Origin of the sequence: Rathayibacter sp. AY2B3, from assembly GCF_002931755.1 — a bacterium.
Taxonomy (GTDB): Bacteria; Actinomycetota; Actinomycetes; order Actinomycetales; family Microbacteriaceae; genus Rathayibacter.
Map to the genome: position 1 here is coordinate 1 of NZ_PSUG01000008.1, position 55,568 is coordinate 55,568.

The following is a 55,568-nucleotide window of genomic DNA, read 5'->3' on the forward strand; positions in this document are numbered from 1 at the left end:
GAAGCCGACCGCGGCGAGCCGGGCGGGGACCGGCTCGCCACAAGCACCGCCGAACCGGCGATCCGCGTGCCAGCGGATCGCTGTAGGCGGACGCGACCCGCTCCACCCAGCCCGCCACCCCAGGAAACCGACCGCGGCGAGCCGGGCGGCGACCGGCTCGCTATTTGAGCAGCCGCGAGAGGACGCGATCGGCGAGGACCTTGCCGCCGGTCTGGCAGGTGGGGCAGTACTGGAGCGTGGAGTCGTGGTAGATCACCTGGCGGATCGTGTCGCCGCAGACGGGGCAGGCCTCTCCTGTGCGGCCGTGGACGCGCATGCCGAGCTTCTTCTCGCGCTTGAGGTCGGCCGCGTGCAGGCCCTCGGCGCGGGCGAGCGCCTCCTCGAGGGTGTAGCGCAGCGCCGCGGAGAGGCGGTCCAGCTCGTCGGCGGTGAGCGCGGCGGGCTTGAACGGCGACATGCGCGCCACATGGAGGATCTCGTCGGAGTAGGCGTTGCCGATGCCCGCGATGCGGGACTGGTCGCGGAGGACGCCCTTCAGCTGCGCCCGGCCCGCCGTAGCGAGGATCGCGCCGAGGATCTCCTCGGTGAACTCCGGGTCCAGCGGATCGGGGCCCAGTCTGGCGACGCCCGGGACGTCGAGCGGATCGGCGACGATCGACAGCGCGAGGCTCTTCTTGGTGCCGGCCTCCGTGACGTCGAACCCCGACCCGTCGTCGAGGACCAGTCGCGCGGCGAGCGGGCCCCGGCCGGGCTTCACCGGCGCTGTCGGCCGCTCGGGCCGCCACCGGACCCAGCCGGCGCGGGCGAGGTGCAGGAGCACGTGGGCCTCGCCGACGGCGATGTCGAGGAACTTGCCGTGCCGCGACACTCCGTGGACGGTCTCGCCGGACAGAGCCGACGGCGGGATGGCCACGGTCTTGAGGGCGGAGATCGCGAACACGTCGAGCCGCTCCAGGACTCGTCCGCCCAGGCGGGCGTCGAGATCGAGCGCGAGGGCCTGGACCTCGGGGAGTTCGGGCATGCGACCACCCTGGCCCGCGGTTCCCGCACCGTCCACCCCTGGCGGACGGAACGGCGACGGCTCAGTCGCCGAAGCGCGTCGCCGCGACCTTCCGCAGGAACAGCTCGTGGAAGCGGTAGTCGCCGGTGATCTCGGGGTGGAACGCCGTCCCGAGGAGGTTGCCCTGCTCGACCGCGACGACCCGCCCGTCGGCGACGCTGGCGAGAGCGGTCGCCCGCTCTCCCAGCTCCTCCACGACCGGTGCGCGGATGAAGACCGCGTGCACCGGCGGATCGCCGATCGCCGGCACGTCGAGATCGGTCTCGAAGGAGTCGAGCTGGTTGCCGAACGCGTTCCTCCGGACCGACACGTCCAGGCCGCCGAAGCTGCTCTGGCCGTCGATGCGGTCGAGGACCCGGTCGGCCAGCATGATCAGCCCGGCGCAGGTGCCGTAGACGGGCATCCCCGCACCGATCGCCTCGACGACCGGCCCCGCGAGCCCGAAGAGGCGCGACAGCTTGTCCATCACCGTGGACTCGCCACCCGGGATGACCAGACCCGCGACGGTGGCGAGCTCCTCCGGGCGGCGCACCAGCACCACCTCGGCGCCCAGCTCGCGCAGGACGTGCGCGTGCTCTCGGAAGTCGCCCTGCAGCGCGAGGACGCCGACGCGGAGCCCCTCGAGCGACTCCCGCGTCAGTCCAGCGCCGGCGAGCGGCGCGTCGGCGCTACCAGCCACGCTCGGCGAGGCGGTGCGGCGCGGGCACGTCGGCCACGTTGATGCCGACCATCGCCTCGCCCAGACCGCGCGAGGCCTCCGCGACGACCTTCGCGTCGTCGAAGAAGGTGGTCGCCTTCACGATCGCGGCCGCGCGCTTGGCGGGCTCGCCCGACTTGAAGACGCCGGAGCCGACGAACACGCCGTCGGCGCCCAGCTGCATCATCAGCGCCGCGTCGGCCGGGGTCGCGACCCCGCCGGCGGTGAAGAGGACGACGGGGAGCTTGCCGGTCCGGGCGATCTCGACGACCAGGTCGTAGGGGGCCTGCAGCTCCTTGGCCGCGACGTAGAGCTCGTCCTTGGTCATCGCCTTCAGGCGGTTGACCTCGCCGGAGATCGTGCGGATGTGCTTGGTCGCCTCGGAGACGTCGCCGGTGCCGGCCTCGCCCTTCGAGCGGATCATCGCGGCGCCCTCGGTGATGCGGCGCAGCGCCTCGCCCAGGTTGGTCGCTCCGCAGACGAAGGGGACGGTGAAGTCCCACTTGTCGATGTGGTTCACGTAGTCGGCGGGCGACAGGACCTCGGATTCGTCGATGTAGTCGACGCCGAGCTCCTGGAGGATCTGCGCCTCGACGAAGTGGCCGATGCGCGCCTTCGCCATGACGGGGATCGACACGGCGGAGACGATGCCGTCGATCAGGTCGGGGTCGCTCATGCGCGCGACGCCGCCCTGCGAGCGGATGTCGGCGGGGACGCGCTCGAGCGCCATCACGGCGACCGCACCGGCGTCCTCCGCGATGCGGGCCTGCTCGGCGTTGACGACGTCCATGATGACGCCGCCCTTGAGCATCTCGGCGAGACCGCGCTTGACGCGGCTCGAGCCGAACTGCTCGGGAGCGGACGAGGACGGAGTGGTGGTGTCGGTCATGTTCGCGAGTCCTGTTCTGTGCGGCGACTTCCGCCGACGGCAGCTCCGAGTCTACGAGACGGCGCCCGCCGCCCGCGGCGCTGGACAGGGGGGCGGGCGGCGGTCTAGAGGCTCGGCCAGGCCGCCGCGAGGCTCGCCCGCACGTCGCCGAGCAGCTGCGGAAGGGCCTTCGTGCGGGCGATGATCGGGAAGAAGTTCGCGTCGGTCGCCCAGCGCGGGACCACGTGCTGGTGCAGGTGCGCGGCGATCCCCGCTCCCGCGACCGCGCCCTGGTTCATCCCGAGGTTGAAGCCGTCGTTGCGGGAGACCGAGCGGAGTACGCGCATCGCCGTCTGCGTGAGCGCTCCGATCTCGGCCACTTCCTCGGGAGTGGCCTCGTCGTAGAGCGGGATGTGCCGGTACGGGCAGACCAGGAGGTGGCCGGAGTTGTACGGGAACAGGTTGAGCAGGACGTAGGCGTGCTCCCCGCGCGCGACGATGAGGGCCTCCTCGTCGCTCAGCGTCGGCGCCACGCAGAAGGGGCAGTCGTCGGCTCCGGGCTGCCCCTTCTGGATGTAGACCATCCGGTGCGGGGTCCACAGGCGCTGGAACTCGTCGGGCACCCCGGCGAGGTGCGCCGAGCCCTCCGCTCCCTCGGGCACGACGCCGTCCGAGCCGTCGCCCACGCTCAGACCTGCGCCTTCGAGGCGACGGCCTCGCGGATGCGTGCGACGGCGTCGGCGACCGGGATCCCGTTCTCCTGCGTGCCGTCGCGGAAGCGGAAGCTGACGGCTCCGGCGTCGCGGTCCTTCTCCCCCACGATCATCTGGAACGGCACTTTCTGCAGCGTGGCGTTGCGGATCTTCTTCTGCATCCGGTCGCTGGAGTAGTCGATCTCGGCGCGGATGCCCGAGCGCTTGAGCTCGCCGACGACCTCCTCGAGGTAGGGCAGGTACTCGTCGGCGATCGGGATGCCCACGACCTGGACCGGCGACAGCCAGACCGGGAACGCCCCGGCGTAGTGCTCCGTGAGGATGGCGAAGAAGCGCTCGATGGAGCCGAAGAGCGCGCGGTGGATCATGACGGGCCGCTTCTTCGAGCCGTCCGAGGCCGTGTACTCGAGCTCGAACCGCTCGGGCTGGTTGAAGTCGAGCTGGATGGTCGACATCTGCCAGGTGCGGCCGATGGCGTCGCGTGCCTGCACCGAGATCTTCGGCCCGTAGAACGCCGCTCCACCCGGATCCGGCACCAGCTCGAGACCGGAGGCGACGGCGACCGCGCGCAGTGACTCGATCGCCTCCTCCCACTGCTCGGGCGCACCGACGAACTTGGGGTTGCCCTCCTCGTTCGTGGACAGCTCGAGGTAGAAGTCGTCGAGGCCGTAGTCGCGCAGCACCTGGAGCACGAACTCGAGGTTGCGGGTCAGCTCGGCCGACACGTCCTCCTGCGCGACGTAGATGTGGGCGTCGTCCTGGGTGAGGCCGCGCACGCGGGTGAGGCCCTGCAGGGTGCCGCTCTTCTCGTAGCGGTATACCGTGCCGAACTCGGCCAGGCGCAGCGGGAGCTCGCGGTAGCTCCGGCCGCGCGAGCGGAAGATCAGGTTGTGGAACGGGCAGTTCATGGGCTTGAGGTAGTAGTCCTGGCCCTGACGGGTGACGTTGCCGTCCTCGTCCTGCAGCTCGTCGAGGTGCATCGGGGGGAACATCCCCTCGGAGTACCACTGCAGGTGCCCGCTCGTGAGGAACAGGTCGCCCTTGGTGATGTGCGGCGTGTAGACGAGCTCGTAGTCGTGCGCGAGCAGCTGCTCGCGCATGTACTGCTCGATCTCGTAGCGGATGATCCCGCCCTTGGGGTGGAAGACCGCGAGGCCGGAGCCGATCTCGTCCGGGAAGGAGAACAGGTCGAGCTCGTGGCCGAGCTTGCGGTGGTCGCGGCGCGCCGCCTCCTCGAGGCGGGCCTGGTGCTCGCGCAGCTCGTCCTTCGTGGGCCACGCGGTCCCGTAGACGCGCTGCAGCTGCGGATTCTTCTCCGAGCCGCGCCAGTAGGCGGCCGCGTTCCGGGTCAGGGCGTAGCCGTTGCCGATCATGCGGGTGTTGGGCAGGTGCGGGCCGCGGCAGAGGTCCTTCCAGACCGTCTCTCCGGAGCGCGGGTCGACGTTGTCGTAGATGGTGAGCTCGGCGCCGCCGACCTCGACGCTCTCGTCCTCGGCGCCGCCGCCCTTGATCCCGATCAGCTCGAGCTTGTAGGGCTCGCCGGCGAGCTCGGCACGCGCCTCCTCCTCGGACACGACGCGGCGCACGAACCGCTGGCCCTGGCGCACGATGCGGTCCATCGCCTTCTCGAGCGCCTTCATCGCCTCGGGCGTGAAGGGCTCCTCGACGTCGAAGTCGTAGTAGAAGCCGTCGGTGACGGGCGGGCCGATGCCCAGCTTCGCCTCCGGGTTGATCTGCTGCACCGCCTGCGCGAGCACGTGAGCCGCGGAGTGGCGGAGGATGTTCAGCCCGTCCGGCGAGGAGATGAGCACCGGCTCGATGCGGTCGCCCGGCACGACGTCGGCGGCGAGGTCCTTGAGCTCGCCGTTGACGCGGATCGCGACCACGGCCCGGTCGGTGAAGTGCGTGAATCCCGTGCCCGCCTCGGTGACGACCGGGTGGGACTCGTTCTCTGCGGGATTCGACGGTTCGTGAGACACGTGCGGGCACTCCTCGGGCTCGGTTGACCCCTCGACTGTAGTCGGCGGCGGCCCCTACCCGAGCGCGTCGCGCACGCGGGCGTCGAGCGCGCGCAGAGCGGAGGCGAGCTCGTCCCGGTCGGCGCCGGGGAGCACGAGCGAGCTGCGCTCCAGCTGGTGCAGGAGGACCTCCTCCAGGCCGGGCGGCAGGGAGTCCACGGCGAGCGCCCCCTCGAGTGCGGCGAGGACGGCGACGACGGTCACCGCGTCCCGTGCCGCGAGTCTGCGTGCGCTGATCTCCATGGTCTCCGTCCGAGTCGTCCGACCCCGTCACCCTGCCGACAGCACGTGCCCCGGACAGGGGCGCGGGGGCGACCGGTGCGCAATCCGTCCAGGTGGCATCCTGGTCCGATGGGTGCCGGTCCTGCTCTGCAGCGCTTCACGCGATCCGGGGCCGACCTGGAGGAGGCGCGGCGCTTCTACAGCGACGGCTACGGCGGGTCGGGATTCCGGACGGAGACGGTCGAGCGGCCCTTCTCCTTCCGCTACGACGTCTCCGGGAGCGAGGGCGTGAGCCTGCGGACGTCCGTGTTCCGCGGCTCCGTGTCCGGGGGGCTGCGGCCGGAGGGCGAGTACATCGTCTCGTGGTTCCTCTCGGGCACGAGCGTTATGGACCCGGAGGGCGATCGGATCGTCCACCGGCCGGGGTGGCCGGTCGTGTTCCCGAGCGCGCGTCCGTTCGAGTTCGTCTCCCGCGACTTCCAGCAGCGGCTCGTGCACGTGGCCGCCGGCCTCCTCGAGCAGGTCGCGTCCGAGTCAGGCGACGGCGTGCCGCTGCCGCTCGTCTTCGACCACCGCTCGATCGCCTCCGCCTCGGCGCTGCCGGGCTGGTGGCGGGCGGTCGACGACTTCGCGGGCGTCCTGCGGTCGGGCCGAGAGGCGACCGCGCTGCAGCTCGTGGCGGCCGAGCGCGGTGTCGCTCTGCACCTGCTCGCGACCTTCGCGCACCGGCCGGTCGTGGTGCCGGCGCAGGTGCTGCGCCCGGGGCTCGAGCACCTCCTGCGGGCGGCGGAGTTCCTGCACGCGTTCGCCGCGTCGCCGATCACCGTGGCCGACATCGCTGCGGCGGCGGGACTGACCCCGCGCGCTCTGCAGGCCGCGTTCCGGCGGCACTTCGACGACACTCCGCTCGGCTACCTGCGCGGTGTGCGCCTCGACCGGGCGCGCGTCGAGCTGCGCGAGGGCGCTCCGGGCGCGGAGACCGTGCGCGCCGTCTCCGCACGCTGGGGCTTCCTCAACCAGGGCCGCTTCTCGGGGGCGTACCATCGCCGTTTCGGCGAGTACCCGGTGGAGACCCTGCGCCGCTGATCCTCAGGCGCCGGGAGCGAGATCGCGGGCGTAGCAGACCGAGTGCTCGGACCCGATGTAGTCGCCGAACGGCGGGATGGCGTGGTAGCCCTCCCGGAGGTAGAACCGCATCGCATCGGGCTGGAGCGTCCCGGTCTCCAGCACCAGGCGCGTCGTGCCCAGGGCGGCGGCCCGCTCCTCGAGGGCGCGCAGGACGGCCGTGGCCGCTCCGGTGCCGCGGGCGGCGCGGTCGGCGAACATCCGCTTCACCTCGATGGCGCCCGGTCCGAGGACGTCGTCGTCGAGAGGTCTCAGCCCGCCGCAGGCCACGGCCGTGCCGCTCGCGTCGCGGGCGAGGAGGAAGACGGGCACGTCGTCGGCCGAGGGCGGGGTGCCGGGCTCGTGGTCGTCGCTGCCGTAGCGCTCGTCGAGCTCGCGGCGCTGGGCGTCGCGCAGACGCTCGGCGTCCGGGTGGGTCCACGCCACCTCGTCGATGGTCCAGCTCATGACGGCTCCTCCCGGTCGCGCGGCGGGCGCGGCCGAGGCCATTCTGCCGCGCCCTCTCCCTCTCGTCCGCCCGGTGGCAACCCCTTCCGCGCCCGGCCGCGACAGGCGTCGACTGGAGGACCACCGACGAAAGGACGCACCGTGCTCTCCGACTCCCCCATCGGCCCCGTTCTGCTCTCCCGCGACCTCGCCGCCTCCCGCGCCTTCTACGCCGGCTCCCTGGGACTGGAGGTCCTCGAGGAGAGCGAGTCGGCGATCGCCTACTCCTGCGGCGGCACGCGGCTCACTGTCACCGCCAGCACCACGGGCTCGAAGGACGAGCAGACCAAGGCGGCCTGGCGCGTGGCCGACCTGCGGGCCGAGCTGGACGCGCTGGCGGCCCGGGGCGTCGCTCCGGAGGACTACGACAGCGACGAGCTGCGCACCGAGAACGGCGTGGCCGACCGCGGCAGCGTCTGGGCGGCCTGGATCCTCGATCCCGACGGGAACGCGCTCGGCATCGAGCAGCCGAAGAGCTGATCGGCGCCGCTCTAGACTCGCCCCATGCCCGACGACTCCGCTCCGCTGCCCGCGCCCGGGTGGTATCCGCACCCGGCCGACCTCGGTTCGGAGCTCTACTGGGACGGTGCGGCGTGGACCGACCGGTCCCGCCCGTCCTCCTCGGCACCCGCTCCCGCCTACGGCACGCCCGAGGGCGCTCCGGAGCAGGAGCTGTACGCCTACCCGTCCGCCCCGTCCTCCGCGGCGGGCCGCAACCCGATGGCGATCGCGAGCCTCGTGCTCGGCGTCCTGAGCCTGCTGATCAATCCGCTGCTGATCCCCTCGATCCTCGCCATCGTCTTCTCGGCGAAGGGCCGGGCGGCCGCTCCGGTCGTCGGAGGCGGTCGCGGGCTCGCGACGGCCGGACTCGTCACCGGGATCCTCGGCCTGGTGTCGGGCGTCTTCACCATCGTGGGCAACCTCTCGGCCGGGGTCTCCGGCCTGGCCGGCTGACCGGGGTGCCGCGGCCCTCGACGCCCCGATGACCGTGCGCCGGAGCGCTCCCTGGCTCCTCGTCGTGGCGGTCGCCCTGGTCGCCCTGGTCCTGCGCGGTCCGATCGTCGCCGTCGCACCGATCATCGACGCGGTGCGCGAGGACCTCGCGCTGTCCGCGGGCCAGGCGGGGATCCTCACCAGCATCCCCGTCCTCTGCTTCGCCCTGGCGACTCCGCTCGCCCTCCTGGTGATCCGCCGCGCGGGCCCCGACGCCGCGGTCACCGTCACGGTGATCGGCGTCGCGCTCGGCACGATCGTCCGCTCGATCGGCGAGGTGGGGCCGGCCGTCGCGGGCACGATCCTGATCGGCGTCTCCATCACGATCGGCAACGTCGTGCTCCCCGTCGTGATCCGGCGGGACGTCGCTCCCGCGCGCGTCGACCTCACGACGGGCGTCTACACCGCGGCCCTCAACATCGGCTCGACGATCACCTCGCTCGGCACCGCTCCGCTCGCTCTGGCGCTCGGCTGGCGCGGCGCCCTGCTCGTCTGGCTCGCCCTCAACGCCCTCGCGCTGACCGGCTGGCTCCTGGCGGTGGGTCCCCGAGCCGCCCTGCGTCCGGCTCCCCGCCCCTCCCGCGCCGACCGCGCACCGGCCGCACCGGCTCCGCGGATCTTCCGCAGCGCGACCGTGCTGGCGCTCGCGCTCTGCTTCTCGAGCCAGGCGTTCTCGTACTACGGAGTGACGGCCTGGCTCCCCTCGCTGCTCGTCGACCGCAACGGCTTCTCGATCGCGACCGCGGGCGCGAGCGCCTCGGTGTTCCAGCTCGCCGCGGTCGCCGGGGCCCTCGGCGTCCCGCTCCTGGTCCGCAGGCTCGGCCCCCTGGGGAGCATCGTTCTCGTCGGCCTCCTCTGGTGCACGGTGCCGGCGGGGCTGCTGCTCGCCCCGCAGCTCTGGGCGCTCTGGTGCGTGCTGGGCGGCGCGGCTCAGGGCGGAGGCTTCACGGTGGTGTTCGTGCTCGTCGTGCGGCTCTCCCGCTCCGACGCCCACGCGTCGCGGCTCTCGGCCACGGTGCAGGGCATCGGCTACGCGGTGGCCGCCACCGCCCCGACCGTCATCGGATTCGCGCACGACGCGAGCGGCGGCTGGGAGGCGCCCCTGCTGACCGTCCTCGCCGCGACCTGCTCCTTCCTCCTCTTCGGCACCCTCGCCGCCGCGCGCCAGCGCCGAGCCTGACCCCGACACGGTCGGCCCCGCCGTCAAGGGGGCCGTCCGACGACTGTCGGCCCCGTAGCGTGTCCGCATGGCCGAGCAGAGCACGACCCGCGAGAAGACAGCGCCCGATCCCGACGATTCCCGGAAGCCCGACGACGTCACCGACATCACCAGGCGCTCCTGGTTCTACGTCCTCAAGAAGACGGCCCGCGAGTTCGGCGCCGACCAGTGCACCGACCTCGCCGCCGCGCTCACCTACTACGCCGTGCTCGCGCTCTTCCCCGCCCTGCTCGCGATCGTGTCGGTGCTGGGGCTCTTCGGCCAGGCCCAGGCCACTACCGATCTGGTCCTCGACCTGATCGGCAACCTCGCGTCGAGCGAGGTCGTCGACCTGCTGCGCGACCCGATCCAGGCGCTGACCAGCTCCTCCGCCGCGGGTCTGGCCTTCGTGACCGGTGTCGTCGGAGCGATCTGGTCCGCCTCCGGCTACGTCGGCGCCTTCGGCCGCGCGATGAACCGCGTCTACCAGATCGACGAGGGGCGCCCCTTCTGGAAGCTCCGCCCGACGATGCTCGGCGTGACCGTGGTGACGGTCGTCCTGATCGTGATCGCGGCGCTCATCCTGGTGCTCAGCGGACCGGTCGCGACCGCCGTCGGCGACGTCGTGGGCCTGGGTCCCGCCGCCCTCACCGTGTGGAACATCGCGAAGTGGCCGGTGCTCGTGGTCATCGCGATCGGGATCGTCGCGATCCTCTACTACTGGGCGCCCAACATCCGCCAGCCGAAGTTCCGCTGGATCAGCCTCGGGTCGATCGTCGCCCTGGCGATCTGGCTCATCGCCTCGACCGGCTTCGCGTTCTACGTGGCCAACTTCTCCAACTACAACAAGACCTACGGCTCGCTCGGCGCCGTGATCGTCTTCCTCCTCTGGATCTGGATCACCAACATCGCCCTGCTCTTCGGCGCGGAGTTCGACGCCGAGCTCGAGCGCGGACGCGAGCTGCAGGCGGGCATCGAGGCGGAGGAGACCATCCAGCTCCCCCCGCGCGACACCGCCGCGAGCGACAAGAAGGCGGCCGTGCACGAGAAGGACGTCCGCGACGGGCGCTGGCTGCGCCTGGCGAGCGAGAACCGCAGCGACGAGGGCGCGGCCGAGGACGACGAGGCCGCGAAGAAGAAGTGACTCAGGACTCGGACGACCAGAGCGCGCGGTAGTAGGCCGCGCGCTCGTCGTCCGGATCCGCTCCGTACTCCGCGAGGAGAAGCGGGGTGTGACCGGGGCCGTAGTTCCAGCCGAGGCTGACCGCGGCGACCGCCAGATCCGCCCAGCGGTCGCCCACGCCCAGGTCACCGACGTCGACCGTGCCGCTCCAGCGTCCGTCGTCGTCGACGAGCGTGTTCGGAGCGCACGCGTCGCCGTGCACCACGACCGGATCCACGAGCTCCGGTGCCGCGCCGAGCGCCGACGGCCGGCGCGCGAACCAGGAGTCGCCGCGCAGCTCCTCGGGCATCGCGTCGACGGGGAGCGCGTGGACCGCCCGCAGGCCGGCCGCGATCGCGCGGACGGCCTCCTCCGGCCGGGCCGTCCACTCCGGATCGACGGCGCTCCGCCCGGGCAGCGGCGCGGTGAGGAGCCACTGCCCCTCCTCGTCCTCGCCCGCCTCCAGGATCCGGGGTGCGTCGATCCGCCCCTCCAGCCAGCGCAGACGCGCGAGCTCTCGCCGGAGGTCGACGCCCGTGGACCGGGGATTCCACTTCAGGTACCCGGCGTCCACGCGGAAGGTCAGCCCGTCGAGCTCGTTGCGCCAGACGAGCGCCGGATCGGCGCCGCCGTTCAGGCGCCTCGCCAGCGACGGGATCCGGACGCCGTCGAGCGAGGACTGCCGTGCGAGATCCGGTCCGCTCATGCCCCCAGGGTAGGCGCCGTGATCCTGAGAGGATCCGCATGCCGCGGACCGCGCCACCCGCCTCCTCCGAGCAGCGCGCCCGTACCCTGACGGGCGTGCCGGAGCAGCCGCCCGGCGCGATCCGGTGACGAGGGAGCCTCCGTGACGCAGAGCGACGACGACCGCGGGCCCGCGCAGCCCGACTTCTCGAAGGAGCAGGAGGGCTACCGCCCCGGGCTCAAGCCCCGGCAGCTGCAGATGATCGCCATCGGCGGCGCGATCGGCACCGGCCTCTTCCTCGGCGCCGGCGGCCGCCTCGCCACCGCCGGTCCCTCGCTGGTCGTCGTCTACGCGGTCTGCGGCGTCTTCGCGTACCTGATCCTCCGCGCGCTCGGCGAGCTGGTCCTGCACCGGCCGAGCTCGGGCTCCTTCATCTCCTACGCCCGCGAGTTCCTGGGCGAGAAGGCCGCCTTCGTCGCCGGCTGGATGTACTTCCTGAACTGGGCGATGACCGCGATCGCCGACGTCACCGCGGTGGCCCTGTACGTGAAGTACTGGTCGCTCTTCTCCTCCGTGCCCCAGTGGCTCCTCGCACTCATCGCCCTGGTCGTCGTGCTCTCGCTGAACCTCGTCTCGGTCAAGGTCTTCGGAGAGCTGGAGTTCTGGTTCGCGCTGATCAAGGTCACGGCGCTCGTGGTCTTCCTGGTGATCGGCGTCGTCGTGCTCGCCGCGGGCTGGCCGCTGCAGTCCGGCGGCGTCGCCGTGGACCCCGGGATCAGCCTCTGGAACGACAACGGCGGCATCCTGCCCGGCGGCCTGATCGCCAGCGTCCTGGTCGTCCAGGGCGTGGTGTTCGCCTACTCCGGAGTCGAGCTGGTCGGCACGGCGGCGGGCGAGACCGCGGAGCCGGCGAAGGTCATCCCGCGCGCGATCAACTCGGTCATCCTGCGCATCGCCGTCTTCTACGTCGGCTCGGTGCTGCTGCTGACGCTGCTGCTGCCCTACACGGCCTACTCGAAGGGCGAGAGCCCGTTCGTCACGTTCTTCAGCTCGCTGGGCGACGGCTCCTCGGGCGAGATCGCCGGATCGATCATGAACTTCGTCGTCCTGACGGCCGCGCTCTCCAGCATCAACGCCGGGCTCTACTCCACCGGCCGCATCCTCCGCTCCATGGCGCTCAACGGCTCCTCCCCCGCCTTCACCGGCCGGATGAACAGGCAGGGCGTGCCCTACGGCGGCATCCTGCTCACGGCGAGCATCACCCTGATCGGGATCGTGCTCAACCTCTTCGTGCCGTCCGAGGCCTTCGAGATCGTCCTCAACGTCTCGGCGCTGGGGATCGTCACGGGCTGGGGCATGATCGTCCTCTGCCAGATGCAGCTGCAGCGCTGGGCGGCCCAGGGGCGCCTGGAGCGCCCGTCCTTCCGGATGCCCGGCGCCCCGGTGACCTCGTGGCTCACCCTGGCGTTCCTGGTGATCGTCGTGGTCCTGATCGCCGTCGACTTCCCGACCGGCACCTGGACCGTGGGCATCGTCGCGGTGATCGGGGTGCCCGCCCTGATCGTGGGCTGGCACGTCGCGAAGCCGCGCATCCTGGCGATCGCCTCCGCCCGCGACGGCTTCACCGGCGCCCACCCCGTCATCGCCGCCCGCCCGGCCTCCGAGGCCAAGCGCGACGAGAACGAGCGGCGCCGCGAGTAGGGCGGGTCAGCGCCGGCGGAGGTAGCGCAGGAGCAGCGTGTCGCCGGCGCTGAGCACGTGCGCCAGGTGCTGCGGGCGCGGTCCGGGGACGTCGCCACGGGCGAGCCGCCCGGAGTCCCCCGCCTCGAGCGTCGGAGCGACGGTCAGGCAGAGCTCGTCGACGGCGTCCGCGGCGAGGAGGGTCCCCAGCAGCGACGGACCGCCCTCGCAGTGGATCCGGCCGAGCCTTCGCTCAGCGAGCTGCGCCCGCATCCGCGTCGCGTCGAGCTCTGCGTCGCCGCAGACGAGCACGTCGGCGACCTCGGCGAGCTCCGCGCGGCGGCGGGCCGGTGAGGAGCGGGTGGTCACGACGATCGGGCGCACCGGCGCCTCGGTGAAGATCCGCGAGGCGGGATCGAGGTCGAGCGACCCCGAGACGATCGCGAAGACGGGCTGCGGGGCGAGCCCGCTGCCGAGCCGGGCCTGCACGGACTCGTCGCTCAGCACCATCGGGCCGTAGCCCTCGGTCCGCACCGTGCCGGCCGCGACGAGCACGACGTCGGCGAGCCGGCGGAGCAGGTCGAACACGCGCAGGTCCGCCGCGCCCCCGAGGTCTCCCGAGACGCCGTCGCGGGTGACCGCTCCGTCGACGCTCGCGACGAAGTTGACCCGGAGCCACTGCTCGCCCGCACCGTCCGCGTAGAGGGCCAGCAGAGCCTCGTCGGACAGGTCCTGTCCGGCCGGCGACAGGCCGTCGATGCGGGCGCTCACGCCGCCGGCTCCACGTTGTGGCGGAGGAAGGCGGGCGCTCGCCAGCCGAGCACCGCCTCCGTCATCCGCACGGCGTCGACCGCCTGGCGCACGTCGTGCATCCGCACGATCCGCGCGCCGTTCAGGATGCAGATCACCGCGGCGGCGAGGGAGCCCTCGAGGCGCTCCCCCTGCGGCCGGTCCAGCGCCTCCCCGATGAAGTCCTTGTTGGACACCGCGGCGAGCACCGGGAAGCCGAGCGCGGCCACCTCGCCCAGCCGGCGGGTGAGCTCGAGCGTGTGCAGGGTGTTCTTGTTCAGGTCGTGGCCCGGATCGACGACGATCCTCTCGGCAGGCACCCCACCTGAGAGCGCGCGATCGACGCGGCCGCGCAGGTGGTCGACCACGGTCGCCACGACGTCGTCGTACTCGGGCCTCTCCGGCTCGCTGCGGGGAGCGCCCACGCTGTGGGTGATGACGAGCTGGGCGGAGGAGGAGGCGACGACCTCGAGCATCCGGGGGTCGTGCAGCCCGCTCGTGTCGTTGATGACGGAGGCGCCTGCGGCGATGCTCGCGCGCGCCACCACGGCGCTCGTCGTGTCCACCGAGACGACCACGTCGCTCCGCTCCGCGATGCCCGCCACGACGGGGACGACACGGTCGAGCTCCTCCTGGAGCGTGACGGCGGGGCCGCGGCCGAACGGCACACCGCCGATGTCGACCCAGTCGGCGCCGAGCTCCGCGGCGCGCACGGCGGCCGCGATGGCGCTGTCCAGGGCGAAGGTGGAGCCCTTGTCGTAGAAGGAGTCGGGCGTGCGGTTCACGACCGCCATCACGGCCACCTGCCGCTCGAAGTCGAACTCTCGTCCGCCGATGTGCCGCGTGGTCATGGGCGCGTCCCTCCCGCTCGGAGCGCCGGGAGAAGGCCGGCGCCGCTCACCCTAGACGAGCGGAGTCGGCGGAGGCTGGAGCGGTCCGCCCTCGAGCAGCGCCTGGAAGAGGACGTGGTCCTGCCACTCCCCGGCGATCCGCAGGTAGCGCCTCGCGACGCCGATCCGCTCGAAGCCGTTGCGCTGCAGCACGGTCTGCGAGCCGACGTTGTGGAGGAGCGTCCCGGCCTGCACGCGGTGCAGCCCCAGATCCTCCCGCGCGGTCCGCAGGACGGCTCCGACTGCGCGGGTCATCACGCCGCGGCCCTGCCGGCCGCTGTCGAGCCAGTAGCCGAGATCGGCGCTGTCGAAGGCGCCGCGGACGATGTTCGCGAGAGTCAGCCGACCGACGATCACGCCGCCCGCGTCGAGGACGAGCGGGAGCACGCTGCCGGCCCGGTGCGCGGCGAGCGCGTCCGCGACGGCGTCGGTCTGGCCCCCCGCCTCGAAGAAGCGCGACGAGCGCGTCGGCTCCCAGGGCGCGAGGTGCCGGCGGTTGCGCCGGTACGCCGCGGCGAGGGCCGGTCCGTCGTCCCGCGAGACGAGGCGGAGGAGGGTGCCCTGGTCGTCGACGGGGATCGGGGCGGGCATCCTGCGAGGGTAGCGCCGGTGCCGGGAACGACAGAACCCCCGGCCGGGGGCCGGGGGTTCTCGTGGTGGGCGATACTGGGATCGAACCAGTGACCTCTTCCGTGTCAGGGAAGCGCGCTACCGCTGCGCCAATCGCCCGTTGCTCCGTGCGGAGCGCCTCGTTCGGTGAACGATCGAGGTGGATACGGGATTCGAACCCGTGTATACGGCTTTGCAGGCCGCTGCCTCGCCTCTCGGCCAATCCACCGTGTACGGGATTCGGTGTCGGCGGCCCGAGGGCCGACCAGGTGGGAGGCACCCGAAGGTGCCGTCCCGATGACGCCGGTCCGAGGACCGGTGTTCGAGCGGATGACGAGATTCGAACTCGCGACCCTCACCTTGGCAAGGTGATGCGCTACCGCTGCGCCACATCCGCATGTAGGTCGTACTGGTGTTGCCTTCTTACGTGTCGTGCTGTTGTTCTGCCTGTCCGGCGCTTTCGCTGCCCGGCTCGACCTAGAAGAATGTATACGACAGCGGCGCCGGAATCCAAATCGAGCCTGCGCCGATCCCGTCACTCGGAGTCCGATCCGCGTCTTTCCGCGCGAAACCGGCTCGACGCCGTCCGTTCACCCGGGCGTGGCGGGCGTCGGCGGTGCATCCGGACCCCGCGGATCCGCTACGATCGTCTCTCGGGTCGTCCAGCACGTCCCCCTGGGCGATTGGCGCAGTTGGTAGCGCGCTTCCTTCACACGGAAGAGGTCATCGGTTCGAGTCCGGTATCGCCCACCCTCACCCCCGGTCCGTGCTCACGCACGCGGCCGGGGGTTCTCTCGTCCCGCCGCGGCCGTCCTCCGTCGTCGCCGCGCCCAGTCGAAGGAGCCGACCCGCGATGATGGGCCGCTCGCACGCCGACTCCGGTGCGCTCGCCTGGGCCGTCGCCGCCTCCGTGCCCGCCGTCGCCGGGCCCCTCGGCCTCGCGGGTCTCCCGCTGGACCTCCGGCTGGTCGGCCTCGGAGTCGCCGCAGGCTGGGCCCTGGTGCCCGACGCGGACCACGCGAGCGCGACGGTCTCCCGATCGGCGCCAGGTGCCTCCCTGCTCACGGCGACCGCGGGCCGGATCAGCGGAGGGCACCGGCACGGGATGCACTCGCTGCTCGCGGTCGCGGTCGTCTGGTACCTGGTGCCGGTGCTCACGGCGCTGCGCTTCCCGGTGCCGGTCGTCGGCCCCGTCACCGTGGCCGCCGTCCTCACTCTGCCCGCCCTCGCCTTCGCCGCGAAGGCCGTCCGGGCCGCCCCCTCCTGGCGCATCGCGTGGGCCGGGGCGACCGTCGCCACGGTCCTCCTCGTCGCGCTCGCCGACGGCACCTGGGCGTGGCTCCGGGTCGCCGCGACGGTGGGCTACCTCGTGCACGTGGCCGGCGACGCCCTCACGACCGGCGGGATCAACTGGCTGTGGCCGCTGCGCGTGCGCCTGCCGCGGCGCCTGCGCCGGACGCCGCTGCGCCACGTCTGGACCACCGGCGGCTACGCCGCGCTGCCCGTCCTCGGCTCCGCCGGCTCCTGGCGCGAGACGGTCCTCTACTGGCTGATGTCCGCGGCGACGGTCGTGCTCACCGCCTCGATGATCACGGCCGAGCTGCTGTAGCCCCGGGCGCTCCCCTCAGAAGACCTTCCCCGGGTTCATGATCCCCAGCGGGTCGAACACGGCCTTGATCCCGCGCTGGAGCGCCAGCGAGTCCTCGCCCAGCTCCTCCGCCAGCCAGCGCCGCTTGAGCAGTCCCACGCCGTGCTCGCCCGTGAGCGTGCCGCCGAGGGCCAGGGCCGTGCGGAAGAGCTCCGCGGCGGCCTCCCAGACGTCCTCCCCCACGGGTCCGTCCCCCGCGGGCAGCACGAAGTTCGGGTGCAGGTTCCCGTCCCCCGCGTGGGCGACGGTGGGGATGCTGAGCCCCGTCCGCTCCTCGATGCCGCGGATCGCCGCGAACATCGCCGGCAGCGCGGAGCGGGGCACGCAGACGTCCTCGATCAGCACGCGGCCCTCCGCCTCGAGCGCCGGGTGGAAGGCCCGGCGGACGGCCAGCAGAGCCTCGCCCTCGGCCGGGTCCTCGGTCGCCTCGGCGGCGCCCCCGGAGGCGGTCAGGATCGCGAGGACGCGCTGCGACTCCGCCACCGCTCCTCCGCCGTCCGTCTGGACGAGGAGGTACGCGGCGCCGCGGTCCAGTGCAGCTCCGGTGTAGCGCGAGATCGCGGCGAGCGCCGCCTCGTCCATCAGCTCCATCACGGCGGGACGGAGCCGCGCGGCGGTGATCGCGGCGGAGGCGGCGGCCGCGGCGACGACGCTCGGGAAGTACGCGCCGACGGTGACCACGCGCCCGCTCGGGATCGGGCGGAGCTTCACGGTGGCCTCGACGATGACGCCCAGGGTTCCCTCGGAGCCGGTCAGGAGCGCGGTGAGGTCGTACCCGGTGACTCCCTTCACGCTGCGACGGCCGGTGCGGAGCAGGCGTCCGTCGGGGAGGACGACGGCGAGCCCGAGCACCGCCTCCCGGGTCACGCCGTACTTGGCGCAGAGCAGTCCCCCGGCGTTCGTCGCGATGTTGCCGCCGATGCTCGAGATCGCTCGGCTCGCGGGGTCGGGCGAGAAGACGAGGCCGTGAGGCGCGACGGCGTCCGACAGCGCCTGATTGACGACCCCGGGCTCGACGACCGCCAGCTCGTCCTCGAGCGACACCTCGAGGATGCGGTCCATCGCGGCGGTCGAGAGGACGAGCGCTCCCTCGCTCGCCACTCCCCCGGCAGCGAGGCCCGTTCCCGCTCCCCGCGGCACGACCGGGAGCCGGTGCTCGGTCGCGATGCGCAGCGCCGCCTGCACGTCCTCGACCGAGCGGGCCGCGACGAGCGCGAGCGCGCGACCCGGTGCGGCGAAGCCCGACTTGTCGGTGTGCACGGCGTCGAACTCGGAGCCCTCGGTCAGGACCGCGTCTCCGAGCGCGTCGCGCAGCTGTCGGAGGATCTCGTGGTCGTGCATGGTTCACTCCGTGCGGTCGCGGGCGGGTCCTCCCGATCCTTCCACGGGCGGGAGGCAGGATGGCGGGATGACCGGAGAGACGCGATGGCCGCGGTGACGAGCGCGGGGATCCTGCTGCACCGCGAGGGCCCCTCCGGCACCGAGGTGTTCCTCGGGCGGATGGGCGGCCCCTTCTGGACCCGGCGCCCACGGGCGTGGTCGATCCCGAAGGGCGTGCACACGGGCGACGAGACGCCGCTCGACGCCGCGCGAAGGGAGTTCGAGGAGGAGATCGGTGCTCCTCCGCCCGTCGGGGAGCTGACCCTCCTCGGCGCGTTCCGGCAGAGCGCGGCCAAGACGGTCACGGTCTTCGCCGGGCGCGGAGACGCGGACACGGTCTTCGTCGCGAGCAACACCTTCCAGCTGGAGTGGCCGCGGGGCTCCGGCGTGCTGCGCAGCTTCCCCGAGCTGGAGGACGCCCGGTGGCACCCGATCGACGAGGCCCGCGCGCTGGTGGTGGCCGGGCAGGTCGCCGCCCTCGACGCGCTGGCCGAGCTGCTGGCGGATGCGGACGGCGGGGACCGGGCCGGTACCGCCCCCTAGTCGGCGGTCGCGTAGACGCGCAGGCCCAGCGGCACGATCCGCACCACGGCCTCGTCGAAGCCGTCGCGGGAGCCGTCGAAGCACTCGGTCTCGCCGTCGTGCGCCCACTCGGGGTCGTCTCCCGCGGGCCGGCGCGCGCCGACGGTGATCTCCGGCGTCGAGAACGACTCGACCACGGGTGCCCGCCAGCCGGGCACACGGCCGACCACCGGTGTCGCGGTCCGCCCGAGCAGGAGCGAGAGCGCGCCCCGGGTGCGCGGAGTGCGCCCCGAATGCAGGATGCGCACGTCGAGCTGTCCGTCGTCGAGACGCCGCCGGGCCAGCGGGGCGGCCGTGCGCGGGTGCTCCTGGTTCACCCCGACGAAGTACGACCAGACGAGCTGCGTGCTCCCGTCGCGCCGGAGCTCGAAGGGGTCGGTGCGCCGGACGACCGAGAGGGCCGCGATCACGGCGGCGAGCGGCTTGCCGATCCGCTTCTCGCGCTTCTCCCGGGCCGCGACGAACTCCGGGTAGACGCCGATCGAGACCGTGTTGAGCACCGTCACCGGGTCTCCTCCGTCCGCGACGACCTCGGCCACGTCGACGTCGCGGCGCTCGCCGATCGTCGCCGCGTCGAGCGCGTCCTGGACGGTCAGCAGCCCCAGCGCCTTCGCGAAGTGGTTCATGGTCCCGCCCGGCAGCACGAGCAGCGTCATCCCCTCGGCTCGGGCGAGAGCGGCACCGACCGACATGGTGCCGTCCCCGCCGTAGATCCCGAGCACCCGGGGCGGAGAGTCCCCCGAGCGCGCCTCGCGCACCACGTCGGCGAGGTCCTCGCCCTCGGTCAGCCGGTGCACGCGCGCCTTCGGGAACCGGGCGCGGACCAGCGGCTCGGGATCGGGGCGGTGCGAGTCCCGGCCCGCGCCGGGGTTGAGGACCACGAGGAGTGCGGCGCCGTCCCCCAGCGGGCTGCGGTCGACGGGGGGCCGGGTCGCGCGCTCCGAGACGGGCACGTGGCGCGGCTCGGCCGGCAGGACGGCTCGGCCTACGACCGCGACCGCCGCGCCGAGCGCCGCGCCGCCGAGGACGTCCGAGAGCCAGTGGACGCCGACGTGCAAGCGGGAGAAGGCCACGGCGGCGGCGAGCGGGGCGACCGCCGCCCCCACTCGGGGCGACTCGAGCGCGACCCCGGCGGCGAAGGCGGCGGCGCTCGCCGCGTGCCCCGAGGGGAAGGACGCGGACGTCGGCACCGTCGCCAGGCGCCGGCCGACCGGGACGTCGACGAGGAGCGGCCGGTCGCCGCCGAACACGCGCTTGCCGACCAGGTTCGCGAGCGCGCTGGCCGCGGCGAGCGAGGCTGTCCCCCGCAGAGCCTCGCGGGGACGGCCCGCCAGGAGCAGCAGAACGCCGACGCCGGCCCAGAGGACTCCGTCGTCAGCGGCCCGGGAGAGCCCCACGAGCGCCCCGTCGACGACGGGCGACGGGCGACGGGCGTTCAGCCGCCGGGCCGCGCGCGCGTCCGCCCGGCGCACGACGCGCGGGACGGTGACGAGTCGGCGGAGCAGGACGGACGGGGGTCGGGTTCCGCGGAGTGCCATGCGCTCAGCGTAGGAGGAGGCGCCTCCGCGGTCCCTGGACCGGTCGACGTCGCGCTAGACCTCTCCGAAGCCCGACTCGACCAGATCGCCGAGGCGGCCGACCGCCTCCCGGGCCTGCGGCCCCGTCGCCGAGAGGACGACCTCGTCCCCGCGGTCGAGCCCCAGGGACATCACGCCGAGCAGGCTCGTGGCGTCCTTGCCGTTCGCGTCGATCCGGGCGTCGAAGGTGGCGGCGAGCGTCACGAAGTCGGCCGCGGGACGCGCGTGCAGGCCGTTCGGGTTGATCAGGCGGACACGGCGCTGCACGCGCTCGTCATCGGGCGCGGTCTCCTCGTCGGGAGCAGCGGGCGCCTCGCCCCGGGCCGACTCCGCGGCGGCGAGCACCTCGTCCAGCGACGCCCCCGTGCCCGCGGCGACAGCGGCAGCGACGGCCCCCTCCACCAGCGGGGCGTCGGCGATCCGGACCCGGGCGCGCGCGTCGTCGTCCAGGAACTCCACCGCGGTCTCCGCCGTCATGATCGCCGAGCCGAGGTCACAGAGGACGACGACGCCCTCGCCGGAGTCGGCCTCCGTCAGGGCCGCCGTGATGCGGTCGAAGCTGGTGCCGATGCCGCCGTCGTCCGTCCCGCCCGCGGCGACCAGCGCGACCGAGGCCGCCATCTGCTCCGCGAGCTCGACCAGCCCCTCCGCCAGTCGCGCGCTGTGCGAGACCAGGACCAGCCCGACGCTCACGCCGCCGCCTCGGCCGCCGCGCGGAGCAGGAGCACGGTCGACACGCTTCCGGGGTCGCGGTGCCCGATGGCGCGCTCTCCGAGGTAGCTGGCGCGTCCCTTGCGGGCGACCAGCGGGTCCGTCGACTCCGCTCCGCTCTGCGCCGCCTCCGCCGCCGCAGCGAGGACGTCGGCCGGCGCCGCTCCCTCCTCGGCGGCGGCCGTCGCCGCGTCGACCGCCGGCGTCCACGCGTCCACCATCGTCTTGTCGCCCACCTCGGCCTTGCCGCGGAGCACGATGCCGTCCCTCGCCGCGGCCAGGAGCGCTGCGACGTCCGCGCCCTCGAGCGCGTCCCTGCCCGCGACCGCGGCGGAGGCCTTCAGGAACGCCGTGCCGAACAGCGGGCCCGAGGCGCCGCCGACGGTCGAGATGAGCGTCGTCGCGACCAGCTTGAGCACGTCCGCCGGGACCCCCTGCTCCGGCGCGGCGTCCAGCTTCGCGACCACGGCCTGGAAGCCGCGGTCCATGTTCTCGCCGTGGTCCCCGTCGCCGATCGCCCGGTCGAGCGTGATCAGCTCGACCCGGTGCTCCGCGATCGCCTCGGCGGCGCGGCGGATCCACGCCGTCGCCCACGCCGCGTCGAGCCCGGCTCCCTGTGCGTCCTGCATCGTCGTCTCCTCCTCGTGCGCCGCTCCTGCGGCCGTCGTCCCGGTCATGGTGTGCGCGCGGGCGCTCAGCGTCCCCACCGCAGCGCCGCGGTCTGCACCGGGGAGTCCCACAGCTCGGTCAGGGCGTCGTCGAGCTTGAGGACGGTGAGCGAGAAGCCCTGCATCTCGAGCGACGTCGTGTAGTTGCCGACGAGGCTGCGCGTGACGGTGATCCCCTTCTCGGCCAGCGCTTCGGCTGCGCGGCGGTAGGCGAGGTACAGCTCGATCTGCGGCGTGCCCCCCATGCCGTTCACGAGGAGGAGCACGTCGTCCCCGGAGGAGAACGGCAGGTCCTCCAGGATCGGGCCCAGGATCCGGTCGACGATGCGGTCGGCCGGCTCCAGCGCGATCTTCTCCCGGCCGGGCTCGCCGTGGATGCCGATGCCGATCTCGATCTCGTCCTCGCCCAGCTCGAAGCTCGGCTCGCCCGCGTGCGGGACGATGCACGGCGTGAGCGCGACGCCCATCGAGCGCACGTTCGCGATCACCGTCTCTGCGATCGTCGCGACCTCGTCGAGGGAGTCGCCCCGCTCGGCAGCGGCGCCCGCGATCCGCTCGACCAGCACGGTGCCGGCCACGCCGCGACGGCCCGCGGTGTAGAGCGAGTCCTTCACCGCGACGTCGTCGTCGACGATCACGCTGCGCACCTCGATCCCCTCGGCGCCGGCGAGGTCGGCCGCGGTCTCGAAGTTCAGGACGTCGCCCGTGTAGTTCTTCACGATGTGCAGCACCCCTGCGCCGCCGTCGACGGCCTGCGTGGCCGCGACGATCGGGTCGGGCGTGGGCGAGGTGAAGACGGGACCGGGGACGGCGGCGTCCAGCATCCCGAACCCGACGAAGCCCGCGTGCAGCGGCTCGTGCCCGCTGCCGCCTCCGCTGACGATGCCCACCTTGCCCGAGCGGGGCGCATCGGCCCGCACCACGAACAGGGGATCGGACACCACCCGCACCAGGTCGGCGTGCGCCAGGCCGAAACCGGCCACCGACTCCATGACGACGTTCTTCGGGTCGTTGATGAGCTTCTTCATCGAGGTCTCCTCCAGGATCGGGCCACCACTCGGGCGTCCCGTGACCTGCGGGCGATCCGGCGCGTGGTGGATCGCCGCCCGCACCGTCGCGGACAGCAGCCCCACGTTACGCCCTGCGCTCGCGCCTACGGCAGCGGGACGACGGCGCGCTGCGTCTCGCGGACCCACTCCTCGAGCTTGGCCGTGGCGGCCCCGGAGTCGACGGCCTCCGCCGCGCGGTCCATCGACGTCCGCAGGCGCTCCAGGATGGGCGTGCGCACCAGGTCCGGGTCGCGCGCCAGGTCGAACGCCGCGAGGCCCGCGGCCGCGTTCAGGAGGACGATGTCGCGGACGGGGCCGCCGTCCCCCGCGAGCACCGAGCGCACCACGCTCGCGTTGTAGGCGGCGTCGCGGCCGCGCAGCTCGTCGATGCGCGCCCGGGGCAGACCCAGGTCGCGCGGGTCGAGGTCGTGCTCGACCACGGAGCCGCGCGACACCTCCCAGATGTGGCTGTGACCCGTGGTCGTGAGCTCGTCGAGGCCGTCGTCCCCGCGGAACACCAGAGCCGTCGCCCCGCGCGTCTGGAACACACCGACGACCAGCGGCACCCGGTCGAGGTGCGCCACACCGACCGCCGACGCCTCGGGACGCGCCGGGTTGCAGAGCGGGCCGAGGAAGTTGAACACCGTCGGCACGCCCAGCTCGGCGCGCACCGGGCCGGCGTGCCGGAAGCCGGGGTGGAAGAGGGACGCGAAGACGAAGGCGATCCCCGTCCGCCGGAACACCTCGGCCACCCGCTCGGGAGAGAGGGAGAGGTCGACCCCGAGTGCCGCGAGCACGTCGGACGAGCCGGAGGAGGAGGACGCGGCCTTGTTGCCGTGCTTCACGACGGGCGTGCCGGCGGCGGCCGCGATGATCGAGGCGGTGGAGGAGATGTTGACGGTCCCGAAGCGGTCCCCGCCCGTCCCGACGATGTCCAGGGCCATCGGATCCACGTCCAGCGGCACCGCGTGGTCGAGGATCGCGTCGCGGAAGCCGACGATCTCGTCGACCGTCTCGCCCTTCGCCCGGAGGGCCACCAGCAGTCCCGCGAGCTGCGCCGGAGTCGCCGCGCCCTCCATCACCTGCTCCATGGCCCACGTCGCCTCGGAGACGCTCAGATCGGAGGACTCGAGGAGTGCGCTGAGAACGTGCGGCCAGGACAGGGTTTCCGACATGGCTCCCAGATTATGCGACGAGGATCGCCTCCCGGCTAGTGCGACTTCCTTCCCCTGCCATCGGCCATAATGGTCTGTGTGACGAGCACCTCTCTCTCCCCCACGGCCACCGCGCCCGTAGTGAACCGACCCAACCCGGTCGCGGTCGGAACGATCGTCTGGCTGGGCAGCGAGGTCATGTTCTTCGCGGGCCTCTTCGCGATCTACTTCACCCTGCGCAGCACCTCCCCCGAGCTCTGGGGCGCCGAGACCCAGATCCTCAACGTCCCCTACGCGGGCGTGAACACGGTGATCCTCGTGGCCTCGTCGTTCAGCTGCCAGTTCGGCGTGTTCGCCGCCGAGCGCCTGCAGCCGCGCGCGACGGGCCTCAGCCCGTTCAAGTGGGGGATGGTCGAGTGGTTCTTCCTCACCTACGCCCTGGGCGCGGTCTTCGTCTCCGGCCAGGTGCTCGAGTACGCGACCCTCGTCTCCGAGGGCGTCACGCTCTCCAGCAACGCCTACGGCTCCGCCTTCTACCTGACGACCGGCTTCCACGCCCTGCACGTCACCGGCGGCCTCATCGCGTTCCTCCTCGTCATCGGCCGCGGCTTCGCGGTCAAGAACTTCGGCCACAAGGAGGCGACGAGCGCCATCGTCGTCTCGTACTACTGGCACTTCGTCGACGTCGTCTGGGTCGGCCTGTTCGCCGTCATCTACTTCCTCAAGTGACGCGCCCGCCGATGCCCCACTCCACTCCCGACCCCCGCAGGAAGGACGCCTCGATGGCCTCCCCGAAGACGAAGAGCCGAGCCAAGAAGGGTCGCCGCCACCCGCTCGCCACCCTGGCCCTGATCGCCATCGGCCTCGGGCTCACCGGCGGGACCTACGCCGCGGTCGGCGTCGCGACGTCCGCCTCCGCGGAGACGTCGTCCACCAGCCAGCAGACGATCGACGAGGGCTCGAAGCTCTTCGCCGCGAACTGCGCCACCTGCCACGGACTCGACGCCGCGGGCACCGACAACGCTCCCTCCCTCATCGGAGTGGGCGCGGCGTCGGTCGACTTCCAGGTCGGCACCGGCCGCATGCCGATGCAGATGCACGGCCCCCAGGCGCTCGAGAAGCCGGTCCAGTTCACCGACGAGCAGGTCGGCGAGCTCGCCGCCTACGTCGCGTCGCTGGCCCCCGGCCCCGCGATCCCCGAGGGCGAGGTCCTCGACGGACAGGGCGACGCCGCGAACGGCGCCGAGCTGTTCCGCATCAACTGCGCCATGTGCCACAACGTCGCCGGAGCCGGCGGCGCGCTCACCGAGGGGAAGTTCGCTCCCCCGCTGGGCGGCGTGACCGAGGCTCACATCTACGAGGCGATGGTCACCGGCCCGCAGAACATGCCGGTCTTCAACGACCTGAACATCTCGCCCGAGGACAAGCGCGACATCATCTCGTACCTCAAGTACATCGAGGCCAACCCGTCCCCGGGCGGATTCGCGCTCGGCTCCCTCGGGCCGGTCGCGGAGGGCCTGTTCCTCTGGATCTTCGGCCTCGGCGCGATCGTGGCCCTGACGGTGTGGATCACCGCCCGATCCAACTAGACGACTGCAGCGCCCTGACGGGCGCGACTGACCCACGGCACCGACTGGTGCCGACACGGCGTGAAAAGGAGAACCATGGCAGAGCACGATGAGGGTGGCACGGACCTCGCCACCTCGTCGGCCACCGGGCACGGAACGGCTCCGGCCGGCACCGCGGTCGTGACGCGGGACCGCGTCCAGGACCCGGGCCTCCCGCCGCACCGCTCCCGGATGACCGACCTCGACCCCAAGGTCGAGAAGCGTGCCGAGCGCACGGTGTACACGCTCTTCTACCTCTCCTTCGCGGGCTCGATCTTCGCGGTCGCCGCCTACATGGCGTTCCCGATCACCGAGGACGTCGCGTCGGTCCGGCTGAACACGCTGTTCATCGGCCTGGGCATGTCCCTCGCGCTCCTGGGCATCGGCATCGCCGCCGTCCACTGGGGCAAGCAGCTGATGTCGGACCACGAGGGCATCGACATCCGCCACCCCGTCCGCAGCGCGGAGCCCACCCGCGCCCGTGCGCTCGAGATCTTCGACCAGTCCGACAAGGAGTCCGGCTTCGGCCGCCGCTCCCTCGTCCGGAACAGCCTGATCGCCTCCCTCGTCGTGTTCCCCCTGCCCGCCGTGATCCTGTTCCGGGGCCTCGGCCCGCAGGACCAGAACCCCGTCGCCCTCCTCAAGACCACGCTGTGGGAAGAGGGCACGAGGCTCACCCTGGACCCGTCGGGAGCGCCGATCCTCGCATCGGACGTCACCCTCGGATCCGCCTTCCACGTCATCCCCGAGGGCCTCAACGACGCCGAGGGCAAGCTGGAGGAGAAGGCCAAGGCCGCCGTCCTCCTGATGCGCCTGAAGCCCGAGGACCTCATCGTCAGTGAGGGTCGCGAGACCTGGAACTACGACGGAATCGTCGCCTACTCCAAGATCTGCACGCACGTCGGCTGCCCTGTGGCGCTGTACGAGCAGCAGACCCACCACCTGCTGTGCCCGTGCCACCAGTCGCAATTCGACATCACGCGCGAGGCCGCCGTCATCTTCGGCCCGGCGAAGCGTCCGCTTCCGCAGCTCCCCATCACCGTCGACGCCGAGGGTTACCTGATCGCCAGAAGCGACTTCACGGAGCCCGTCGGACCGTCCTTCTGGGAGCGATGACTCACATGTCCACCACCACCCCCTCACGCCCCTCCAGCTCCCCCGCGGAGCCCGAGGACGGCGTCATCCTCGGATCCGGCAAGTTCCAGAAGGGGTACGTCGGAGCGGCGTCGAACTACATCGACGAGCGCACGAGCATCTCCGCGGTCGTCAAGGAGTTCGGTCGCAAGATCTTCCCCGACCACTGGTCCTTCCTGCTCGGCGAGGTCGCGCTCTACAGCTTCGTCATCATCCTGCTGTCGGGCACCTTCCTCACCTTCTTCTTCCAGGCCTCGATGGTCGAGACCCATTACGAGGGCAGCTACCTCCCCCTCAAGGGCATCGAGATGTCGGCGGCGATGTCGTCCTCGCTCGACATCTCCTTCGACATCCGCGGCGGCCTGCTGATGCGGCAGATCCACCACTGGGCGGCGCTGCTGTTCGTGGCCTCGATCGGCCTGCACATGCTGCGCATCTTCTTCACCGGTGCGTTCCGCAAGCCCCGCGAGCTCAACTGGGTCATCGGCTTCGTCCTCTTCATCCTCGCGATGGCCGAGGGCTTCACCGGCTACTCCCTCCCCGACGATCTGCTCTCGGGCAACGGCCTCCGCATCATCGACGGCATGGTCAAGGGCATCCCGATCGTCGGCACCTGGATCTCGTTCCTGCTCTTCGGCGGCGAGTTCCCGGGAACCGACATCGTCGGCCGCCTCTACACGCTGCACATCCTGCTGCTGCCGGCGCTGGTGCTCGCGTTCATCGCCCTGCACCTCGTGTTCGTGGTCGTCCACAAGCACACCCAGTTCCCCGGTGCGGGCAAGACCGAGCAGAACGTCGTCGGCTACCCGGTGCTGCCGGTCTACGCCGCGAAGGCCGGTGGATTCTTCTTCATCGTCTTCGGCGTCGTCGTCCTCATCGCCTCGCTGTTCACGATCAACCCGATCTGGAACTACGGCCCGTACGACCCCTCGCCCGTCTCCGCGGGAACCCAGCCCGACTGGTACATCGGCTTCGCCGACGGCGCCCTGCGCCTCGTCCCGCCGGGACTCGAGTGGGCCATCCCGGGCATCGGAACCCTGTCGTTCAACATCCTGATCCCGCTCGTCGGTCTCGGACTGTTCATCGCCGTGGTCATGCTCTACCCGTTCCTCGAGGCGTGGATCACCGGTGACAAGCGCGAGCACCACCTGCTCGACCGCCCGCGCAACGCCGCGACCCGCACCGCGATCGGCGCCGCCGGAGTCAGCTTCTACGCCGTCCTCTGGGCTGCCGCGTCGTCCGACCTCATCGCGACGCACTTCCACCTCACGATGGAGGGTGTGATCCACGGCCTGCAGTTCCTGCTCATCGCGGGTCCGTTCATCGCGTACTTCATCACCAAGCGCATCTGCCTGGCGCTGCAGAAGAAGGACCGCGAGATCGCGCTGCACGGCTTCGAGTCGGGCCGCATCGTCCGCCTCCCCGGCGGCGAGTTCATCGAGGTGCACCAGCAGCTCGACGAGTACGAGCGCTGGAAGCTCGTCGGTCAGGACGAGTACGAGCCGCTGATGATCCGTCCGGACTCGCGTGGCCGCATCACCGCCCCGCAGCGCGTCCGCGCCGGCCTCTCCCGCTGGTTCTTCGAGGACCGGATCACCCCCGTCACCCAGAAGGAGCTCGAGAGCTCGCACAGCGAGCACTGACCCTCCCCCGAAGGGCCCGGACGTTCATTCGTCCGGGCCCTTCGTCGTTCCCGCGGGAGGTCGCGCCGGCGCCTCGACGCCGCCCACCCGCTCGACCCTCCAGAAGTTGTCGCACTCGGCGTCGAGTGCGACAACTTCTGGACAGTCGAACCGGTCCCGTCCCGCCGTGCTCGGCCGCCGACGACGATCCCGTGCTCGAAGCCCGCGGCCCTGTCGACGCACGGGAGCTCTGCGCCCGGAGTCGTCCGTGGCACAGCGACTCGTACATCCCCTGACGACCGGACACGGCATCCACGCGGAAGGGGCAGGTGACGAGTGCACGCACACCGGACGTCACGCAGGAACCAGTCGTGCCGCTCGAGCGGACCTCCTGCCATAACAGGGGCGTCACCAGCGGTCGACGGAGCGCCTCCAGCCTCTCAGGACGCGCTCGTGCTGCGGAGGGGCCTGGAGTCGCGCGGAAGGGCCCTCCCCACATCGGAGGGCTCGTCGCCCCTGAAGAGAGCTCGTGGTGACACGTGCACCGCTGTGACACCGAGGACGGCCACGTACCCCCGCCGAGGGCCTCGTTGATGCGTCAGAGGGTCTCGTCCTGTGCATGAGGCCTCGTGCCGCGTGGTGGGCTGGTCTCGCGCAGGAGACGCCACACGGCCGCCGAGACCAGACCCTCCGACCGAGGCGGCCCTCACGGACGCGCGCGAGCAGGTTCCGGCCGCCACCGACAGGTCCCACCCGGGCACCGAGGACGATCCGTGCGGGCTCGTGCGACTCCGGCGTCGTCCTCCGAGCGCCGGACCGCCCGACACCCGACGACGGCCTCAGCGCCTGCCCGGTCGGATCCGATCCCTGGCCCTCCCCGGACGCTGGATCGGGAGGAGGCATGGTGACGCATGCGTCGGCCCGACGGATGCTCCTCCGCCGGTCGAGACACCGAGGCGGCCCCCCTCCACCTCCGAGCCGGCACCTCGCCCTCCCCCGGGCACACGAGAGGGCCGGGTGCCCGGAGCGTCCGCCCTCGTGCACCCGGCCCTCAGCCGTGCGGTACGCCCTAGCGGGCGAAGTATCCGCGGTAGTACTCGTACACCCAGCCGGCGATGGCGACCAGGAAGAGCCCGACGGCGATGTAGGTGATCCAGAACCCGACGGCCAGGCCGAGGAACCCCAGGGCGGCGGAACCGCCCAGGATGAGCGGCCACCAGCTCCAGGGGCTGAAGAAGCCGAGCTCGGGATCTCCGTCGTCGATGTCCGCGTCGAGGCGGTCCTCGGGGAGCTCGGCACCCTGCGCCTTGTGGACGCGGCCGACGTAGAACGCGATGAACGCGCCCAGGACGGACGACAGGCCGATGCCGACGGTGCCGACCCATTCCACCTGGCCCGTGTCGAGCAGCGACCACACGATGTACGTGATGTCGGCGAGGAGGAAGAAGCCCGCGAGGAGCCAGAAGAGATTGACGTTGGCGCGCATGGCCCTACTTCACCGTGCCTTCGGACTTGTCGTACGTGGGGGCGTCCGGAGCGTCCTTCGCCGGACCGATTCCGACGGGGATGCCGGCCTCGGGGTGGTTGAGGTCGAACGCCGGGGCCTCGCTGCGGATGCGCGGGATCGAGGTGAAGTTGTGGCGGGGCGGCGGGCACGAGGTGGCCCACTCGAGCGACCGGGAGAAGCCCCACGGGTCGTTCACCGTCACCTTGGGCGCCTTGCGGGCCGTGATGTACACGTTCAGGAAGAACGGGATCAGCGACACCGCGAGGATCATCGCTCCGACCGTCGACACCTGGTTCATCCAGGTGAAGCCGTCCTCGGGCAGGTAGCTGGCGTAGCGGCGCGGCATGCCGACGACGCCCAGCCAGTGCTGGATGAGGAAGGTGGTGTGGAAGCCGATGAACAGCAGCCAGAAGTGCCACTTGCCCAGCGTCTCGTTCAGCATCTTGCCGGTCCACTTGGGCCACCAGAAGTAGAAGCCCGAGAACATCGCGAAGACGACGGTCCCGAAGACGACGTAGTGGAAGTGCGCGACCACGAAGTACGAGTCGGAGACGTGGAAGTCGAGCGGGGGCGACGCGAGGATGACGCCGGTGAGTCCACCGAACGTGAAGGTGATCAGGAAGCCGATCGCCCAGATCATCGGGGTCTCGAAGGTCACCGATCCGCGCCACATGGTGCCGACCCAGTTGAAGATCTTCACGCCGGTCGGGACCGCGATGAGCATCGTCATCAGCGAGAAGAACGGCAGCAGGACCGATCCCGTGACGTACATGTGGTGGGCCCACACCGTCACGGACAGGGCGGCGATCGCGATGGTCGCGTAGATCAGCGTCTTGTAGCCGAAGATCGGCTTGCGACTGAAGACCGGGAAGACCTCGGACACGATGCCGAAGAACGGCAGCGCGATGATGTACACCTCGGGGTGGCCGAAGAACCAGAACAGGTGCTGCCAGAGCAGGACGCCGCCGTTGGCCGCGTCGTAGATGTGGGCGTCGAACACGCGGTCGGCGCCGAGGGCGAACATCGCGGCGGCGAGCACCGGGAACGCGAGCAGCACGAGGATCGACGTCACCAGGATGTTCCAGGTGAAGATCGGCATGCGGAACATCGTCATGCCGGGGGCGCGCATCGTGATGATCGTCGTGATGAAGTTCACCGCGCCGAGGATCGTGCCGAAGCCCGAGAGCGCGAGGCCGAAGACCCAGAGATTGCCGCCGAGCCCTGGTGAGAAGGTCGTGCTCGACAGTGGCGCGTACGCGAACCAGCCGAACGACGCCGCGCCCTGCGGGGTGACGAATCCGGCGACCGCGATGAGCGAGCCGAAGCTGTAGAGCCAGTACGCGAAGGCGTTGAGGCGGGGGAACGCGACGTCGGGAGCGCCGATCTGCAGCGGCATCAGGACGTTCGCGAACCCCGCGAAGAGCGGCGTCGCGAACATCAGCAGCATGATCGTGCCGTGCATCGTGAACAGCTGGTTGTACTGCTCGCGGGTCTCGACCACGTTCAGGCCGGGCTCGAACAGCTGGGCGCGGATGACCAGGGCCATCACGCCGGCGATGCAGAAGTAGATGAAGGACGTGATCAGGTACATGTACCCGATGACCTTGTGGTCGGTCGACGTCATCCAGCGGACGAGGACGTTCGCCTTGCGCTGGACCGGCGGAATGCCGGCGGTGCGCGTCGGGCGGGGTGCCGTGGCGGTGCTCATGCTCCCTTACTCCTCGTTCTCGCGGGCCGGCGCGCCGGTTCCGGGAAGGTTCGAATTGCGGTTGTACTCCGCGCCGAGCTGACCGGTCTGGCCCGCGTCGCGCAGCGACTGGATGTAGTCGTCGTACTCGCCCTGCGAGACGACCTTGACGTTGAAGAGCATCGCGGAGTGGTACTCGCCGCAGAGCTCGGCGCACTTGCCGGCGTAGGTCCCCTCCTTGAGCGGCGTGACGTACATGTAGTTCGTCTTGCCGGGGATCATGTCCTTCTTGTAGAGGAAGTCGACGACCCAGAAGGAGTGGATCACGTCGCGCGCGTCGAGCTGGATCTTGATCTTCTGTCCGACGGGCAGGTAGAGCGTGGGGATCTCGGACTCGACGAGCGAGCCGGCCGCGTCTCCGCCCTCCTGGTACTGGCCCTGGATGCCGGCGGAGTAGACGTCCTCGTCGACGTAGTTGAAGTCCCACGCCCACTGCTTGCCGTACACCTGGATGGTCTCGTCCGGGTCGTCGTAGGGCTGCTCGATGGCGGCCTGGTCGCGCGCGGTGAAGGCGAAGAAGCCGATCACGAGGATCAGCGGAACGATCGTGTAGAAGATCTCGATCGGCATGTTGTAGCGCAGCTGGACCGGCAGGCCGGTCTGCCCCTTGCGACGGCGGTAGACGACCACCGCCCAGATGGTGAGACCCCACGTGACGACGCCGACGGCGAGCAGGACGATCCAGGAGGTGACCCAGAGTCCGATGACGCGGTCGACGTGGTTCGTCGTGCCGGGTTCGGTGGGGAGCCAGCCCTGGAGCTGCTCTTGCGTGCAGCCCGCGAGGACGAGGGCGAGGGCTCCTGCGACGGGGGCAGCGACCCATCTGCGGATTCGGCGATTGAAGCGCACCGGTGACCTTTCGGAAGACTGGGGACCAGTTCACACGAAACTGTATTAGACCGGCTCCAGCCTACCCTTCCGCTCCGGCGGCCCGGTGCACGACGACCCGCTCTTGACGTCCCGGCCGAGTGGTGCAGTCACGACGAACGGCGCCCGACGGGCCACCGGAGTGGACTGTCGGACGCCGTTCGGACGCGCTGCGGCCCGGGACCGCGCGGTGTCAGTGGAAGCTGTCGCCGCAGGCGCAGCTGCCGCCCGCGTTGGGGTTGTCGATGGTGAAGCCCTGCTTCTGGATGGTGTCCTCGAAGTCGATCGAGGCGCCGTCGAGGTAGGGGACGCTCATCTTGTCGACGACCAGGCCGACGCCCTCGAACTCCACCGCGGCGTCGCCGTCGAGGGTGCGCTCGTCGAAGTAGAGCTGGTAGATGAGGCCGGAGCAGCCTCCGGGCTGCACGGCGACGCGCAGGCGCAGGTCGTCGCGGCCCTCCTGCTCGAGCAGGCTCTTGACCTTGGCGGCAGCGGTCGGGGTCATCGAGACGCCGTGGGCCGCGCTGGACGGGGTGGCGAGGGGGGTCGCCGTCTGGTCGGTCAGTGTGTCTGACATGTCACTCCTCAGGGGACGGGCGGAACGGTCGTCGTGCCTACCGGGATTCTACGGCTGCAACCCGGATGGTCACCGGGGTATTCCACGACCCGTGGTCAGTCGCGGTGAGCGGCGGCGCGGAGCAGGAAGAGGGCCTCGGTCTGCGCGGCGCGCTTGAAGACGCCCAGGTGCAGCGACTCGTTGGGGCTGTGCGCGCGCGAGTCGGGGTCCTCGACACCGGTGACGAGGATCTGCGCCTCGGGGAACTCGCGCACGAGGTCGGCGATGAACGGGATGCTCCCGCCGATCCCGGTCTCGAGGGGCTCGCGTCCCCAGGCGTCCGCCATCGCGCCCTTCACCAGGTCCACGGCCCAGCCGGTCGCGTCGACCAGGAAGGGGCTGCCGGTGTCGACGTCCTCGATCGCGAGGTGAGCGCCGAACGGGGAGTTCGCGCGCAGGTGGCTCTCGATCGCGGCGAAAGCCTCCTCCGCGTCCTGGCCGGGGGCGATGCGGGCGCTGATCTTCACGCGAACGGACGGGACGAGGGTGTTGGAGGCGTCGACGACGCTGGGCGCGTCGATCCCGGTGACCGTGACGGCCGGCTTCGACCACAGGCGCGAGAGGATCGCGCCGGTGCCGATCGGCGAGACCCCGTCGAGCAGCCCGGAGTCGCGGCGGAGGTCCTCCTCGGTCGTCTCGGGGACCGCCCCGTCGTGCTCCGTGAGGCCGGCGACGGCGACCGAGCCGTCCTCGTTCCAGAGCGTCGCGAGGAGGCGGACCGCCGCGAGCATCGCGTCCGGGACCGCCCCGCCCAGCATGCCCGAGTGCGAGGCGTGCGCGAGGGTGCTGACGGTGAGGGTGAAGGTGACGTTGCCGCGCAGGCCCACCGTCAGCGCGGGCGTGTCGACGTCCCAGTTGTCGCTGTCGGCGACGATGATCGCGTCCGCCCGGAGCGCGTCGTGGTGCTCGCGGAGGAAGGTGGGGAACGAGCGCGACCCGAACTCCTCCTCCCCCTCGATGAAGAGGACCAGCCCGAGGTCGTGGTCCTCGCCCGCGATCTCGCGCAGTGCGCGCACCGCGGCGAGGTGGGAGACGACTCCGGCCTTGTCGTCGGCGGCGCCGCGCCCGTACAGGCGGTCGCCGCGCACGGTCGGCTCGAACGGAGGCGTCTCCCACGCCGACTCCGCGCCCTGCGGCTGCACGTCGTGGTGGGCGTAGAGGAGGACGGTCGGCGCTCCGTTCCGGGCGGCGCGGGTGGCCAGGACGGCCGGCTGGCCGAGCACGTCGGTCCCGTCGATCGTGGCGCTGTGGATCGCGACGTCGTCGAAGACGCCCGTCTCGCGGGCGAGCTCGGCGATGGCCTCGGCACTCGCGGCCACGCGGGTGGCGTCGAAGCCGTCCCACGAGACGGACGGGATCCGCACGAGCTGCCCGAGCTGGGCGAGCGAGCGCGGCAGATCGTCGCGGACGGCGGCGAGGACGGCCTCCTCGTCGGAGGAGAGTGCGGGCGGAGTCGGAGCGTCGTGAGCCATGGAGGTAATCTTAAGAGACCCCCGATTCCAAGGACGTTCCCCGTGGCCAAGCACCCGATCGCAACCGACACGCCCGACGACGCCGGCTCCCCCGGCTCCGGGAAGGGCCGGCCGACGCCGACCCGGCGCGAGCAGGAGCTGGCCCGCAAGCGTCCGCTGGTCGTCACCGACCGCAAGCAGGCCGCCCGCGACGCCCGCGAGAAGGCCGCCGTGTCGCGCGAGCAGGCCCGCATCGGCCTCGCCGCCGGCGACCAGCGCTACCTGCCCCTGCGCGACAAGGGTCCCCAGCGCAAGTTCGTGCGCGACTGGGTCGACGCGCGCTTCAGCCTCGGCGAGTTCCTCATCCCGGTGATGGTCGTCGTCCTGCTGCTGAGCTTCTTCCCGCAGCCGGAGCTGCAGTACGCGACGCTCGTCATCCTCTGGGTGTTCTTCCTCCTCGCGGTGATCGACTGCATCCTCCTCGGCATGCGCATGCGCCGGAAGCTCGCCGAGCGCTACGGCGCCGACAAGGTCGAGAAGGGCATCCGCTGGTACGCCGCGATGCGCGCCCTCCAGCTGCGCGTCATGCGCCTGCCGAAGCCCCAGGTCAAGCGCCGCGCCTTCCCCGAGTAGTCGGACGGCGGACCACGAAGGGCCCCTGTGGCCGCGCCTCGCGCGGCTCCGGGGGCCCTTCGTCGTGCGCGGCCGGTCAGGAGGCGCGGGCCAGTCCCCGGTTGATCGCCCGAGCCCACAGAGGCCCGCGGTAGATGAAGGCGGTGTAGCCCTGCACGAGGGTGGCACCCGCGTCGAGGCGCTCGCGCACGTCGTCCGCCGTCTCCACTCCTCCGACGGAGACCACGCAGAAGGCCGCGGGGACGACGCCCCGGATCACGCGGAGCACCTCGAGCGAGCGCGCGGCCAGCGGAGCTCCGGAGAGGCCGCCGGCTCCGGCCGCCTCGACCACGGCACGACCGGTCGAGAGGCCCTCCCGCGAGAGCGTCGTGTTGGTCGCGATGATCCCGTCCAGCCCCAGGCGGACGGCGAGCTCGGCGACGCGGCCGACCTCGTCGTCGGAGAGGTCGGGGGCGATCTTCACCAGCAGGGGCGTCGTGTCGGCCGCGTCCTTGACGGCCGCGAGGAGCGGCTCGAGGCGGTCGATCTCCTGCAGACCGCGGAGCCCGGGGGTGTTCGGCGAGCTGACGTTCACGACGAGGTAGTCGGCGAGCGGCGCGAGCAGGCGCGTGCTGATCAGGTAGTCCTCGATCGCGTCGTCCACCTCGACCACCCGGCTCTTGCCGATGTTCACGCCGATCACGGGGCGGCGGCGCGCGCTGCGCAGCCGGATCAGCCGCTGCGCCGCGGCCTCGGCACCGTGGTTGTTGAAGCCCATCCTGTTGACGACGGCGCGGTCCGCGATCAGCCGGAAGAGGCGCGGCCGGTCGTTGCCGGGCTGCGCCCGAGCGGTCAGGGTCCCGACCTCGACGTGTCCGAAGCCGAGCGCGCCGAAGCCCAGGACCGCGGTGGCGTCCTTGTCGAAGCCGGCCGCGACGCCGAACGGGGTCTCGAAGCGGAGCCCGAGCGTCTCGACCGCAGGCGTTCCGCGCGGAACGGTGGCCCGGCGCAGGACCGGCGCGAGGGCGCCGAGGGCCCGGATCACCGGGAAGCTCAGGTGGTGCGCCCGCTCCGGGTCGAGGCGGCGCAGGACGGTGCGGAACAGGAGCGGGTACACCCGGGCCTCAGATCTCGTCGGCGCTGTGGGGCACGGAGGTGCGCTCGGCGCGGAGCAGGGTGATCGCCGACTCGAAGTCGTCCAGCGAGTCGAACGCCTGGTAGACGCTCGCGAAGCGGAGGTAGGCGACCTCGTCGAGCTCGCGCAGCGGCGGCAGGATGGCGAGCCCGATGTCGTTCGCGTCGATCTGCGAGGCGCCCGTGGAGCGGATGCTCTCCTCCACCCGCTGCGCGAGCACGGCCAGATCGGTGTCGGTGACGGGCCGGCCCTGGCAGGCCTTCCGGACGCCGCTGACGATCTTCTCGCGGCTGAAGGGCTCCACGACTCCGCTGCGCTTGATCACGACGAGGCTCGCCGTCTCGGTCGTCGAGAAGCGCCGGCCGCACGACGGGCACTGTCGGCGGCGGCGGATCGAGAGGCCGTCGTCGCTCGTGCGCGAGTCGATCACTCGGGAGTCGGGGTGCCGGCAGAAGGGGCAGAACATCGAGGGCCTCTCGGTCTCAGGCGAAGCGGGCGTCGACGGCGTCGCCGTGGGCGGGCAGCGCCTCGGCGTCGCTGAGAGCGCGGATGTGCGGGGCGACGCGCTCGAGCGCACCGCGGTCGTACGAGATCAGCTGCTGCGGCCGGAGGAAGGTGTAGGCGCCGAGCCCGGAGGAGAAGCGCGCCTGCCCCAGCGTCGGGAGCACGTGGTTGGAGCCGGCGAGGTAGTCGCCCAGGCTCACCGGGGTGGTCGGGCCGAGGAAGATCGCGCCGGCGTCGTGGATCCGCTCGGCCGTCGCGACGGGGTCGGCCGTGTGCAGCTCGAGGTGCTCGGGGCCGTAGGCGTCGCTGAACGCGCAGGCGAGCTCGAGGTCGTCGACGATCACGAGCGCGGACTGCGGGCCGTCGAGCGCGATCGCCACGCGCTCCGCGTGGTGGGTGGCGGCGGCCTGCACCGCGACCTCGCGCTCGACCGCGGCGGCGAGCTCGGCGCTGTCGGTGACCAGGACCGCGGAGGCGGCCTCGTCGTGCTCGGCCTGGCTGACCAGGTCTGCGGCGACCAGGCGCGGGTCGGCGGAGTCGTCGGCGATCACGAGGATCTCGGTCGGGCCCGCCTCCGAGTCGATGCCGACCTGGCCGAGCACCTGGCGCTTCGCGGTGGTGACCCAGACGTTTCCCGGTCCGGTGATGATGCTGACGGGGTCCAGCCCGATCGAGTCGACGCCGTAGGCCAGTGCGGCGACGGCTCCGGCGCCTCCGACCGCGTAGACCTCGTCGATGCCGAGCAGCGCGGCGGCCGCGAGGATCGTGGGGTGCACGGAGCCGCCGAACGCCTTCTGAGGAGGCGAGACCAGGGCGATGGAGGCGACTCCGGCGGCCTGCGCGGGCACGGCGTTCATGACGACGCTCGACGGGTAGACCGCCTTGCCGCCCGGGACGTAGAGGCCGGCGCGGGCGACGGGCTGCCAGCGCTGGGTGACCGTGGCGCCGTCGTCGAGTTCGGTGGTGCGGGGCGGGGGGATCTGCGCGGCGCTGGCGAGGCGGACGCGCGCGATCGCCTCCTCGAGTGCGCCGCGGATGGCCGGGTCGAGGCGGTCGAGAGCCTCGGCGATCTGCTCGGCGGGCACTCGGAGGTGCGGGGGGCGCACGCCGTCCAGCCGCTCCGCCTGGTCGAGGAGCGCCTCCGCGCCGCGTTCGCGGACGTCGGCGATCAGCTCGGCGACGACGGGCCCGACGGCGGCCGACGTGCCCGGATTGCGGGGTACGAGGGCGAGGAGCTCGGCGGAGGAGGGACGACGGCCGCGGAGGTCGAGAGTCTGGATCATGGCCGCCCCAGTCTACGCGCCGCCCGCCCCCGCTCCCTCGCCGCCCGGCACTCGTCCGGTCCCCCGCCCCCGCCAGGTCCACTCCTGGTCGCGATGCGCAGCCCCGCGGCTTCTCGACGACCAGGAGGACACCGGCGGCCGCGGGCTCGCCCTCCGATCCCCCACCCGTTCGCCGCACGCAGCGAGGCGGACCGGCGATCCGCGTGCCGGCGGATCGCCGTAACCGGACGCATGCCGCTCTCACGAACCCGGCCCGCCTCCCCGCCCGACCGCGCCGAGCCGGGCAGGGACCGGCTCGCCACCGACACCGCGAACCGGCGATCCGCGTGCGAGCGGATCGCCGTAGCCGGACGCACGACGCTCTCACGAACCCGGCCCGCCTCCCCGCCCGACCGCGCCGAGCCGGGCAGGGACCGGCTCGGAATTCAATACAGACAGTTGGGCCCCAGCAGGCTCTTCAGCTCGCCGAAGAGGTCGGGGGTGATGCGCACGGGGAACGGCACCTCGAACACGCGGGCCGTGTCGCCCTTGATCAGCTTCAGCCGCACCTCGGTCTGCCCGGAGTGGCGGATGAGAACGTCGCTGAGCTGCGAGACCGTGTCGGTGGTCGCGCGCGACTCGGGCATCGAGACGGTGAGCGGGCCCGAGTCGCCGTCCTGGCTCATCTCGGGGGCGAACAGGCTGAACGCGTGCAGGTTCATCCCGTCGTCGCGCATGCTGACGCGGCCTCTGACGACGACGATGGAGTCGTTCGTGAGCGCCGGGGCGAACTCCTGGTACGCCTTCCCCATGAACATGCAGGTGATCTCGCCGCCGAAGTCCTCGACCTGGATCATCCCGTACTGGTTGCCGGAGGCCTTGGCCATGCGGTGCTGGACACTCGTCACGAGGCCCGCGACGACCACGGTCTCTCCGTCGGCGATCGTCTCCGAGATCAGCAGATCGGCGATCGTGGTGCTGTAGTGCTTGGCGAGCTCGGTCTCGAGCCCGGCGAGCGGGTGGTCGGACACGTAGAGCCCGAGCATGTCGCGCTCGAAGGCGAGCTTGTCGCGCTTGGCCCATTCCGGCCGCTCGGGGACCTGGATCGCGGCCTGCGGCTCGTCCCAGAGGCTGTCGAAGTCGAAGCCGACCTGGCCGTTCGCCTCGTTGCGCTTCTCCCCCACCGCCGCCTCGACGGCGTCCTCGTGCACCTCGACCAGCGCGCGGCGTGTCGAGCCGAGCGAGTCGAAGGCGCCGGCCTTGATCAGCGACTCGATGGTGCGCTTGTTGGTCACCTGCAGCGGCACCTTGCGGAGGAAGTCGTGGAACGTCTCGAAGCGCCCCTTCTCCTCACGGGCCGCGCGGATGCCCTCGACGACGTTCGTGCCGACGTTGCGCACGGCGCCGAGGCCGAAGCGGATGTCGGTGCCGACCGCGGTGAAGAAGCCGATCGACTCGTTCACGTCCGGGGGGAGCACCTTGATCCCCATCCGCCGGCACTCGTTGAGGTAGGCGGCCATCTTGTCCTTGGAGTCGCCGACGCTGGTGAGCAGCGCGGCCATGTACTCCGCGGGGTAGTGCGCCTTGAGGTACGCCGTCCAGTAGGAGACGACGCCGTAGGCCGCCGAGTGCGCCTTGTTGAAGGCGTAGTCGGAGAAGGGCAGCAGGATGTCCCAGAGGGTCTTGACGGCCTCCATCGAGTACCCGTTGGCGATCATGCCTCCCGAGAAGCCCTCGAACTGCTTGTCCAGCTCGGACTTCTTCTTCTTGCCCATCGCGCGCCGCAGCAGGTCGGCCTGCGCGAGGGTGAAGCCGGCGAGCTTCTGCGCGATCGACATGACCTGCTCCTGGTACACGATCAGGCCGTAGGTCCCGCCGAGCACTTCCGAGAGCGGCTCCTCGAGCTCCGGGTGGATCGGGGTGATCTGCTGCACGCCGTTCTTGCGCAGCGCGTAGTTGGTGTGGGAGTCGGCGCCCATCGGGCCCGGCCGGTAGAGCGCGAGGACCGCGGAGATGTCCTCGAAGTTGTCGGGCTTCATCAGGCGGAGCAGGCCGCGCATCGGGCCGCCGTCGAGCTGGAAGACCCCGAGCGTGTCGCCGCGGGCGAGGAGGTCGTAGGCGGCCTGATCGTCGAGCTCGAGGTCCTCGAGCACGAGGTCCTGCCCACGGTTGGCGCGGATGTTGTCGAGGGCGTCGTCGATGATCGTAAGGTTCCGGAGCCCCAGGAAGTCCATCTTGATCAGCCCGAGCGACTCGCACGCGGGGTAGTCGAACTGCGTGACGATCTGGCCGTCCTGCTCCCGCTTCATGATCGGGATGATGTCCAGGAGCGGGTCGCTGGACATGATGACGCCGGCCGCGTGCACGCCCCACTGGCGCTTGAGGTTCTCGAGACCGAGCGCGGTGTCGAAGACCAGCTTCGCCTGCGGGTCCTCGGCGATGACGTTGCGCACGTCGAGCGCTTCCTTGTAGCGCGCGTGGGCGGGGTCGTTGATGCCGCTGAGCGGGATGTCCTTGCCCATGATCGCGGGCGGCATCGCCTTCGTCAGCTTCTCGCCCATCCCGAACGGGAAGCCGAGGACGCGCGAGGCGTCCTTGAGCGCCTGCTTCGCCTTGATGGTGCCGTAGGTGACGATCTGCGCGACGCGCTCGTCGCCGTACTTCTCGGTCACGTAGCGGATGACCTCGCCGCGGCGACGGTCGTCGAAGTCGACGTCGAAGTCCGGCATGGACACGCGGTCGGGGTTGAGGAAGCGCTCGAAGATCAGGCCGTGGCGCAGAGGATCGAGATCGGTGATCTTCATCGCGTAGGCCGCCATCGAGCCGGCGCCGGAGCCGCGGCCCGGACCGACGCGGATGCCGTTGCGCTTGGACCAGTTGATGAAGTCGGCGACGACGAGGAAGTAGCCGGGGAAGCCCATCTGCAGGATGACGCGGGTCTCGTAGTCCGCCCGATCGCGCACCTCCTGGGAGACGCCGTCCGGGTAGCGCTCGCGCAGTCCGGCCTCGACCTCCTTCACGAACCAGGTGTCCTCGGTCTCGCCCTCGGGGACGGGGAAGCGGGGCATGTAGTTCGCCGACGTGTCGAACTGGACGTCGCAGCGCTCGGCGATGAGCAGCGTGTTGTCGCAGGCCTCGGGGTGGTCGCGGAAGACCTGGCGCATCTCGCGGGGCGACTTGAGGTAGAACTCGTCCGCGTCGAACTTGAAGCGCTTGGGGTCGTCGAGGGTGGTGCCGGACTGCACGCAGAGCAGTGCCGCGTGCGAGGTCGCGTCGTGCGCGTGCGTGTAGTGGAGGTCGTTGGTGGCGACCAGCGGCAGGTCCAGGTCCTTCGCGAGCCGGATGACGTCCCCGATGACGCGGCGCTCGATGTCGAGGCCGTGATCCATGATCTCGGCGAAGAAGTTCTCCTTGCCGAAGATGTCGCGGTAGTCGGCGGCCGCCTGGCGGGCCTCCTTGTACTGGCCCAGGCGCAGGCGGGTCTGGACCTCGCCGCTCGGGCAGCCCGTCGTCCCGATCAGGCCCTCGGAGTACTGCGAGAGGATCTCGCGGTCCATGCGCGGCTTGAAGTAGTACCCCTCGATCGATGCGCGCGAGGAGAGCCGGAAGAGGTTGTGCATGCCCGTCGTGGTCGAGCTGAGCAGCGTCATGTGGGTGTAGGCGCCGGAGCCGGACACGTCGTCCCCTCCGCCGTCGCCCCAGCGGATGCGGGTCTTGTCGGAGCGGTGCGTCCCCGGAGTGAGGTAGGCCTCGGTGCCGATGATCGGCTTGATCCCCGCCGCCGTCGCGGTGCGCCAGAAGTCGAAGGCGCCGAACACGTTCCCGTGGTCGGTCACGGCGATGGCCGGCATGCCCTCCTCGACCGCCGCGTCGATCAGCGGCTTCACCCGCGCTGCACCGTCGAGCATCGAGTACTCGCTGTGCACGTGGAGGTGGACGAAGGAATCGTTACTCGGCAAGGATGCGCCTCCGGCGGACTGCGGGCAGGGGAGGGATGGCCGGCGGCCCGGGAGGGCCCGTGGACACGGCGGGAAGAAGTCTAACCGCGCCGGACGCGGGTCCGGCCGGAAGAGCGCGGATCACTCCCCGCGCAGCACCTCGAGGGCGTGCGCCAGGTCGTCGGGGTAGGACGCCTCGAACTGCACCCACTCCCCCGAGCCCGGGTGGGTGAAGCCGAGCCGGACCGCATCGAGCCACTGGCGGGTGAGGCCGAGCCGCTTCGAGAGGGTCGGATCGGCGCCGTACATCGCGTCGCCGACGCACGGGTGGCGCTGCGCGGCCATGTGCACGCGGATCTGGTGCGTGCGGCCGGTCTCGAGGTGGACCTCGAGGAGGGAGGCGAACGGGAAGGCCTCGATGGTCTCGTAGTGGGTCACGGAGGGCTTGCCGTCCGCGCGGACCGCGAACTTCCAGTCCGAGGACGGGTGGCGGCCGAGCGGGGCGTCGATCGTGCCGGCGAGCGGGTCGGGGTGGCCCTGCACGACGGCGTGGTAGACCTTCTCGACCGTGCGGTCGTGGAACGCCCTCTTGAGGTGGGTGTAGGCGCGTTCGGACTTCGCGACGACCATGAGACCGCTCGTGCCGGCGTCGAGCCGGTGCACGATGCCCGCGCGTTCGGCCGCACCGGAGGTCGACACGGTGAAGCCCGCGGCGGCGAGGGCGCCGAGCACCGTCGGTCCCTCCCAGCCCACGGCGGGGTGCGCGGCCACTCCGACCGGCTTGTCGATCACCACGATGTCGTCGTCGTCGTGCACGATGCCGAGGCCGGGGACCGCCATCGGCACGATCCTCGGCTCCTCGCGCGGGCTCCACTCGACGCTCAGCCAGGTGCCGGCGTGCACGCGGTCGCTCTTGTCGAGGACGCGTCCGTCGGCGCTCACTCCGCCCGCCTCGGCGACCTCGGCTGCGAAGGTGCGCGAGAAGCCGAGCAGCTTCGCGACGGCCGCGTCCACGCGGAGGCCGTCGAGCCCGTCCGGGACCGGAAGCTCTCGGGACTGCGCCATCAGCGTCCGCCGGGGCGGTCTGCGTCGCGGGCCGCCTCCTCGACGGAGGGGGCCGCGGCGGGGGCGTCCGCGGCGGTGGCGGCGGTCGCGTCGCCCTCGGACGAGTCGTGCAGCGGCTCGTCGCGGCCCGCGCGCTCGCGGGTGCCGTCGAGGCCGACGCCCCGCACGCTCAGGAGGACGAAGATCGCCATCGCCGTGCAGATCGCGATGTCGGCGACGTTGTAGATCGCCGGGAGCAGCCACGGCGTGAAGAGGAAGTCGACGACGTGTCCGAGCCCGAAGGAGGGCTCGCGGAACAGCCGGTCGAAGAGGTTGCCGAGGGTGCCGCCGAGCAGCAGCCCGAAGAAGACGGCCCACGCGGTGGAGCGGATCCGGCGCGCGAACCAGATCACGGCGACGACGACGCACGCCGCGATGATCGAGAAGATCCACGTCGACCCGCTCGCGAGGGAGAAGGCGGCGCCCGGGTTCTTCACGTAGTGCAGGATCAGGACGTCACCGAGGACGTGGACGTCCTCGCCCAGGGTCAGGTTCGTCGTGACCAGGAGCTTCGCGGTCTGATCGATCGCGAAGACCGCGAGCGCGACGAGGCCGAGGGTGACGAGCACCCTCGGCCTGACGTCCGCTGCGGCGGGACTACGCCCCAAAGCCCGACAGCGAGGACTCCGTCGACGCCGGCTGGGTGTCGAGGTCGCGGAGCTGGCCCTCGATGTAGCTCTTCAGCTTCTGGCGGTACTCGCGCTCGAAGGTGCGGAGCTCGTCGATGCGGTGCTCGACAGTCGCGCGCTCCTCCTCGAGCTTCGCGACCTGCTGGCGCTGCTTGGCCTCGGCCTCGGCGACGATGCGGGCGGCCGTGGCACGGCCCTCGGCGACGAGCGCGTCGCGCTTCTCGGCACCCTCGCGCACGTGCTCCTCGTGGAGGCGGCGGGCGAGCTGCAGGAGTCCGCTGGAGCTCTCGGCCTCGTCGACCGGAGCCGACTGCGAGGAGCTGACGGGAGCGACGACCGGTGCGGGAGCCGGGGTGGGCTCGGGCTCGGGCTCCGGCTCGGGTGCCTCGTCGACCACCGGGGCGGGAGCAGGAGTGCTCTCGCGGGGAGCGTCGGAGACTCGGGCGTCCGAGGGGCGGCTGTCGCCGGAGGAGAGGCGCTGACGCAGCTCCTCGTTCTCCTGGTTCAGGCGGCGGAGCTCCACGACGACCTCGTCGAGGAAGTCGTCGACCTCGTCCTGGTCGTATCCCTCGCGGAACTTGGTCGGCTGGAACCGCTTGTTGACAACGTCTTCGGGAGTGAGCGCCATGGCTTTCCACCTTCGATTTCAAGTAGGTACACGTTTAACAACGCGCGACTAAAGCTAGCAACTTCAGGCGCACGGCGCAGTGCTGACACCGCGGGGAACGTCCGGACGTGCCAACGATACAGGGACGGTCAGGCGCGCTGCAGCCACGTGGCGATGTACATGCCCACGATGACGCAGAGCATGGTGAGGCTCCAGCCGAAATCGAGCGCGATCGGGCCGATCGAGACCGGCTTGATCAGCCGTCGGAAGAAGCCGATCGGCGGGTCCGTGACGGTGTAGACGCCCTCCGCGGCGACGAGGCCGGCGCCGCGGGGGCGCCAGTCGCGTCGGATCACGCGGACGAGGTCGAGCACGAACCGCGCCCACATCGCGAAGAAGTAGAGCAGCAGCACGAAGTACAGGACGCTCCCGAGGAGCGAGACGACGGAGGTCACCGGGGGCCAGGGCTCCCCGGGATCAGGACTTCGCGAAGAACGACGCGTCGGCGTCGCTCTCGGCGGAGGCGGAGTCGCCGGCGACGGTGATGTGCGACGGCGAGAGCAGGAAGACCTTGCTCGTCACGCGCTCGATGCGGCCGTAAAGACCCTGCGAGAGTCCGCTCGCGAAGTCGATGAGGCGGCGGGCGTCCGCATCGCTCATCTGCGAGAGGTTGATGATCACGGGGATGCCGTCGCGGAAGTTCTCCGCGATGACCTGCGCGTCGCGGTACTGCTTCGGGTGGACGGTGAGGATCTCGTTCATCTCGGCGGGTGCCGTCGCCTTCGGGGTCTGGGGGGTGGGCTTGCGGAGCGGGGTGACCGTCGCGCGGGGCTGCTGCACCGGCTCGACGGGAGGGACGGGCTGCACCGGGGAGACCGGTGCGCGGTGGGCCGTCGCCGGGGCCGCCTCGACGGGCTCTGCGCGCTCGTACTCGACCTCTTCGTCGGCGAGTCCGAGGTAGACCATCGTCTTCTTCAGCGGGTTGGCCATGGGGTGTCCTCCGTGTCGTGTGTGCTCCCACAGGTGGGTCACCACGAGGTTAGGTGCGGGCGGGGCGTTCTCCGGTGATTGCCGACCCGATTCGCAGGTGTGTCGCACCCTCCGCGATCGCCTCGGCGAAGTCGTTCGACATGCCCGCCGAGATCGCCGTGGCGGAGGGCTCGACGGCGCGCACCAGGTCGGAGATCGACCGGAGCCGGGCGAACGCCGGACGGGGCTCCTCGTCCAGCGGGGCGACCGCCATCACGCCGCGCAGCGTCAGGCCGGGCGCTCCGGCGAGGGCCTCGGCGAGGGGCTCGACGTCGGCGGGCGACGCTCCCCCGCGCTCGGGGTCCTCCGTGAGGTTGACCTGCAGGAACACGTCGAGCGGCTCCTCCCCCGCCTCCAGCAGTGGGACGAGCGCGAGCCTGTCGACGGAGTGGATCGCGTCGGCGTAGCGGCGCACCTGGCGCGCCTTCTTGCTCTGGAGCTGCCCGATGAAGTGCCAGCGCGCAGCCGTCCCGGCCAGCTCGGCCGACTTCTCCTGCGCCTCCTGGTGCCGGTTCTCGCCGAAGTCGACGACGCCCAGCTCGAGGAGGTCGCGGAGCAGTGACAGGGGGTGGAACTTGGTCACCACGATCGTCGTGACCGAGGACGTCTCGCGACCGGCCGAGCGGGTCGCGTCGGCGACCCGCTCGGAGACCTCGGCCCAGCGCTCGGCCAGCTCCGGATCCGGCACGACTACTTGAGGAAGTCGGGGATGTCCAGGTCGCTGTCGTCGTCGTCGAACGACGGGTCGGCGACAGGGGCCGGGGCGGCGACGGGGGTGCTCGACCAGATCGAGCCGGCCGCGGGGGCGGCGGCGGGAGCCGGGACGGGCTCGGCGGCCGACTCGCTCGCCGAGCTCTGCTGCTGGCGCGGCTGCGCGATCGCGGCCTGAGCCGTCCCGCCCGGCTCTCCGCCGTCGAAGCCCGCGGCGATGACGGTGACGCGCACCTCGTCGCCGAGCGTGTCGTCGATCACGGCACCGAAGATGATGTTCGCCTCGGCGTGCACCGCCTCCTGGACGAGGCGCGCCGCGTCGTTGATCTCGAAGATGCCCAGGTTCGAGCCGCCCTGGATCGAGAGGAGCACGCCGTGCGCGCCGTCGATGCTGGCCTCGAGCAGCGGCGAGGCGACCGCCAGCTCGGCCGCCTTGATCGCGCGGTCGGCGCCGCGCGACGAGCCGATGCCCATCAGCGCCGAGCCCGCGCCCTGCATGACCGACTTCACATCGGCGAAGTCGAGGTTGATCAGGCCGGGGGTGGTGATCAGGTCGGTGATGCCCTGGACGCCGGCGAGGAGCACCTGGTCGGCGGTCGCGAAGGCCTCGAGCATCGAGATGCCGCGGTCGCTGATCTCGAGCAGGCGGTCGTTCGGGACGACGATGAGGGTGTCGACCTCGTTCTTCAGCGTCGCGACGCCGGCCTCGGCCTGCGTCTGGCGACGGCGTCCCTCGAATCCGAAGGGCTTGGTCACGACACCGATGGTGAGGGCGCCGATCGACTTGGCGATGCGCGCGACGACGGGCGCGCCACCGGTGCCGGTGCCGCCGCCCTCGCCCGCGGTGACGAAGACCATGTCCGCCCCCGCGAGGACCTCCTCGATCTCCTCGGCGTGGTCCTCGGCGGCGCGGCGGCCGACCTCGGGGTCGGCGCCGGCGCCGAGTCCGCGGGTCAGCTCGCGGCCCACGTCGAGCTTGACGTCGGCGTCGCTGAGCAGGAGCGCCTGGGCGTCCGTGTTGATCGCGATGAATTCGACACCGCGCAGGCCGAGCTCGATCATGCGGTTGACGGCGTTGACGCCGCCACCGCCGATGCCGACGACCTTGATCACGGCGAGGTAGTTCTGGTTTGAAGTCACGTCTCCGGCCTCCGGGCTGAACTCTAAACCTGTAGTTGAGGCTTAAAGTTATGCTGAGTATGCATTTGGGGTTCGGCTCCGACGGTAGGCGGAGTCGGGTCGCGCTCCCAGCAGACACGCCCGCAACGCTCGAAAGAACGCGCGGATCCGCCGCCGGTCACGGACGGGGCGCCACGACGGCGGCCTGGGGCGAGGACACGTCGTAGGTGCCGACGACGGCAGGATCGGTCGCGGCCATCAGCTTCTCGAGCACGGCGGACTTGAGCGCCGACTCGTCCGACCCGCCCCAGACGACGGTCGTGCCGTTCTGCAGGGTGAGCGAGACGTCGTCGCCGGTCGTGGCCGTGGCGGCCGTCACCTGCGGAGCGAGCGACGCGGGCAGGGAGCGCAGCACCCGCGCGGTCGCGCGGAAGCCGGCTCCGGAGGCGTCGCCGGACGCCGTGGTGAGGACCGGGTAGCCGGGCTGCGCCGAGTCCGCCGTCTCGATGACGACTCCGGCCGCGTCCACGAGCTCGAAGCGGCCCCCCGTCGAGATCACGCCGAGGGGCGTGCGCTCGACGATCGACACCACGAGGGTGCTCGGCGGGCGGGTCTGCACCGAGTAGCTCTGGATGAGCGGGGACCCGCCCAGCACGCGGCCGACCTCGTCCCGGTCCACGAGGGTGAGCGGGACGCCGAGCTGGTCGTCGAGCTCGCTCTGCAGGGCGGCGGCGTCGACGCGCTGAGTGCCCGAGATCTCGATCGTGCGCACGGCCATGAGCGGCGAGAAGGCCGCGACGCCGACGAGCAGGGCGAGGGCGACGAGCGACCCGGCCACGACCAGTGCGATCAGGCGGCGCCGACGCGCGCGCTTCGTGAAGCGGCGGACCTCCCCCCGCTCGTAGCGCCTCCGCTCGCGGGCGGCCCGGGAGACGGCCCGGTTCTCGGCTCCGGGCAGGCGCAGGCCCGAGAGGGTGCGGCGGACGGCGCCCGCGCGCGACGGAGTGCGCTCGGCCGGCTCGGGCTGCACGCGGATCGCGGAGACGATCCGGATCGGCTCGGTGTCCGGCTCCGGCTCGCCGCTGCCCGTCGGGACGCTCCGGCCGGGTGCCGGAGGGCGTCCGCCGTCGGGCCGCTTCACGGCCGCTCCCCCGCTGCGGGCGCGAGGACCGCGGTCATCGTGCGACCGACGCGGCCTCGCTCGCACCGAGCGACTCGAGCACCTGCGGGATGATCCGGTACACGTCACCGCAGCCGAGGGTGATGACGAAGTCGCCCTCGCGCGCGATGCTGGCCGTGAGGCGGGCCGCCTCCGCCCAGTCCGGGACGAACGAGACGTGCGACGGGTCGGCGAACTTCTCGCTGACCAGCGCTCCGGTCACTCCGGGCTCCGGATCCTCGCGCGCCCCGTAGACGTCGAGGACGACCGTCTCGTCGGCGTAGCGCTCGAGCGTCTCGGCGAACTCGCGGGCGAAGAGGCGGGTGCGGCTGTAGAGGTGCGGCTGGTGCACGGCGATGATGCGGCCCTCGCCGACCACCGTGCGCGCAGCGGAGAGGGCGGCGGCCACCTCGGTGGGGTGGTGGGCGTAGTCGTCGTAGACGCTGACGCCGCGGACCGCTCCGTGCAGCTCGAAGCGGCGCTCCGTGCCTCCGAACGCCGACACGGCCTCGAGCGAGGCGGCCGGATCGAAGCCCAGGCCCACCAGCACCGCGAACGCGCCGGCCGCGTTGATCGCGTTGTGCCGGCCGGGGATGCGGAGGCGGGCCGAGTAGCGCCTGCCCTCGTACTCGACCGAGAAGCCGACGGGGCCGACGAGGTCGAGGTCGACGACGCGGACGTCCGCTCCCTCGGCCTCGCCGAAGGTCAGCACCCGGCCGCCGTCCAGCCGCTCGGTGACGCGGACCGCGCCGGGGTCGTCCGAGGAGATGACGACGAGCTCGCTCGCGGAGGAGGCGAAAGTGACGAAGGCGTCCTCGAACGCCTCCAGCGATCCGTAGTGGTCGAGGTGGTCCGGGTCGACGTTGGTGATGAGGGCGACCGAGGTGTCGTAGAGCAGGAAGCTGCCGTCGGACTCGTCGGCCTCGACGACGAAGACCTCGCCGGAGCCGGCGGCGGACGAGGTGCCGAGGCTCTCGATGATGCCGCCGTTGACGAAGCTGGGGTCGGCGTCGACGCCGAGCAGGCCGGTGACGATCATGCCGGTCGACGTGGTCTTGCCGTGCGCTCCGGCCACCGCGACCAGGCGCTTGCCGCGCACCAGCCAGGCGAGGGCCTGCGAGCGGTGCAGCACGGGCAGACCGCGCTCCTTCGCCAGCAGGTACTCCGGGTTGTCGGGCCACAGGGCGGAAGTGACGACGACCGCCTCGGCGTCCCCGAGGTTCGCCGCGTCGTGCCCGATGGCGACCGGGACGCCGAGCTCCCGCAGCTGCTCGACGGGGTGGGACTCGCGGACGTCGGACCCGGTGACGCGGTGCCCGGCGTGGTGGAACAGCCGCGCGATCCCGCTCATCCCGGAGCCGCCGATGCCGATGAAGTGGACCGAGCCGAGCTCGTCGGGGACGGTGATGCCGAGGTCGGGCTTGATCACGGGGCTCTCGCTTTCGGGTGGGTCGCGGCGGGCGGGAGGGGCCTCCCGCGGTGCGCCGGATCAGTGTAGACGGTGGGCGGGAGTGCTCTCCCGAGCCGCGCGGAGCGGGCTCAGTGCGGAGCGGAGAGGCTCGACTCGATCAGGTCGACGAGCCGTCCGGAGCCGTCGCGGACGCCGACGCGGGCGGCCCGGCGCGCCATCTCGTCGCGACGGGCGGTGTCGCCCAGGAGCGGTACGAGCTCCCGCTGGACCCACCCGGGCAGGAAGGCGGCGTCCTCGACGAGGACCGCTCCCCCGGCGTCGACGACGCCGCGCGCGTTGACGCGCTGCTCGCCGTTGCCGACCGGGTACGGGACGTAGACCGCGGGCAGGCCGAGGGCCGTCAGCTCACTGACGGTCGCCGCCCCCGCGCGGGAGACGGCCACGTCCGCGGCGGACAGCGCGAGGTCCATCCGGTCGCAGTAGGCGAGGAGGTGGTAGCCGGCCACGCCCGGGTCCGTGATCTCGGCGCGGTCGCCCGTGATGTGGAGGACCTGGAAGCCGGTGGCGACGAGATCCCGGGCGGCGGCGTGCACCGTCGCGTTGATCCGCCGAGCGCCGAGCGAGCCGCCGGTGACCAGGAGGGTCTGCCGGGACGGGTCGAGGCCCAGCGCCGCCATCGCCTCGTCGCGGCGCGCGGCCCGGTCGAGCTCGGCGATCTCGCGGCGCAGCGGCATGCCGACGACCCGCGCGTGCGGCAGGGGCGTGCCCTCGAAGGCCACGCCGACGGAGCGGGTCGCGCGGGCGCCGAGGCGGTTCGCGAGCCCGGGACGCGCGTTGGCCTCGTGGACGGTGAAGGGGACGCCGGCGCGGCGGGCCGCCAGGTAGGCGGGTGCAGCGGCGTAGCCGCCGAAGCCGACCACCGCGTCGATCCGCCGGTCCCGGATCGTCCGGACGATGCCCGCGATGGTCGCGCGGAGGGCTCCGGGGAACCGCAGCGCCGCCGCGTCCGGGCGCCGCGGGAACGGCAGCTTCGGGATCACCGAGAGCTCGTAGCCGCGGAGGGGGACAAGGCGGGCCTCGAGCCCCTCCGCGGTGCCGAGGACGAGCACGTCGTCGTCCGGGTTCCGCCTGCGGATCTCGTCGGCCGTCGCGAGCAGCGGATTGACGTGGCCGGCGGTGCCGCCGCCGGCGAGGAGGTAGCGGGTCACTCCGCCGCCGCCTTCCGGCGGCGCAGCACGCCCGCGCCGGGCAGGGGCGCGGTCTGGGTGCGGGCGAAGGAGAGGACGACGCCGATGGCGAGGAGGGAGCTGAGCAGGGCGGTGCCTCCGGAGGAGATCAGGGGCAGCGGGACCCCCAGCACCGGGAGCACCCCCAGGACCACGCCGATGTTGACGAACGCCTGGCCGATCAGCCAGACCATGATCGCGCCGGTGCTGATCCGCACGAACGGATCGGAGGACGCGTGGATGACGCGGAAGAAGGCGACCGCGAGGACCACGAACAGCGCCAGGACGACGATCGCTCCGATCAGCCCGAGCTCCTCGCCGATGATGGCGAAGATGTAGTCGTTGTCCGCGGCGGGCAGCCAGGACCACTTGGCCTTGGAGTTGCCGAGACCCACGCCGAAGATCCCGCCGGAGGCCATCGCCCAGGTGCCGTGCACCGGCTGCCAGCACGAGTTCTGGTACTCCTCGACGTTGGAGCAGTCGCCGAGGAAGGACATGATCCGGGTGAGGCGGTTGTCGCTGGAGACGGCGAACAGCACCGCTCCGATCGCGCCGACCACCACGATCGGCACGAGGACCTTCATCTGGACGTTCGCGTAGAAGAGGGCGGCGAGGACGATGCCCGCCATGATCACGACCGTGCCCAGGTCGCCGCCGATGAGGACCAGTCCGATCGCGGCGCCGCCGACGATCAGGACGGGCATGAGCGCGTCCTTCCAGTCCTTCGGCGACCGGTAGCGGCGGGCGAGCAGGAGCCCCAGCCAGAGGGCGAGGGCGAGCTTGATGATCTCGGAGGGCTGCATGCTGAAGGCGCCGAGGCGGATCCAGTTGCGGTTCCCGCCGACGGAGTCGCCGAGCGGCGTGAAGAGCACGAGGCACTGGAGGACGCAGCCGGCGATGAGCAGGATCGGCGTCACGCGCTTCCACACGCCGAGGGGCAGCCGCGAGACCACCAGCATCATCGGGATCCCGAGGAGGGCGAACCCGCCCTGGCGCAGGAAGCCGCCGAAGGAGTCGTCGCTCGACACGTAGGAGGTGACCGAGGAGGAGGAGAGCACCATGGTCAGCCCGAACAGCACCAGGAAGAGCGTGGTGCCGAAGAGGAGGTAGAAGTTCGGCGAGTGGGAGGCGAAGACCTTCGACAGGACGATCCGCGCGGAGCGGGCCCCGCTCCGGTCCTTCCCGCGCGGCTCAGTGCGCGAACGGCCCGCGGGGCGGCTCGTCGTCGGAGCGGTCATCGGCTCCCCCTCCCAGGTGTGTCGCCACGGCGGCCGCGAAGGAGCGGCCCCGAGCCGCGTAGTCGAGGAACTGGTCCATCGAGGCCGCGGCGGGTGCGAGCAGGACGACGTCCCCCGAGCGGGCGAGCGTCGCGGCGGCCTCGACGGCCGCCTGCATCACCGCACCAGTGTCGTCCGGCACCACCTCGCTCACGGGGAGGGCGGGCGCGTGTCGTCGGAATGCCCCGAGCAGCGCCGAGCGGTCGGCGCCGATCACCACGGCGCCCCGCAGGCGGCCGACGTGCGCGGCCACGAGGGCGTCCACGTCGACTCCCTTGAGCAGCCCGCCGACGACCCAGACGACCGACGGGTACGCGCGCAGCGAGGCGTCGGCGGCGTGCGGGTTCGTGGCCTTGGAGTCGTTCACCCAGGTCACCCCGTCGTGCTCGGCGACCACCTGGATGCGGTGGGCGTCGAGCTCGAACGCCGCCAGCGCGGTGCGGACGGCCGCGACCTCGATCCCGCACGCTCGGGAGAGCGCCGCCGCGGCGAGCACGTTCTGGACGATGTGCGGAGCGGCGAGGTGGCGCGCGGCGAGCTCGTCCACGGTGGTGATCTCGAGGGCGCTGGTGCGGCGGTCCTCGAGGAAGGCGCGGTCGCAGAGGATGCCGTCGACGATCCCGAAGTCGCTCGGGCCGGGGACGCCGAGGCCGAACCCGATCGCGCGGGCGCCCTCCACCACCTCGGCGTCGAGCACCATCTGCTCGGTCGCCGCGTCGGCGCGGTTGTACACGCAGGCGACGCGGGTGCCGGCGTAGACCTTGCCCTTGGCCGCACGGTAGGCGTCGAACGAGCCGTGCCAGTCGAGGTGATCGTCGGCGATGTTGAGGCACGCGCTCGCGATCGGCTCGATCGCGCCCAGGTAGTGCAGCTGGTAGCTCGAGAGCTCCACGACCAGGACGTCGAAGCCCTGCGGGTCGCGGACCGCGTCGAGCACGGGAACACCGATGTTGCCGCAGGGGGCGGCGCGGAGACCGCCTGCCACGAGCATCGTCGCCGTGAGCTGGACGGTCGTGGTCTTCCCGTTGGTGCCGGTGACGGCCACCCAGTCGGCCGGAGTGCCGTCGGCGCGCACGACCTTGTCGCGGACACGCCAGGCGAGCTCGACGTCGCCCCACACGGGGATACCGGACTCCGCCGCCCACACGAGGATCGGGTGCGTCGGCCGGAAGCCGGGCGACACCACGACCAGCTCCGGAGTGAACGCGCGCAGCTCCTCCGGAGCGGAGTCGAGGCGGTCGGCCCGGTGCAGGCGGGCGCCGATCACCTCGAGCAGGCGCTCGCGCTCCTCGTCGGCGCGGTCGGCGAGGACCAGCACCTCGGAGCCGAGCTCGGTCAGCGTGTCGGCCACCGAGAACCCGGTGACGCCCAGGCCCAGCACGGCGACGCGCAGGCCCCGCCAGTCCGAGTGCCAGCTGCGGAGGGAGTCGGGACGGGCGGGATCGGTCATGCCAGCGACAGCCATTCCAGGTAGAAGAGCCCGACGCCGGCGGCGACGAAGATGCCGGCGATGATCCAGAACCTGACCACGACGGTGATCTCGGCCCAGCCCTTGAGCTCGAAGTGGTGGTGGAGCGGGCTCATCAGGAAGATGCGCTTGCCCCGGGTCAGCTTGAAGTAGATCCGCTGGAGGATGACCGAGCCGGTCACGATGACGAACAGGCCGCCGATGAGGATGACGAGCAGCTCGGTGCGGGTGAGGATCGCCAGGGCCGCGAGCGCGCCGCCGAGGCCGAGCGAACCGGTGTCGCCCATGAAGATCTGCGCCGGCGAGGTGTTCCACCAGAGGAAGCCCACGAGGGCGCCGGAGACGGCGGCCGCGATGATCGCCAGGTCGAACGGGTCGCTCACCTGGTAGCACTTGTCGACGACCTCGGGGTTGAGGTGCTGGTCGAAGCACCACTGGTTCGACTGCCAGAACCCGATGATGACGTAGGAGCCGATCGCGAGGATCGAGGACCCGGTCGCGAGCCCGTCGAGCCCGTCCGCGACGTTCACGCCGTTCGACGTGCTGGTGACGATGACGCAGATCCACAGCACGAACAGGCCGATGCCGATCCAGCCGAGGGAGGCGAAGTCGAACGGCAGGTCGCGGATGAACGAGATCGAGGTCGAGGCGGGGGTGAGCCCGTTGGAGTCGCGGACCATGATCGCGATCACGGCGAAGGCCGCGGCGACGATGACCTGCCCGGCGATCTTCGCCCAGCCGCCGAGGCCGAGGCTGCGCTGGTTGCGGGTCTTCAGGAAGTCGTCGACGAAGCCGACGAGTCCGAGCCCGACCATCATGAAGAGCACCAGCAGGGCCGAGGGCGCGATCGCCCGGTTGCCGAACAGCATCCCGAGGAAGTAGCCGACCACGGTGCCGATGATGATGACGATGCCGCCCATCGTCGCCGTGCCGTGTTTGACGTGGTGCGACTTCGGTCCGTCCTCGCGGATGAACTGGCCCCACTGCAGGCGGTGGAAGAGGCGGATGAACAGGGGCGTCATCAGGAGCGTGAAGGCTCCGGAGAACGCGCCGGACAGGAGGAGTGCCCTCATCGGTGACGCTCCCCGAGACGGTCGGCGAGGAAGCGCAGCCCCGCGGAGTTGGACGACTTGACCAGCACGGTGTCGCCGGGTCGGACGTAGTCCTCGAGGAGGTCGAACGCCTCGTCAGAGGTCTCCGCGAAGACGGACTCGCCGCTCCAGGACCCCTCGCGCTCGGCCGCGACGTGGATCCGGCGGGCGCCTCGGCCCACCACCACGATCTGGGAGATGTTGAGACGGACCGCCAGCAGGCCCACGCGCTCGTGCTCCTCGTCGGCCCACTCCCCGAGCTCGCTCATCTCGCCCAGGACGGCGACGGTGCGCCCCCCGGGCTTCGCGATCTGGGCGAGGGTGCGCAGGGCGGCCGCGGTGGAGTCGGGGCTCGCGTTGTACGCGTCGTTGATGACGCGGACGTCCTCGCCGCCCAGGACCTCCATGCGGCCGCGCTCGGCGAGGGTGACGGTCGCGAGCGCCTCGACGATCGCGGGCAGCGCCACTCCGACCGAGAGCGCGGCGGCGGTCGCCGCGAGGGCGTTCATCACGTGGTGCTCGCCGAGGACGCGCAGCAGGAGCTCGGCGCGAGCGGCCTCGCGGCCCTCCCCCGCCGAGACCTCGATCGCGAAGCGGGTGCCGTCGGCGGTCGCGTCGATGTCGACGGCGCGGACGTCCGCGCTCTCGCCGCGGCCGAACCAGAGGACCCGGGCGGCGGTGCGGCCCGCCATCGTGGCGACCCGGCCGTCGTCGGCGTTCAGCACGGCGACGTCGTCGGCGGTGAGGTCGGCGACCATCTCGGTCTTGGCC

53 protein-coding genes and 4 tRNA genes (1 of these 57 running past the window's edge) are annotated in these 55,568 nt (G+C 71.8%); 14 read left to right on the top strand and 43 right to left on the bottom strand.

The window, feature by feature from the left end; all coding sequences use genetic code 11:
* Nucleotides 1-160: 160 nt before the first annotated feature.
* The 6 genes from C5C24_RS03945 to C5C24_RS03970 form a co-directional block, all read right to left on the bottom strand.
* Nucleotides 161-1,021: a DNA-formamidopyrimidine glycosylase family protein gene (locus tag C5C24_RS03945; protein WP_104304356.1), complete on the bottom strand. Its 861-nt coding sequence runs from the start codon at nucleotides 1,019-1,021 to the stop codon at nucleotides 161-163.
* A 61-nt stretch (nucleotides 1,022-1,082) separates the two neighbouring features.
* Entirely contained in the window at nucleotides 1,083-1,700 is a 618-nt protein-coding gene (gene pdxT / locus C5C24_RS03950; protein WP_104276492.1) for a pyridoxal 5'-phosphate synthase glutaminase subunit PdxT, read from the bottom strand.
* 28 nt (nucleotides 1,701-1,728) lie between these two features.
* Entirely contained in the window at nucleotides 1,729-2,646 is a 918-nt protein-coding gene (gene pdxS, locus C5C24_RS03955) for a pyridoxal 5'-phosphate synthase lyase subunit PdxS (protein ID WP_104304357.1), read from the bottom strand.
* A 104-nt stretch (nucleotides 2,647-2,750) separates the two neighbouring features.
* Nucleotides 2,751-3,311, bottom strand: coding sequence for an HIT domain-containing protein (locus C5C24_RS03960; RefSeq protein WP_308470809.1), 561 nt, complete (start codon nucleotides 3,309-3,311; stop codon nucleotides 2,751-2,753).
* Nucleotides 3,312-3,313: 2 nt separating this feature from the next.
* A complete protein-coding gene (gene thrS / locus C5C24_RS03965; RefSeq protein ID WP_244230674.1) occupies nucleotides 3,314-5,224 on the bottom strand; it encodes a threonine--tRNA ligase in 1,911 nt (636 codons plus the stop codon).
* A gap of 147 nt (nucleotides 5,225-5,371) precedes the next feature.
* Nucleotides 5,372-5,599 (bottom strand): hypothetical protein, encoded by a 228-nt coding sequence (locus C5C24_RS03970; RefSeq protein WP_104304358.1) that lies wholly within the window; start codon nucleotides 5,597-5,599, stop codon nucleotides 5,372-5,374.
* Nucleotides 5,600-5,707: 108 nt separating this feature from the next.
* On the opposite strand from C5C24_RS03970, the gene C5C24_RS18215 reads away from it, so the two are divergent.
* The gene (locus C5C24_RS18215) at nucleotides 5,708-6,664 is read left to right on the top strand and encodes an AraC family transcriptional regulator (RefSeq protein WP_104276414.1); all 957 of its coding nucleotides are present in this window, start codon (nucleotides 5,708-5,710) and stop codon (nucleotides 6,662-6,664) included.
* Nucleotides 6,665-6,667: 3 nt separating this feature from the next.
* Here the strand turns inward: C5C24_RS18215 and C5C24_RS03980 are convergent, their stop codons facing one another.
* Nucleotides 6,668-7,150 carry a GNAT family N-acetyltransferase gene (locus C5C24_RS03980; protein WP_104276415.1) on the bottom strand — a complete coding sequence of 161 codons (483 nt, stop codon included), beginning with the start codon at nucleotides 7,148-7,150 and terminating at the stop codon, nucleotides 6,668-6,670.
* A 141-nt stretch (nucleotides 7,151-7,291) separates the two neighbouring features.
* On the opposite strand from C5C24_RS03980, the gene C5C24_RS17855 reads away from it, so the two are divergent.
* The 4 genes from C5C24_RS17855 to C5C24_RS04000 all read left to right on the top strand — a co-directional run bounded on the left by C5C24_RS17855 (nucleotide 7,292) and on the right by C5C24_RS04000 (nucleotide 10,524).
* Complete coding sequence (locus tag C5C24_RS17855) at nucleotides 7,292-7,669, top strand: VOC family protein (protein WP_104256165.1); 378 nt, start codon at nucleotides 7,292-7,294, stop codon at nucleotides 7,667-7,669.
* 24 nt (nucleotides 7,670-7,693) lie between these two features.
* Entirely contained in the window at nucleotides 7,694-8,143 is a 450-nt protein-coding gene (locus tag C5C24_RS03990; RefSeq protein ID WP_104280663.1) for a DUF2510 domain-containing protein, read from the top strand.
* A 28-nt stretch (nucleotides 8,144-8,171) separates the two neighbouring features.
* Entirely contained in the window at nucleotides 8,172-9,362 is a 1,191-nt protein-coding gene (locus C5C24_RS03995; protein ID WP_104304359.1) for a CynX/NimT family MFS transporter, read from the top strand.
* A gap of 67 nt (nucleotides 9,363-9,429) precedes the next feature.
* On the top strand, nucleotides 9,430-10,524 hold the full coding sequence (locus C5C24_RS04000; RefSeq protein ID WP_104304360.1) for a YihY/virulence factor BrkB family protein: 1,095 nt from the start codon (nucleotides 9,430-9,432) through the stop codon (nucleotides 10,522-10,524).
* Between the two features lies 1 nt (nucleotide 10,525).
* On the opposite strand, the gene C5C24_RS04005 is transcribed toward C5C24_RS04000, so the two are convergent.
* Complete coding sequence (locus C5C24_RS04005; RefSeq protein ID WP_104276419.1) at nucleotides 10,526-11,248, bottom strand: aminoglycoside 3'-phosphotransferase; 723 nt, start codon at nucleotides 11,246-11,248, stop codon at nucleotides 10,526-10,528.
* Nucleotides 11,249-11,389: 141 nt separating this feature from the next.
* Here C5C24_RS04005 and C5C24_RS04010 point away from each other — a divergent pair, with 141 nt between their 5' ends.
* The gene (locus C5C24_RS04010; RefSeq protein ID WP_258065039.1) at nucleotides 11,390-12,928 is read left to right on the top strand and encodes an amino acid permease; all 1,539 of its coding nucleotides are present in this window, start codon (nucleotides 11,390-11,392) and stop codon (nucleotides 12,926-12,928) included.
* 6 nt (nucleotides 12,929-12,934) lie between these two features.
* On the opposite strand, the gene C5C24_RS04015 is transcribed toward C5C24_RS04010, so the two are convergent.
* The 6 genes from C5C24_RS04015 to C5C24_RS04040 form a co-directional block, all read right to left on the bottom strand.
* Nucleotides 12,935-13,678 (bottom strand): pyrimidine reductase family protein, encoded by a 744-nt coding sequence (locus tag C5C24_RS04015; RefSeq protein ID WP_104304361.1) that lies wholly within the window; start codon nucleotides 13,676-13,678, stop codon nucleotides 12,935-12,937.
* A complete protein-coding gene (folP, locus tag C5C24_RS04020; RefSeq protein ID WP_104304362.1) occupies nucleotides 13,675-14,547 on the bottom strand; it encodes a dihydropteroate synthase in 873 nt (290 codons plus the stop codon). Before folP ends, C5C24_RS04015 begins: the two co-directional genes overlap by 4 nt.
* Nucleotides 14,548-14,598: 51 nt before the next feature.
* Nucleotides 14,599-15,177, bottom strand: coding sequence for a GNAT family N-acetyltransferase (locus tag C5C24_RS04025; protein WP_104304363.1), 579 nt, complete (start codon nucleotides 15,175-15,177; stop codon nucleotides 14,599-14,601).
* 63 nt (nucleotides 15,178-15,240) lie between these two features.
* Nucleotides 15,241-15,315 (bottom strand) — tRNA-Val (locus tag C5C24_RS04030).
* Nucleotides 15,316-15,353: 38 nt separating this feature from the next.
* A tRNA-Cys gene (locus C5C24_RS04035) sits at nucleotides 15,354-15,424 on the bottom strand.
* Between the two features lie 96 nt (nucleotides 15,425-15,520).
* Nucleotides 15,521-15,592: transfer RNA gene (locus C5C24_RS04040), tRNA-Gly, on the bottom strand.
* A gap of 280 nt (nucleotides 15,593-15,872) precedes the next feature.
* Here C5C24_RS04040 and C5C24_RS04045 point away from each other — a divergent pair.
* Nucleotides 15,873-15,945 (top strand) — tRNA-Val (locus tag C5C24_RS04045).
* A 103-nt stretch (nucleotides 15,946-16,048) separates the two neighbouring features.
* A complete protein-coding gene (locus C5C24_RS04050) occupies nucleotides 16,049-16,804 on the top strand; it encodes a metal-dependent hydrolase (RefSeq protein WP_104304364.1) in 756 nt (251 codons plus the stop codon).
* Nucleotides 16,805-16,819: 15 nt separating this feature from the next.
* Here the strand turns inward: C5C24_RS04050 and C5C24_RS04055 are convergent, their stop codons facing one another.
* A complete protein-coding gene (locus tag C5C24_RS04055; RefSeq protein ID WP_104304365.1) occupies nucleotides 16,820-18,184 on the bottom strand; it encodes an FAD-binding oxidoreductase in 1,365 nt (454 codons plus the stop codon).
* Nucleotides 18,185-18,268: 84 nt separating this feature from the next.
* Between C5C24_RS04055 and C5C24_RS04060 the strand changes: the two genes are divergently transcribed.
* Entirely contained in the window at nucleotides 18,269-18,766 is a 498-nt protein-coding gene (locus C5C24_RS04060; RefSeq protein WP_104276425.1) for an NUDIX domain-containing protein, read from the top strand.
* Here C5C24_RS04060 and C5C24_RS04065 read toward each other — a convergent pair.
* From C5C24_RS04065 to trpD, 5 genes are all read right to left on the bottom strand, one after another.
* A complete protein-coding gene (locus C5C24_RS04065; protein WP_104304366.1) occupies nucleotides 18,763-20,343 on the bottom strand; it encodes a bifunctional phosphatase PAP2/diacylglycerol kinase family protein in 1,581 nt (526 codons plus the stop codon). The two genes, C5C24_RS04060 and C5C24_RS04065, sit on opposite strands and share 4 nt — an antisense overlap.
* Nucleotides 20,344-20,397: 54 nt before the next feature.
* Nucleotides 20,398-21,075 carry a dihydroxyacetone kinase phosphoryl donor subunit DhaM gene (gene dhaM / locus C5C24_RS04070; protein ID WP_104276427.1) on the bottom strand — a complete coding sequence of 226 codons (678 nt, stop codon included), beginning with the start codon at nucleotides 21,073-21,075 and terminating at the stop codon, nucleotides 20,398-20,400.
* Nucleotides 21,072-21,722 carry a dihydroxyacetone kinase subunit DhaL gene (gene dhaL / locus C5C24_RS04075; RefSeq protein WP_104280692.1) on the bottom strand — a complete coding sequence of 217 codons (651 nt, stop codon included), beginning with the start codon at nucleotides 21,720-21,722 and terminating at the stop codon, nucleotides 21,072-21,074. Before dhaL ends, dhaM begins: the two co-directional genes overlap by 4 nt.
* A 65-nt stretch (nucleotides 21,723-21,787) precedes the next feature.
* Nucleotides 21,788-22,789, bottom strand: a complete 1,002-nt coding sequence (dhaK, locus tag C5C24_RS04080; protein ID WP_104276428.1) for a dihydroxyacetone kinase subunit DhaK — start codon at nucleotides 22,787-22,789, stop codon at nucleotides 21,788-21,790.
* A gap of 125 nt (nucleotides 22,790-22,914) precedes the next feature.
* Nucleotides 22,915-23,985, bottom strand: a complete 1,071-nt coding sequence (gene trpD, locus C5C24_RS04085; RefSeq protein ID WP_104304367.1) for an anthranilate phosphoribosyltransferase — start codon at nucleotides 23,983-23,985, stop codon at nucleotides 22,915-22,917.
* Nucleotides 23,986-24,054: 69 nt separating this feature from the next.
* Here trpD and C5C24_RS04090 point away from each other — a divergent pair, with 69 nt between their 5' ends.
* The 4 genes from C5C24_RS04090 (at nucleotide 24,055) to C5C24_RS04105 (ending at nucleotide 28,348) form a co-directional block, all read left to right on the top strand.
* The gene (locus C5C24_RS04090) at nucleotides 24,055-24,693 is read left to right on the top strand and encodes a heme-copper oxidase subunit III (protein WP_104224647.1); all 639 of its coding nucleotides are present in this window, start codon (nucleotides 24,055-24,057) and stop codon (nucleotides 24,691-24,693) included.
* A 53-nt stretch (nucleotides 24,694-24,746) separates the two neighbouring features.
* The gene (locus tag C5C24_RS04095) at nucleotides 24,747-25,553 is read left to right on the top strand and encodes a c-type cytochrome (protein WP_104224648.1); all 807 of its coding nucleotides are present in this window, start codon (nucleotides 24,747-24,749) and stop codon (nucleotides 25,551-25,553) included.
* 75 nt (nucleotides 25,554-25,628) lie between these two features.
* The gene (locus C5C24_RS04100) at nucleotides 25,629-26,687 is read left to right on the top strand and encodes a ubiquinol-cytochrome c reductase iron-sulfur subunit (RefSeq protein WP_104304368.1); all 1,059 of its coding nucleotides are present in this window, start codon (nucleotides 25,629-25,631) and stop codon (nucleotides 26,685-26,687) included.
* A 5-nt stretch (nucleotides 26,688-26,692) separates the two neighbouring features.
* Nucleotides 26,693-28,348 carry a ubiquinol-cytochrome c reductase cytochrome b subunit gene (locus tag C5C24_RS04105; protein WP_104276430.1) on the top strand — a complete coding sequence of 552 codons (1,656 nt, stop codon included), beginning with the start codon at nucleotides 26,693-26,695 and terminating at the stop codon, nucleotides 28,346-28,348.
* Nucleotides 28,349-29,396: 1,048 nt separating this feature from the next.
* Here C5C24_RS04105 and C5C24_RS04110 read toward each other — a convergent pair.
* The 5 genes from C5C24_RS04110 to C5C24_RS04130 all read right to left on the bottom strand — a co-directional run bounded on the left by C5C24_RS04110 (nucleotide 29,397) and on the right by C5C24_RS04130 (nucleotide 34,536).
* Complete coding sequence (locus C5C24_RS04110; protein WP_104276431.1) at nucleotides 29,397-29,813, bottom strand: cytochrome c oxidase subunit 4; 417 nt, start codon at nucleotides 29,811-29,813, stop codon at nucleotides 29,397-29,399.
* Between the two features lie 4 nt (nucleotides 29,814-29,817).
* The gene (ctaD, locus tag C5C24_RS04115; protein ID WP_104276432.1) at nucleotides 29,818-31,542 is read right to left on the bottom strand and encodes a cytochrome c oxidase subunit I; all 1,725 of its coding nucleotides are present in this window, start codon (nucleotides 31,540-31,542) and stop codon (nucleotides 29,818-29,820) included.
* Nucleotides 31,543-31,548: 6 nt separating this feature from the next.
* Entirely contained in the window at nucleotides 31,549-32,430 is an 882-nt protein-coding gene (coxB, locus tag C5C24_RS04120; RefSeq protein WP_104224653.1) for a cytochrome c oxidase subunit II, read from the bottom strand.
* A 211-nt stretch (nucleotides 32,431-32,641) separates the two neighbouring features.
* Entirely contained in the window at nucleotides 32,642-33,025 is a 384-nt protein-coding gene (erpA, locus tag C5C24_RS04125; RefSeq protein WP_104276433.1) for an iron-sulfur cluster insertion protein ErpA, read from the bottom strand.
* Nucleotides 33,026-33,120: 95 nt separating this feature from the next.
* Nucleotides 33,121-34,536 carry a dipeptidase gene (locus tag C5C24_RS04130; RefSeq protein ID WP_104304369.1) on the bottom strand — a complete coding sequence of 472 codons (1,416 nt, stop codon included), beginning with the start codon at nucleotides 34,534-34,536 and terminating at the stop codon, nucleotides 33,121-33,123.
* Between the two features lie 42 nt (nucleotides 34,537-34,578).
* Here C5C24_RS04130 and C5C24_RS04135 point away from each other — a divergent pair, with 42 nt between their 5' ends.
* A complete protein-coding gene (locus C5C24_RS04135; protein ID WP_181027102.1) occupies nucleotides 34,579-35,148 on the top strand; it encodes a DUF3043 domain-containing protein in 570 nt (189 codons plus the stop codon).
* Between the two features lie 76 nt (nucleotides 35,149-35,224).
* Here C5C24_RS04135 and C5C24_RS04140 read toward each other — a convergent pair whose 3' ends face one another.
* From C5C24_RS04140 to murF, 18 genes are all read right to left on the bottom strand, one after another.
* A complete protein-coding gene (locus C5C24_RS04140) occupies nucleotides 35,225-36,244 on the bottom strand; it encodes a quinone-dependent dihydroorotate dehydrogenase (protein WP_104280672.1) in 1,020 nt (339 codons plus the stop codon).
* A 7-nt stretch (nucleotides 36,245-36,251) separates the two neighbouring features.
* Nucleotides 36,252-36,728: a transcriptional regulator NrdR gene (gene nrdR, locus C5C24_RS04145; RefSeq protein WP_104224657.1), complete on the bottom strand. Its 477-nt coding sequence runs from the start codon at nucleotides 36,726-36,728 to the stop codon at nucleotides 36,252-36,254.
* 16 nt (nucleotides 36,729-36,744) lie between these two features.
* Nucleotides 36,745-38,049: a histidinol dehydrogenase gene (gene hisD / locus C5C24_RS04150; RefSeq protein ID WP_104276436.1), complete on the bottom strand. Its 1,305-nt coding sequence runs from the start codon at nucleotides 38,047-38,049 to the stop codon at nucleotides 36,745-36,747.
* 425 nt (nucleotides 38,050-38,474) lie between these two features.
* Complete coding sequence (gene dnaE, locus C5C24_RS04155; protein WP_374955320.1) at nucleotides 38,475-41,936, bottom strand: DNA polymerase III subunit alpha; 3,462 nt, start codon at nucleotides 41,934-41,936, stop codon at nucleotides 38,475-38,477.
* 171 nt (nucleotides 41,937-42,107) lie between these two features.
* A complete protein-coding gene (locus C5C24_RS04160; RefSeq protein ID WP_104276438.1) occupies nucleotides 42,108-43,031 on the bottom strand; it encodes an RluA family pseudouridine synthase in 924 nt (307 codons plus the stop codon).
* Entirely contained in the window at nucleotides 43,031-43,639 is a 609-nt protein-coding gene (lspA, locus tag C5C24_RS04165) for a signal peptidase II (RefSeq protein WP_104304371.1), read from the bottom strand. The genes C5C24_RS04160 and lspA overlap by 1 nt, the downstream gene beginning before the upstream one ends.
* Before the next feature lie 28 nt (nucleotides 43,640-43,667).
* Nucleotides 43,668-44,327 (bottom strand): DivIVA domain-containing protein, encoded by a 660-nt coding sequence (locus C5C24_RS04170; RefSeq protein ID WP_104276440.1) that lies wholly within the window; start codon nucleotides 44,325-44,327, stop codon nucleotides 43,668-43,670.
* 128 nt (nucleotides 44,328-44,455) lie between these two features.
* Nucleotides 44,456-44,761, bottom strand: a complete 306-nt coding sequence (locus tag C5C24_RS04175; RefSeq protein WP_258059242.1) for a YggT family protein — start codon at nucleotides 44,759-44,761, stop codon at nucleotides 44,456-44,458.
* Nucleotides 44,762-44,783: 22 nt separating this feature from the next.
* On the bottom strand, nucleotides 44,784-45,296 hold the full coding sequence (locus C5C24_RS04180) for a cell division protein SepF (protein WP_104222599.1): 513 nt from the start codon (nucleotides 45,294-45,296) through the stop codon (nucleotides 44,784-44,786).
* Between the two features lie 49 nt (nucleotides 45,297-45,345).
* On the bottom strand, nucleotides 45,346-46,023 hold the full coding sequence (locus C5C24_RS04185; RefSeq protein ID WP_104304372.1) for a YggS family pyridoxal phosphate-dependent enzyme: 678 nt from the start codon (nucleotides 46,021-46,023) through the stop codon (nucleotides 45,346-45,348).
* A gap of 2 nt (nucleotides 46,024-46,025) precedes the next feature.
* Entirely contained in the window at nucleotides 46,026-47,186 is a 1,161-nt protein-coding gene (gene ftsZ, locus C5C24_RS04190; RefSeq protein WP_104222597.1) for a cell division protein FtsZ, read from the bottom strand.
* A gap of 157 nt (nucleotides 47,187-47,343) precedes the next feature.
* Entirely contained in the window at nucleotides 47,344-48,306 is a 963-nt protein-coding gene (locus C5C24_RS04195) for a cell division protein FtsQ/DivIB (protein WP_104304373.1), read from the bottom strand.
* A gap of 34 nt (nucleotides 48,307-48,340) precedes the next feature.
* Complete coding sequence (gene murC, locus C5C24_RS04200; protein WP_104304374.1) at nucleotides 48,341-49,753, bottom strand: UDP-N-acetylmuramate--L-alanine ligase; 1,413 nt, start codon at nucleotides 49,751-49,753, stop codon at nucleotides 48,341-48,343.
* Nucleotides 49,754-49,863: 110 nt separating this feature from the next.
* Nucleotides 49,864-50,943 carry a glycosyltransferase gene (locus tag C5C24_RS04205; protein WP_104281237.1) on the bottom strand — a complete coding sequence of 360 codons (1,080 nt, stop codon included), beginning with the start codon at nucleotides 50,941-50,943 and terminating at the stop codon, nucleotides 49,864-49,866.
* On the bottom strand, nucleotides 50,940-52,199 hold the full coding sequence (gene ftsW / locus C5C24_RS04210; RefSeq protein WP_104281236.1) for a putative lipid II flippase FtsW: 1,260 nt from the start codon (nucleotides 52,197-52,199) through the stop codon (nucleotides 50,940-50,942). Before ftsW ends, C5C24_RS04205 begins: the two co-directional genes overlap by 4 nt.
* Entirely contained in the window at nucleotides 52,153-53,688 is a 1,536-nt protein-coding gene (murD, locus tag C5C24_RS04215) for a UDP-N-acetylmuramoyl-L-alanine--D-glutamate ligase (RefSeq protein ID WP_104281235.1), read from the bottom strand. Before murD ends, ftsW begins: the two co-directional genes overlap by 47 nt.
* Complete coding sequence (gene mraY, locus C5C24_RS04220) at nucleotides 53,685-54,779, bottom strand: phospho-N-acetylmuramoyl-pentapeptide-transferase (protein ID WP_104276446.1); 1,095 nt, start codon at nucleotides 54,777-54,779, stop codon at nucleotides 53,685-53,687. Before mraY ends, murD begins: the two co-directional genes overlap by 4 nt.
* Nucleotides 54,776-55,568: the 3' portion of a UDP-N-acetylmuramoyl-tripeptide--D-alanyl-D-alanine ligase gene (gene murF / locus C5C24_RS04225; protein ID WP_104304375.1), read on the bottom strand. The gene runs 632 nt beyond the window's last position; 793 of the gene's 1,425 nt are visible here — the last part of the coding sequence; its start codon lies off the right edge, out of view; its stop codon occupies nucleotides 54,776-54,778. Before murF ends, mraY begins: the two co-directional genes overlap by 4 nt.

Coding starts and splice junctions, on each gene's coding strand:
- C5C24_RS04170 (WP_104276440.1), bottom strand. CDS start 44,327: ATGGCGCTCACTCCCGAAGACGTTGTCAACAAGCGGTTCCAGCCGACC.
- dnaE (WP_374955320.1), bottom strand. CDS start 41,936: ATGCTCGACGGTGCAGCGCGGGTGAAGCCGCTGATCGACGCGGCGGTC.
- C5C24_RS03980 (WP_104276415.1), bottom strand. CDS start 7,150: ATGAGCTGGACCATCGACGAGGTGGCGTGGACCCACCCGGACGCCGAG.
- C5C24_RS04105 (WP_104276430.1), top strand. CDS start 26,693: ATGTCCACCACCACCCCCTCACGCCCCTCCAGCTCCCCCGCGGAGCCC.
- folP (WP_104304362.1), bottom strand. CDS start 14,547: ATGACCACGCGGCACATCGGCGGACGAGAGTTCGACTTCGAGCGGCAG.
- erpA (WP_104276433.1), bottom strand. CDS start 33,025: ATGTCAGACACACTGACCGACCAGACGGCGACCCCCCTCGCCACCCCG.
- trpD (WP_104304367.1), bottom strand. CDS start 23,985: ATGTCGGAAACCCTGTCCTGGCCGCACGTTCTCAGCGCACTCCTCGAG.
- C5C24_RS03990 (WP_104280663.1), top strand. CDS start 7,694: ATGCCCGACGACTCCGCTCCGCTGCCCGCGCCCGGGTGGTATCCGCAC.
- C5C24_RS04180 (WP_104222599.1), bottom strand. CDS start 45,296: ATGGCCAACCCGCTGAAGAAGACGATGGTCTACCTCGGACTCGCCGAC.
- C5C24_RS04065 (WP_104304366.1), bottom strand. CDS start 20,343: ATGGCACTCCGCGGAACCCGACCCCCGTCCGTCCTGCTCCGCCGACTC.
- nrdR (WP_104224657.1), bottom strand. CDS start 36,728: ATGTTCTGCCCCTTCTGCCGGCACCCCGACTCCCGAGTGATCGACTCG.
- C5C24_RS04050 (WP_104304364.1), top strand. CDS start 16,049: ATGATGGGCCGCTCGCACGCCGACTCCGGTGCGCTCGCCTGGGCCGTC.
- ctaD (WP_104276432.1), bottom strand. CDS start 31,542: ATGAGCACCGCCACGGCACCCCGCCCGACGCGCACCGCCGGCATTCCG.
- C5C24_RS04100 (WP_104304368.1), top strand. CDS start 25,629: ATGGCAGAGCACGATGAGGGTGGCACGGACCTCGCCACCTCGTCGGCC.
- C5C24_RS04060 (WP_104276425.1), top strand. CDS start 18,269: ATGGCCGCGGTGACGAGCGCGGGGATCCTGCTGCACCGCGAGGGCCCC.
- C5C24_RS04000 (WP_104304360.1), top strand. CDS start 9,430: ATGGCCGAGCAGAGCACGACCCGCGAGAAGACAGCGCCCGATCCCGAC.
- C5C24_RS04130 (WP_104304369.1), bottom strand. CDS start 34,536: ATGGCTCACGACGCTCCGACTCCGCCCGCACTCTCCTCCGACGAGGAG.
- C5C24_RS04160 (WP_104276438.1), bottom strand. CDS start 43,031: ATGGCGCAGTCCCGAGAGCTTCCGGTCCCGGACGGGCTCGACGGCCTC.
- pdxS (WP_104304357.1), bottom strand. CDS start 2,646: ATGACCGACACCACCACTCCGTCCTCGTCCGCTCCCGAGCAGTTCGGC.
- C5C24_RS04110 (WP_104276431.1), bottom strand. CDS start 29,813: ATGCGCGCCAACGTCAATCTCTTCTGGCTCCTCGCGGGCTTCTTCCTC.
- dhaL (WP_104280692.1), bottom strand. CDS start 21,722: ATGCAGGACGCACAGGGAGCCGGGCTCGACGCGGCGTGGGCGACGGCG.
- ftsW (WP_104281236.1), bottom strand. CDS start 52,199: ATGACCGCTCCGACGACGAGCCGCCCCGCGGGCCGTTCGCGCACTGAG.
- mraY (WP_104276446.1), bottom strand. CDS start 54,779: ATGAGGGCACTCCTCCTGTCCGGCGCGTTCTCCGGAGCCTTCACGCTC.
- C5C24_RS04095 (WP_104224648.1), top strand. CDS start 24,747: ATGGCCTCCCCGAAGACGAAGAGCCGAGCCAAGAAGGGTCGCCGCCAC.
- C5C24_RS03995 (WP_104304359.1), top strand. CDS start 8,172: ATGACCGTGCGCCGGAGCGCTCCCTGGCTCCTCGTCGTGGCGGTCGCC.
- C5C24_RS04090 (WP_104224647.1), top strand. CDS start 24,055: ATGGTCTGTGTGACGAGCACCTCTCTCTCCCCCACGGCCACCGCGCCC.
- dhaK (WP_104276428.1), bottom strand. CDS start 22,789: ATGAAGAAGCTCATCAACGACCCGAAGAACGTCGTCATGGAGTCGGTG.
- C5C24_RS04025 (WP_104304363.1), bottom strand. CDS start 15,177: ATGCCCGCCCCGATCCCCGTCGACGACCAGGGCACCCTCCTCCGCCTC.
- murD (WP_104281235.1), bottom strand. CDS start 53,688: ATGACCGATCCCGCCCGTCCCGACTCCCTCCGCAGCTGGCACTCGGAC.
- C5C24_RS03945 (WP_104304356.1), bottom strand. CDS start 1,021: ATGCCCGAACTCCCCGAGGTCCAGGCCCTCGCGCTCGATCTCGACGCC.
- hisD (WP_104276436.1), bottom strand. CDS start 38,049: ATGATCCAGACTCTCGACCTCCGCGGCCGTCGTCCCTCCTCCGCCGAG.
- C5C24_RS04055 (WP_104304365.1), bottom strand. CDS start 18,184: ATGCACGACCACGAGATCCTCCGACAGCTGCGCGACGCGCTCGGAGAC.
- C5C24_RS18215 (WP_104276414.1), top strand. CDS start 5,708: ATGGGTGCCGGTCCTGCTCTGCAGCGCTTCACGCGATCCGGGGCCGAC.
- C5C24_RS04005 (WP_104276419.1), bottom strand. CDS start 11,248: ATGAGCGGACCGGATCTCGCACGGCAGTCCTCGCTCGACGGCGTCCGG.
- C5C24_RS03970 (WP_104304358.1), bottom strand. CDS start 5,599: ATGGAGATCAGCGCACGCAGACTCGCGGCACGGGACGCGGTGACCGTC.